General features: G+C 71.0%; 57 protein-coding genes (2 of these 57 only partly in view). 22 read left to right on the top strand and 35 right to left on the bottom strand.

Annotation, left to right across the window (positions count from 1 at the left end):
• Positions 1–506 carry the end of a class I adenylate-forming enzyme family protein gene (locus BUB75_RS13260; protein ID WP_073256558.1) on the top strand. It extends 1009 nt beyond the left edge of the window, so the window shows 506 of its 1515 coding nt (coding positions 1010–1515); the start codon falls outside the window, past its left edge; the stop codon is at positions 504–506.
• Here the strand turns inward: BUB75_RS13260 and BUB75_RS13255 are convergent.
• Positions 459–1205 (bottom strand): alpha/beta fold hydrolase, encoded by a 747-nt coding sequence (locus tag BUB75_RS13255; protein ID WP_073256555.1) that lies wholly within the window; start codon positions 1203–1205, stop codon positions 459–461. The genes BUB75_RS13260 and BUB75_RS13255 overlap by 48 nt on opposite strands.
• A 101-nt stretch (positions 1206–1306) precedes the next feature.
• On the opposite strand from BUB75_RS13255, the gene BUB75_RS13250 reads away from it, so the two are divergent.
• On the top strand, positions 1307–2080 hold the full coding sequence (locus BUB75_RS13250) for an SDR family NAD(P)-dependent oxidoreductase (protein WP_073256552.1): 774 nt from the start codon (positions 1307–1309) through the stop codon (positions 2078–2080).
• Between the two features lie 10 nt (positions 2081–2090).
• Here the strand turns inward: BUB75_RS13250 and BUB75_RS13245 are convergent, their stop codons facing one another.
• From BUB75_RS13245 to BUB75_RS13235, 3 genes are all read right to left on the bottom strand, one after another.
• Positions 2091–2891 carry an SDR family NAD(P)-dependent oxidoreductase gene (locus BUB75_RS13245; RefSeq protein WP_073256549.1) on the bottom strand — a complete coding sequence of 267 codons (801 nt, stop codon included), beginning with the start codon at positions 2889–2891 and terminating at the stop codon, positions 2091–2093.
• 161 nt (positions 2892–3052) lie between these two features.
• The gene (locus BUB75_RS13240) at positions 3053–3376 is read right to left on the bottom strand and encodes a nuclear transport factor 2 family protein (RefSeq protein WP_073256546.1); all 324 of its coding nucleotides are present in this window, start codon (positions 3374–3376) and stop codon (positions 3053–3055) included.
• 13 nt (positions 3377–3389) lie between these two features.
• On the bottom strand, positions 3390–4625 hold the full coding sequence (locus BUB75_RS13235; RefSeq protein ID WP_073256543.1) for an FAD-dependent oxidoreductase: 1236 nt from the start codon (positions 4623–4625) through the stop codon (positions 3390–3392).
• A 118-nt stretch (positions 4626–4743) separates the two neighbouring features.
• Here BUB75_RS13235 and BUB75_RS13230 point away from each other — a divergent pair, with 118 nt between their 5' ends.
• The 4 genes from BUB75_RS13230 (at position 4744) to BUB75_RS13215 (ending at position 10366) form a co-directional block, all read left to right on the top strand.
• On the top strand, positions 4744–5322 hold the full coding sequence (locus BUB75_RS13230; RefSeq protein WP_073256540.1) for a TetR/AcrR family transcriptional regulator: 579 nt from the start codon (positions 4744–4746) through the stop codon (positions 5320–5322).
• A gap of 289 nt (positions 5323–5611) precedes the next feature.
• Complete coding sequence (locus BUB75_RS13225; protein WP_073256537.1) at positions 5612–8365, top strand: branched-chain amino acid ABC transporter permease/ATP-binding protein; 2754 nt, start codon at positions 5612–5614, stop codon at positions 8363–8365.
• Positions 8362–9075, top strand: a complete 714-nt coding sequence (locus tag BUB75_RS13220) for an ABC transporter ATP-binding protein (RefSeq protein WP_073256534.1) — start codon at positions 8362–8364, stop codon at positions 9073–9075. Before BUB75_RS13225 ends, BUB75_RS13220 begins: the two co-directional genes overlap by 4 nt.
• A 37-nt stretch (positions 9076–9112) precedes the next feature.
• On the top strand, positions 9113–10366 hold the full coding sequence (locus BUB75_RS13215; protein ID WP_073256531.1) for an ABC transporter substrate-binding protein: 1254 nt from the start codon (positions 9113–9115) through the stop codon (positions 10364–10366).
• A gap of 53 nt (positions 10367–10419) precedes the next feature.
• Here BUB75_RS13215 and BUB75_RS13210 read toward each other — a convergent pair whose 3' ends face one another.
• Positions 10420–11472: a TIGR03857 family LLM class F420-dependent oxidoreductase gene (locus tag BUB75_RS13210; RefSeq protein ID WP_218617476.1), complete on the bottom strand. Its 1053-nt coding sequence runs from the start codon at positions 11470–11472 to the stop codon at positions 10420–10422.
• Between the two features lie 100 nt (positions 11473–11572).
• On the opposite strand from BUB75_RS13210, the gene BUB75_RS13205 reads away from it, so the two are divergent.
• Positions 11573–12646 carry a phosphotransferase family protein gene (locus BUB75_RS13205; RefSeq protein WP_073256524.1) on the top strand — a complete coding sequence of 358 codons (1074 nt, stop codon included), beginning with the start codon at positions 11573–11575 and terminating at the stop codon, positions 12644–12646.
• Between the two features lie 49 nt (positions 12647–12695).
• Here BUB75_RS13205 and BUB75_RS13200 read toward each other — a convergent pair whose 3' ends face one another.
• From BUB75_RS13200 to BUB75_RS13170, 7 genes are read right to left on the bottom strand one after another with little or no spacing between them, the layout of a single operon-like run.
• Positions 12696–13007 carry a hypothetical protein gene (locus tag BUB75_RS13200; protein ID WP_073256522.1) on the bottom strand — a complete coding sequence of 104 codons (312 nt, stop codon included), beginning with the start codon at positions 13005–13007 and terminating at the stop codon, positions 12696–12698.
• Positions 13008–13033: 26 nt separating this feature from the next.
• Positions 13034–13960: an SDR family NAD(P)-dependent oxidoreductase gene (locus BUB75_RS13195; RefSeq protein ID WP_073256520.1), complete on the bottom strand. Its 927-nt coding sequence runs from the start codon at positions 13958–13960 to the stop codon at positions 13034–13036.
• Positions 13957–14376, bottom strand: coding sequence for a Zn-ribbon domain-containing OB-fold protein (locus tag BUB75_RS13190; protein WP_073256518.1), 420 nt, complete (start codon positions 14374–14376; stop codon positions 13957–13959). Before BUB75_RS13190 ends, BUB75_RS13195 begins: the two co-directional genes overlap by 4 nt.
• Positions 14376–15275 (bottom strand): enoyl-CoA hydratase/isomerase family protein, encoded by a 900-nt coding sequence (locus tag BUB75_RS13185; protein WP_084740970.1) that lies wholly within the window; start codon positions 15273–15275, stop codon positions 14376–14378. The genes BUB75_RS13190 and BUB75_RS13185 overlap by 1 nt, the downstream gene beginning before the upstream one ends.
• Positions 15272–16546, bottom strand: a complete 1275-nt coding sequence (locus tag BUB75_RS13180) for a cytochrome P450 (RefSeq protein ID WP_073256516.1) — start codon at positions 16544–16546, stop codon at positions 15272–15274. The genes BUB75_RS13185 and BUB75_RS13180 overlap by 4 nt, the downstream gene beginning before the upstream one ends.
• Before the next feature lie 12 nt (positions 16547–16558).
• Positions 16559–17680 carry an NDMA-dependent alcohol dehydrogenase gene (locus BUB75_RS13175; protein ID WP_073256514.1) on the bottom strand — a complete coding sequence of 374 codons (1122 nt, stop codon included), beginning with the start codon at positions 17678–17680 and terminating at the stop codon, positions 16559–16561.
• Between the two features lie 4 nt (positions 17681–17684).
• The gene (locus BUB75_RS13170) at positions 17685–19145 is read right to left on the bottom strand and encodes an aldehyde dehydrogenase (protein ID WP_073256511.1); all 1461 of its coding nucleotides are present in this window, start codon (positions 19143–19145) and stop codon (positions 17685–17687) included.
• A 244-nt stretch (positions 19146–19389) separates the two neighbouring features.
• Between BUB75_RS13170 and BUB75_RS13165 the strand changes: the two genes are divergently transcribed.
• From BUB75_RS13165 to BUB75_RS13150, 4 genes are all read left to right on the top strand, one after another.
• Positions 19390–19809, top strand: a complete 420-nt coding sequence (locus BUB75_RS13165; RefSeq protein ID WP_073256508.1) for an FAS1-like dehydratase domain-containing protein — start codon at positions 19390–19392, stop codon at positions 19807–19809.
• Positions 19806–20213 (top strand): MaoC family dehydratase, encoded by a 408-nt coding sequence (locus BUB75_RS13160; protein WP_073256505.1) that lies wholly within the window; start codon positions 19806–19808, stop codon positions 20211–20213. Before BUB75_RS13165 ends, BUB75_RS13160 begins: the two co-directional genes overlap by 4 nt.
• A gap of 42 nt (positions 20214–20255) precedes the next feature.
• Positions 20256–21599, top strand: coding sequence for a TetR/AcrR family transcriptional regulator (locus BUB75_RS13155; RefSeq protein WP_073256502.1), 1344 nt, complete (start codon positions 20256–20258; stop codon positions 21597–21599).
• A gap of 127 nt (positions 21600–21726) precedes the next feature.
• Complete coding sequence (locus BUB75_RS13150; protein ID WP_073256499.1) at positions 21727–22311, top strand: flavin reductase family protein; 585 nt, start codon at positions 21727–21729, stop codon at positions 22309–22311.
• Here the strand turns inward: BUB75_RS13150 and BUB75_RS13145 are convergent.
• From BUB75_RS13145 to BUB75_RS13135, 3 genes are read right to left on the bottom strand one after another with little or no spacing between them, the layout of a single operon-like run.
• On the bottom strand, positions 22290–23351 hold the full coding sequence (locus BUB75_RS13145) for a CaiB/BaiF CoA transferase family protein (protein WP_084741117.1): 1062 nt from the start codon (positions 23349–23351) through the stop codon (positions 22290–22292). The genes BUB75_RS13150 and BUB75_RS13145 overlap by 22 nt on opposite strands.
• 45 nt (positions 23352–23396) lie before the next feature.
• Positions 23397–24932 carry a class I adenylate-forming enzyme family protein gene (locus BUB75_RS13140; protein WP_073256493.1) on the bottom strand — a complete coding sequence of 512 codons (1536 nt, stop codon included), beginning with the start codon at positions 24930–24932 and terminating at the stop codon, positions 23397–23399.
• On the bottom strand, positions 24929–26116 hold the full coding sequence (locus BUB75_RS13135; RefSeq protein ID WP_073256490.1) for a thiolase family protein: 1188 nt from the start codon (positions 26114–26116) through the stop codon (positions 24929–24931). Before BUB75_RS13135 ends, BUB75_RS13140 begins: the two co-directional genes overlap by 4 nt.
• A 169-nt stretch (positions 26117–26285) precedes the next feature.
• Between BUB75_RS13135 and BUB75_RS13130 the strand changes: the two genes are divergently transcribed.
• The 4 genes from BUB75_RS13130 (at position 26286) to BUB75_RS13115 (ending at position 29457) form a co-directional block, all read left to right on the top strand.
• Positions 26286–26714, top strand: a complete 429-nt coding sequence (locus BUB75_RS13130; protein ID WP_073256487.1) for a Zn-ribbon domain-containing OB-fold protein — start codon at positions 26286–26288, stop codon at positions 26712–26714.
• A complete protein-coding gene (locus tag BUB75_RS45070; RefSeq protein WP_073256484.1) occupies positions 26711–27895 on the top strand; it encodes a thiolase family protein in 1185 nt (394 codons plus the stop codon). Before BUB75_RS13130 ends, BUB75_RS45070 begins: the two co-directional genes overlap by 4 nt.
• Positions 27896–28009: 114 nt before the next feature.
• Positions 28010–29269 carry a cytochrome P450 gene (locus BUB75_RS13120; protein WP_073256481.1) on the top strand — a complete coding sequence of 420 codons (1260 nt, stop codon included), beginning with the start codon at positions 28010–28012 and terminating at the stop codon, positions 29267–29269.
• An 8-nt stretch (positions 29270–29277) separates the two neighbouring features.
• Positions 29278–29457, top strand: a complete 180-nt coding sequence (locus tag BUB75_RS13115; RefSeq protein WP_218617475.1) for a ferredoxin — start codon at positions 29278–29280, stop codon at positions 29455–29457.
• A 10-nt stretch (positions 29458–29467) separates the two neighbouring features.
• Here BUB75_RS13115 and BUB75_RS13110 read toward each other — a convergent pair whose 3' ends face one another.
• Positions 29468–30682, bottom strand: coding sequence for a CaiB/BaiF CoA transferase family protein (locus BUB75_RS13110; protein WP_178379854.1), 1215 nt, complete (start codon positions 30680–30682; stop codon positions 29468–29470).
• 201 nt (positions 30683–30883) lie between these two features.
• Here BUB75_RS13110 and BUB75_RS13105 point away from each other — a divergent pair, with 201 nt between their 5' ends.
• Positions 30884–31720 carry an acyl-CoA thioesterase gene (locus BUB75_RS13105; RefSeq protein WP_218617474.1) on the top strand — a complete coding sequence of 279 codons (837 nt, stop codon included), beginning with the start codon at positions 30884–30886 and terminating at the stop codon, positions 31718–31720.
• Positions 31721–31723: 3 nt separating this feature from the next.
• On the opposite strand, the gene BUB75_RS13100 is transcribed toward BUB75_RS13105, so the two are convergent.
• The 3 genes from BUB75_RS13100 to BUB75_RS13095 are packed head-to-tail and all read right to left on the bottom strand — an operon-like array spanning position 31724 to position 33770.
• The gene (locus BUB75_RS13100; protein ID WP_245806248.1) at positions 31724–32026 is read right to left on the bottom strand and encodes a DUF2889 domain-containing protein; all 303 of its coding nucleotides are present in this window, start codon (positions 32024–32026) and stop codon (positions 31724–31726) included.
• Positions 31936–32598 (bottom strand): hypothetical protein, encoded by a 663-nt coding sequence (locus BUB75_RS47630; RefSeq protein WP_245806247.1) that lies wholly within the window; start codon positions 32596–32598, stop codon positions 31936–31938. Before BUB75_RS47630 ends, BUB75_RS13100 begins: the two co-directional genes overlap by 91 nt.
• An 11-nt stretch (positions 32599–32609) precedes the next feature.
• Entirely contained in the window at positions 32610–33770 is a 1161-nt protein-coding gene (locus BUB75_RS13095; RefSeq protein WP_073256473.1) for an acyl-CoA dehydrogenase family protein, read from the bottom strand.
• Between the two features lie 138 nt (positions 33771–33908).
• Between BUB75_RS13095 and BUB75_RS13090 the strand changes: the two genes are divergently transcribed.
• From BUB75_RS13090 to BUB75_RS13080, 3 genes are read left to right on the top strand one after another with little or no spacing between them, the layout of a single operon-like run.
• Positions 33909–35447, top strand: coding sequence for a class I adenylate-forming enzyme family protein (locus BUB75_RS13090; RefSeq protein WP_073256470.1), 1539 nt, complete (start codon positions 33909–33911; stop codon positions 35445–35447).
• Positions 35447–36376, top strand: a complete 930-nt coding sequence (locus tag BUB75_RS13085) for an LLM class F420-dependent oxidoreductase (RefSeq protein WP_073256466.1) — start codon at positions 35447–35449, stop codon at positions 36374–36376. Before BUB75_RS13090 ends, BUB75_RS13085 begins: the two co-directional genes overlap by 1 nt.
• Positions 36373–37251 carry an HTD2 family dehydratase gene (locus tag BUB75_RS13080; protein ID WP_218617472.1) on the top strand — a complete coding sequence of 293 codons (879 nt, stop codon included), beginning with the start codon at positions 36373–36375 and terminating at the stop codon, positions 37249–37251. The genes BUB75_RS13085 and BUB75_RS13080 overlap by 4 nt, the downstream gene beginning before the upstream one ends.
• A gap of 21 nt (positions 37252–37272) precedes the next feature.
• On the opposite strand, the gene BUB75_RS13075 is transcribed toward BUB75_RS13080, so the two are convergent.
• The 12 genes from BUB75_RS13075 to BUB75_RS13020 form a co-directional block, all read right to left on the bottom strand.
• Entirely contained in the window at positions 37273–38739 is a 1467-nt protein-coding gene (locus BUB75_RS13075) for an aldehyde dehydrogenase (protein ID WP_073256462.1), read from the bottom strand.
• 27 nt (positions 38740–38766) lie between these two features.
• Positions 38767–39921 carry an acyl-CoA dehydrogenase family protein gene (locus tag BUB75_RS13070; protein WP_073256459.1) on the bottom strand — a complete coding sequence of 385 codons (1155 nt, stop codon included), beginning with the start codon at positions 39919–39921 and terminating at the stop codon, positions 38767–38769.
• A gap of 10 nt (positions 39922–39931) precedes the next feature.
• Positions 39932–41116 (bottom strand): CaiB/BaiF CoA transferase family protein, encoded by a 1185-nt coding sequence (locus BUB75_RS13065; RefSeq protein WP_073256456.1) that lies wholly within the window; start codon positions 41114–41116, stop codon positions 39932–39934.
• Positions 41113–41901, bottom strand: a complete 789-nt coding sequence (locus BUB75_RS13060) for an enoyl-CoA hydratase/isomerase family protein (protein WP_073256453.1) — start codon at positions 41899–41901, stop codon at positions 41113–41115. Before BUB75_RS13060 ends, BUB75_RS13065 begins: the two co-directional genes overlap by 4 nt.
• The gene (locus BUB75_RS13055; RefSeq protein WP_073256450.1) at positions 41898–43430 is read right to left on the bottom strand and encodes a class I adenylate-forming enzyme family protein; all 1533 of its coding nucleotides are present in this window, start codon (positions 43428–43430) and stop codon (positions 41898–41900) included. The genes BUB75_RS13060 and BUB75_RS13055 overlap by 4 nt, the downstream gene beginning before the upstream one ends.
• Positions 43427–43936 carry an aromatic-ring-hydroxylating dioxygenase subunit beta gene (locus BUB75_RS13050; protein WP_073256447.1) on the bottom strand — a complete coding sequence of 170 codons (510 nt, stop codon included), beginning with the start codon at positions 43934–43936 and terminating at the stop codon, positions 43427–43429. The genes BUB75_RS13055 and BUB75_RS13050 overlap by 4 nt, the downstream gene beginning before the upstream one ends.
• Positions 43936–45240 (bottom strand): aromatic ring-hydroxylating oxygenase subunit alpha, encoded by a 1305-nt coding sequence (locus BUB75_RS13045; protein ID WP_073256444.1) that lies wholly within the window; start codon positions 45238–45240, stop codon positions 43936–43938. Before BUB75_RS13045 ends, BUB75_RS13050 begins: the two co-directional genes overlap by 1 nt.
• The gene (locus tag BUB75_RS13040) at positions 45237–45689 is read right to left on the bottom strand and encodes an OB-fold domain-containing protein (protein WP_073256441.1); all 453 of its coding nucleotides are present in this window, start codon (positions 45687–45689) and stop codon (positions 45237–45239) included. The genes BUB75_RS13045 and BUB75_RS13040 overlap by 4 nt, the downstream gene beginning before the upstream one ends.
• Positions 45686–46849 (bottom strand): thiolase family protein, encoded by a 1164-nt coding sequence (locus tag BUB75_RS13035; protein ID WP_073256439.1) that lies wholly within the window; start codon positions 46847–46849, stop codon positions 45686–45688. Before BUB75_RS13035 ends, BUB75_RS13040 begins: the two co-directional genes overlap by 4 nt.
• Entirely contained in the window at positions 46846–47121 is a 276-nt protein-coding gene (locus tag BUB75_RS13030) for a hypothetical protein (protein WP_218617471.1), read from the bottom strand. The genes BUB75_RS13035 and BUB75_RS13030 overlap by 4 nt, the downstream gene beginning before the upstream one ends.
• 45 nt (positions 47122–47166) lie before the next feature.
• On the bottom strand, positions 47167–48282 hold the full coding sequence (locus BUB75_RS13025) for a ferredoxin--NADP reductase (protein ID WP_073256435.1): 1116 nt from the start codon (positions 48280–48282) through the stop codon (positions 47167–47169).
• 98 nt (positions 48283–48380) lie between these two features.
• A complete protein-coding gene (locus BUB75_RS13020) occupies positions 48381–49748 on the bottom strand; it encodes a TetR/AcrR family transcriptional regulator (protein WP_073256432.1) in 1368 nt (455 codons plus the stop codon).
• A gap of 158 nt (positions 49749–49906) precedes the next feature.
• Between BUB75_RS13020 and BUB75_RS13015 the strand changes: the two genes are divergently transcribed.
• Positions 49907–50098 (top strand): ferredoxin, encoded by a 192-nt coding sequence (locus BUB75_RS13015; protein WP_073256429.1) that lies wholly within the window; start codon positions 49907–49909, stop codon positions 50096–50098.
• Positions 50099–50159: 61 nt separating this feature from the next.
• Here BUB75_RS13015 and BUB75_RS13010 read toward each other — a convergent pair whose 3' ends face one another.
• Entirely contained in the window at positions 50160–50927 is a 768-nt protein-coding gene (locus BUB75_RS13010) for a crotonase/enoyl-CoA hydratase family protein (protein ID WP_178379853.1), read from the bottom strand.
• Positions 50928–51100: 173 nt separating this feature from the next.
• On the opposite strand from BUB75_RS13010, the gene BUB75_RS13005 reads away from it, so the two are divergent.
• Positions 51101–51604: a DoxX family protein gene (locus BUB75_RS13005; RefSeq protein ID WP_073256426.1), complete on the top strand. Its 504-nt coding sequence runs from the start codon at positions 51101–51103 to the stop codon at positions 51602–51604.
• A 232-nt stretch (positions 51605–51836) separates the two neighbouring features.
• Here the strand turns inward: BUB75_RS13005 and BUB75_RS48810 are convergent, their stop codons facing one another.
• A complete protein-coding gene (locus BUB75_RS48810) occupies positions 51837–52508 on the bottom strand; it encodes a PhzF family phenazine biosynthesis protein (protein WP_073256423.1) in 672 nt (223 codons plus the stop codon).
• Between the two features lie 71 nt (positions 52509–52579).
• Positions 52580–52819 (bottom strand): substrate-binding domain-containing protein, encoded by a 240-nt coding sequence (locus BUB75_RS12995; protein WP_281248320.1) that lies wholly within the window; start codon positions 52817–52819, stop codon positions 52580–52582.
• Here BUB75_RS12995 and BUB75_RS12990 point away from each other — a divergent pair.
• Positions 52744–53046, top strand: a complete 303-nt coding sequence (locus BUB75_RS12990; RefSeq protein WP_342761133.1) for a TetR-like C-terminal domain-containing protein — start codon at positions 52744–52746, stop codon at positions 53044–53046. The genes BUB75_RS12995 and BUB75_RS12990 overlap by 76 nt on opposite strands.
• Positions 53047–53082: 36 nt before the next feature.
• Here the strand turns inward: BUB75_RS12990 and BUB75_RS12985 are convergent, their stop codons facing one another.
• Positions 53083–54424 carry the 3' portion of an ABC-2 transporter permease gene (locus BUB75_RS12985; RefSeq protein ID WP_073256414.1) on the bottom strand. The gene runs 764 nt beyond the window's last position, so 1342 of the gene's 2106 nt are visible here — the last part of the coding sequence; its start codon lies beyond the right edge, outside the window; it ends in the stop codon at positions 53083–53085.

The raw sequence follows: 54424 nt of genomic DNA, 5'->3' as shown, positions 1-54424 counted from the left end.
AGGTCGGCCGGATCCGGGTCCGCGGTGGCTGCGTGATGCGCGGCTACTGGCGCGACCCGGAACGGACCGCCGCCGCACTCACCGACGACGGATGGCTGCTCAGCGGCGACCTCGGGCGGTTCGACGTCGAGGGCAACCTCATCCTGGTGGGCCGGGCCGGTGACCTGTACATCCGCGGTGGGTACAACGTCCACCCGGTCGAGGTGGAGAACACGCTCGCCGAGCACCCCGGCGTCCGTCGTGCCGCGGTGGTGGGGCGGCCGACACCGGTGATCGGCGAGATCGGCGTCGCCTACGTGGTCCCCGCCGACCCGGCCGCGCCACCGACGCTGGCCGAGCTACGGACGTGGACCCGTGACCGGCTGGCCGACTACAAGGCCCCGGACGAGCTCGTGCTCGTCGACGACCTGCCGGTCACCGCGATGCTCAAGCTCGACCGGGCCGCCCTGCGCGTCCGCTCAGCGGCTGACCGCGTCCCGGCACCGGTCGACCAGCAGCGCGGCTAACTCCGCCGGGGCGCTGACCATCGCGTCGTGGCCGGTGTCGAGTTCGACCACCTCGTCGACCCCGCCTAGAGCCTCGATCGATTTGCGCTGCGCGGCCGGGGTCTGGGCCCGATCGCGCAGCGTCAGGATCCAAGTGCGCGGGATCTCCCGGGGCAGGTCGGCCCGGGACACCTTCTGCGCCGGGATGCGGCTGGAGTCTCCGTAGAGCCGATCGAGGACGAACCGCCGCTGCTCGGGCGTCATGCCGTTGCAGAACGACCGCCGGGCAAGCAACATGGGCATCGGCGGGGCCGGGACGCCTCGCCGGGCCGCACGGGCCGCGTACCAATGCAGCGGGCCGGTCAGCGTGTCGAGGATCGAACGACCCTCGGGTGGCACCGAGGCGCCGAGCAGGATCATCCGGCGGACCCGCTGCGCACCGAGCCGCGCGACCGCGCCGGGCACCGTGATGCCGGCCATCGAGTGCCCGACCACGACCACCTCGTCCAGCCCGGCGGCGTCGATCTGCTCGACGACGCTGTCCATCCAGTCGGCCAGGTCGACGGTGGCCAGATCGGCGGGAGTGCCCCGGCGTCCAGGGAGGTCGACCGCGAGGACCGGTGTGTCCGGCGAGTGGCGCTGGATCTCCTCGACGGTCGGTTCCCAGCAGTCCCCGGCGTGTTGCGCTCCATGGACGAGGACGAGTGCCGTCGGTCTCATCGAGGCTCCAATCTGACGATGTGTTCTGACCATAAGCTGCTTATAAGCATTCATCGCAGAGGTAATCTGACGCTGTATACATCTGACCCGAAGGAGTGTGGATGGACGTCAACGGAGCATCGGCGATCGTCACCGGGGGAGCGGGTGGCCTCGGAGAGGCCACCGTCCGCCGGCTCGTCGCGGCAGGAGCGACCGTGGTGATCGCGGACCTGGCCGACGACCGCGGCAAGGCGCTCGCCGACGAGCTCGGCCCGGCCGCGCGGTACCTGAGCACCGACGTGCTGGACGAGGAGAGCGTGCTGGCGGCAATCGCGGCCGCGAACGAGGCCGGCCCGCTGCGGGTCCTCGTCAACGCGCACGGCGGATCGAGCGGCGGCGCCTCCCGCGTCGTGGGGCGCGACGGCTCGCCGACTCCGCTCGATTCGTTCACCTGGTACCTCAACCTGTTCCTGACCGGCACGTACAACACGCTGCGGCTGGCGGCGGCCGCGATGGCGAAGAACGACCCGGACGACGGCGGCGCGCGCGGTGTCGTCGTGAACACGGCGAGCATCGCCGCCTACGAGGGCCAGATCGGACAGACCGCGTACTCCGCGGCGAAGGGTGGGGTGGTCGGGCTGACGCTGCCGGCGGCCCGTGACCTGAGCCCGCTCGGCATCCGGGTGGTCGCGATCGCCCCGGGGACGTTCTTCACGCCGGCGTTCCGGATGGAGCGCGAGGAGGCCGAGCAGCGTTGGGGGAGCGGTGTGCCGTTCCCGAAGCGGATGGGCAGCCCGTCGGAGTACGCGGAGCTCGTCCACAGCATCGTGATCAACGACTACCTCAACGGCGAGATCATCCGCCTGGACGGTGCTCTGCGTTTCACCCCGAAATAGGAGGACGACCTCAGCCGGTGGCAGCGCCGGCTGAGGCCTTCTCCGTGTCGTCGACCGCATCGCCGTTGATCGAGAAGCCGCCGTCGGCGGTGAGCGTCGAGCCGGTGACGAACGCTGCCTGGTCGGATGCCAGGTACGCCACGGCGTAGGCGATGTCCATCGGGTTGCCGATCCGCGTCAGCCGGCCGCCGCCGGTGTGGTGCCCGGAGTCACCGCGCCCGGCGACCACACGACCGACCAGCACGGTGTTCGCCCGGATGCCGGAGGCCGCGCCCTCCACCGCCAGCGTGCGGGTGAGCGCGCCGACGCCGGCCTTCGCCGCGCCGTACGGGCCGAAACCCTTGAAGCCAGCGATCGCCTGACCGGACGAGATGTTGACGATCGACGCGCCGGACGCCGATGCCAGGTGCGGCCACGCGTACTTGGACGCCCAGAACACGTTCCCGGTCAGCGTGCCGGTGAGGATCCGGTTCCACTCCTCGGTGCTGTACTCCGCCAGCGGCTTGATCGTGCTCGCGACGACCTCGGTCGGTGCGGCGTTGTTGATCAGCGTGGTGAGGCCGCCGAACCGGCCGACCGTCTCGGCGATCACGTCCCGGACGCTGTCCTCGTCGGTGACGTCGAGCGCGGCGAACTCCGCCGTGCCGCCGGCTTCCCGGATTCGCGCGACCACCTTCTCGCCCTTGGCCACCGTCCGCCCGGTCACCATCACCGCGGCGCCCTCGGCCGCCAGCTGCTCGGCGATCGACCGGCCGATCCCCCGGGTCGAACCGGAGACCAGCGCGATCTTGCCCGCCATGGTTCCGCTCATACGCGCCACCTCATCGTGTCGGAGTCGTGTCCGGAGGGCAGCGTGTCATCGCCAGCGAAACCGTGTCAACGATCAACTCTGACAGTAGCGTTACCAAGTCCTTCGCTACTACGGCGGGTTTACGTCGCTAAGTCGATCGTAGAATCTGACGCATACGACACCTAGGGGGCGCTCCAGTAGTCGCGGTTGGTGAGGATCCGCCCGGCGCGGAGCGTGCCGACCGAGGCGCCGCGCAGTCCCATCGGCTCCATGACCCACTCGATCACGTACTCGTCCTGGTGCGTCAGGCTGTGCACCGCGACGTATCGGGCGCCGGGGGCCTTCTCGTAAGCGCGCTCGACGAACGCGCGAGCCTCGTCGAGCCCGTGGGCCCGGTGTCCGGTGGGCATGTCCTCGAATTCGACCTCCGGATCGAAACAGGCGACGACGGCGTGCGGGTCGCCGCTGGTCCAGGCGTCGAAGTACGTCGTGACCCAGGTATCCATGGATGGTCCTTCCTCAGGCGGCGAGTGCGATCGTGGTGAGAATGTCCGGCGAGAAGGCTGCCTCCGGCGGCGTCCAGGCACCGCCGTGGACGGCGGCGAGCGCAGCGCCAAGTTCGGGGCGGGCGGCGAGCAGCCGCACCATGGCTCGGCGGCGCGCCGCTCTGTCCGTCAGGCCGAAGGCGGTGAGCAGGTCGGTGAGCGCGCTGGCGAAGCGGAGTCGCCGCATGCGCTCGGTGCGTTCCTCCACGTAGCCGCGCAGCGCCGCCGGGGTCCACTCCTGACTGCTCAGGAGCGCCTCGCTCAGAACCCGGGCATCGCGGAGCGAGATGCTGAGTCCCTGGGCGGTGACCGGATTGCTCCAGCCGGCCGCGTCGCCGATCAACGCGACACCCGGCAGCACCAGGGCCTCGGTCCAGCTGTCGGTCATCGGGAAGGATGCGCACGGACCTGTCGGGGTGGCGTCCGCCAAGGCGTCGGCATGCGGCAGGGTCGGGGTGCGGAACGCTTCCAGGAAGCGCCGCTGCCGATCGCGGCCGGTGAACGGCTCCGGGTCGCCGACCGACCGCCCCACGTACAGGCGGACCATCCCGTCTCCCCGCGGAACGATGATGAACAGGTTCCGCCCGTCCACTCCGAGCGTCGTCTCGGTCCGGTCCCAGGCGCCGCCGTCGTCGGCGGCCATGCCGGTGAGCATCACCCGCGGCGTGCTGACGTGGAACGGGATCCGCAGGGCCGTCCGGGTGGCGGAGTTCTTCCCGTCCGCGACGACGGCGAGACGGCAGGAGACCGAGCGTTCGAGGCCATCGACCTGGTAGGACACCGACGGGCGAGCGCCCGGCGTGATCCGGGTGGCGGCCACACCCCGGATCACCTCCGCGCCGGCCTTGGTGGCAGCGGCGACGAGCGCCTCGCGGAGCTCGGGATGACCGACGCCGATCACTCCGGGCGATCCGGGTAACGCGGCGCTCAGATCCACGGCGGCGGCGCGCGCCTCGTCGACGGTGACGGTCTCGTCGTAGCGGACCATCCGCGTGATCACGGATGCCCCTGGCGCGCCGAGGATCGTCGAATCGAGGCCGAGAGCCACCGCCTCGAGGTACCCCCAGCTGACCATGCCCTCGCCGCGGACGACGTCGCGGTAGACCGCGTCGCGCTCCAGCACCAGCACGCCCAACCCGGTCGACGCCAGCCTCGCGGCGATCGCGCCGCCGGCTACGCCGCCGCCGATCACGACGATATCGGTGTTCAAACCCGAGCCGCCTCTCTCATTAACCACCAGTAAATGGGCTCATTAACCATGGCACAATGGGTTCGGCCGGCGCAGCAGGATTCGCAACCGCGTCGGGAGCCAGAGGGGAGACCGGGCGATGAGTCGTCCGCGCGGCGGTACCCAGGCGTCGCCGCTGTCGGTGCGGGACGTGGTGGGCGCGGCCCTGCAGATCACCGCCCGCTCGTCGCTCGATGCGCTGACGATCCGCGCGGTCGCCGCGGAACTGGGCGTCACGTCCCCCGCTGTGCACTACTACCTCCGCGGGCGGGAAGACCTGCTCGATCGTGTCGTCGAGGCGGTCGCCACACAGATCGACGTCGAACTCGACGCGGGCACCGACTGGCGGGACCAGTACGTCACGCTCGTGCTGCGCATGGACCGGACTTTCCGCCGCTACCCCGGCGTCGGAGCGCGGGCGCTCTCGGCGACCGGCGGAACGTCGTCGGCCGCGCAACGGCTGACCGAGACGGCCGTGGGCATCCTGCGGCGCGCCGGGTTCGCGCCGCAGGATGCCGTCGAGGTGTTCGCCGCGACCTTCCTGCTGTTCACGGGCTGGCTCGTGGCGCGGGGGATGGCCGAGTCGGACACCACCCACCCGGCCCTGCGGGCTGCCGGTGACGATGCGGCCGAGCTCACCGACGCGCTCCTCGAACGGTCCCTACGCCGACTTCTCTGACATCGGTGTTACCTGCCATTCCTGTGCGTTGGTGATCAACGCGGCCTAAAACGGCCTGCTCTAGCGGCAATTCAGGGATCGCTCTTTACACGGGTGGGGGTGACTGACCTAACATCTGCTGCACTATCTGACAGCTGTGACACCTAAGTCGGGCCGGCCCCGGAGCACCCATCAACGACGAGGTTGCGATGAGACGTCAGAGCATTGACGCGTCCGGGGGTTACGCCACCGGACCTTCCGAATCACCCGCCTCCCGCCGCAGCACCATCGGCGGGGAGGTGCGCCCGGCATGAGCCAGCACCTCGTCTTCCTCGCGCTCGGTCTGGGCAACGGCGCCGTGTTCGGCGCACTGGCACTGGCCCTGGTGCTCACGTACCGCAGCTCCGGGGTGATCAACTTCGCCACCGGAAGCATCGCCCTGCTCGGTGCCTACGTGTACGCGTTCCTCCGCGACGGCCAACTACTGGTCCTGATACCGGGCCTGCCCCGGACGCTGGACCTGGGCACCCAGCTGGGCCTGGTGCCGGCGATGGTGATCGCGGTCGCGGCTACCGCGCTGCTCGGTCTGGTGCTCTACCTGCTGGTGTTCCGGCCGTTACGGAACGCCCCGCCGGTCGCCAAGGCGGTCGCCTCCCTCGGCGTCTCGCTGGTGATCACGGCGCTGATCGCGGTCCGGATGGGAACCACCGCCGTCGCGGTCGAGCCGATCTTCGCCACCGACCTGTGGACGGTCGGAGCGGTCCGGGTCCCCGCCGACCGCGTCTACCTCGCGGTGACCGTGCTCGTCCTCGCGGTCGGGCTGGCGGCGGCCTTTCGGTTCACGCGGTTCGGGCTGGTGACGCGCGCCGCGGCGGAGAGCGAGAAGGGCGCTTACCTCAGCGGTGTGTCCCCCGATCGGGTCGCGGCCTACAACTGGGTGATCAGCTCCGGGATCGCCGGGCTCGCCGGGATTCTCATCGCGCCGATCGTTCCGCTGATCCCGGTGTCGTACACGCTGTTCATCGTGCCGGCGCTGGCCGCGGCGATCCTCAGCCGGTTCCAGTGGGTGTTCTGGGCCGTACCGGCGGGCCTGGCCATCGGCATGCTCCAGTCGGAGGCCCAGTACCTGCAGACCTCGGTGTCGTGGATGCCGAAGTCCGGCGTCCCGGAACTGGTGCCGCTGGCGTTGATCCTGCTTGTTCTCGTGGTGCGGGCCCGCCCGCTGCCCGGTCGCGGTGCGGTGATCGTGCAGACCCTCGGGCGAGCGCCCCGTCCGCGCCGCCTGCTGCTGCCGACCGTGCTCCCGGCGGTGGTCGCCGCGCTGGCCGTCGTCCTGCTGACCGACCAGTGGCGCAACGGGCTGATCTCGACGTTCATCTTCGGTGTCATCGCGCTGTCGGTCGTCGTCGTCACCGGCTTCGCGGGTCAGGTCTCGGTGGCCCAGCTGCCGCTGGCGGGTACGGCCGCGTTCCTGCTCGCCCCGATCGCGGACCGGTTCGGAGTTCCGTTCCCGATCGCGCCCGTGCTGGCCGCGCTCGGCGCCGTGGTCATCGGTGTGGTGATCGGCCTGCCTGCGTTGCGCATCCGCGGGCTCACCGTCGCCGTCGTGACGCTGGCCCTCGCGTTCGCGCTGGAGGCGCTCTGGTTCCGTAACACCGCGCTGGTCGGCGCCGACGGCCTCACGGTCCCGTCTCCGACGCTGTTCGGCCTCGATCTGGGCGTCGGAGCCGGTGCCGCGTTCCCGCGGGTCCAGTTCGGACTTCTCTGTCTCGTGGTGCTGGCAATCGTCGCGGTCGGCGTGGCGCGGCTACGCACCAGCCGGCTGGGCTCGCAGATGCTGGCGATCCGCGCCAACGAACGGGCGGCGGCCGCCGCGGGCGTCGACGTCGTCCGGGTCAAGCTGGTCGCGTTCGCGCTGGGAGCGTTCATCGCCGGCATCGGCGGGGCGTTGCTCGCCTACAAGTTCGGCACCGTGACCTTCGACCCGTACACCGCGATCCTCGGGTTGACGTTCTTCGGTGCCGTGTACCTGGCCGGCATCACGTCCGTGTCCGGTGGTCTGCTGGCGGGCGTCACCGCCGTGAGCGGCATCTTCTACACGCTGGTCCACGACTTGCTGGGCACCGGGCTGTGGTACGAGGTGATCGCCGCGACCCTGCTGGTGCTGACCGTGATCGTGAACCCGGAAGGCATCGTCGGCCCGGCGCACGCCCTGCTGGAGCGCCGCCGGCTCCGCCGGACCGCGGAGCCGCTGGTCGATCCGGCGGCGGCGCCGGCGGACCAGCCGGAGTCGCCGGAGCCGGAGGTGCCCGCCCCGGCCGCGGACCTGGGCGAGCCGCTGTTGACCGTGCGTGATCTGACCGTGCGGTACGGCGGGGTGGTCGCGGTCGACGGGTTCTCGCTCGACGTACCCCGCGGGTCGATCGTCGGCCTGATCGGACCGAACGGCGCGGGCAAGACCACGGCCATCGACGCGATCAGCGGCTTCGCCGTCGCGTCCGGCTCGGTCAGCCTCGGCGGACACTCGCTCGACGGGCTCCGACCGCACCAGCGGATCCGCGCCGGTCTGGGCCGCACGTTCCAGGCGATCGAGCTCTACGGCGATCTGAGCGTCCGGGAGAACGTCGTCGTCGGACTCACCGCCCGAGCCAGGAGCCACCGGCAGGCGCAGGAGCGTCTGGCGGAGACGCTGGACACCCTGGGGCTCACCGCGCTGGCCGACCGCCCGGCCGGCGAGCTCTCCCAGGGGCAGCGGCAGCTCGTTTCGATCGCCCGAGCGCTGGTCGGGAACCCACAGGTGCTGCTGCTCGACGAGCCGGCCGGCGGCCTGGACACCGCGGAGAGCCACTGGCTGGGCGAGCGCCTGCGCGATCTGCGGGCCGCCGGGGTCACGATCCTGATGGTCGAGCACGACATGAGCCTCGTGCTCAGCCTGTGCGACCAGATCACCGTGCTCGACTTCGGCACGGTCATCGCATCCGGCCCACCGGAGACGATCCGCACCCATCCCCGCGTCGTTGAGGCCTACCTCGGCTCGGCGCACGCCGAGGAGGTCTCGGCATGAGCGAGACCCCGGTGCTGGAGCTGCGCGGGCTGGAGGCGGGATACGGTTCCGTTCCCGTTGTGCGCCCCCTCGACCTGGTCGTTCCGGGCGGCACGGTCCTGGCCGTGCTCGGGCCGAACGGTGCGGGCAAGACCACGCTGATGATGACGCTCGCCGGCCTCCTGCCGCGACTGCGCGGTGAGGTGCTGGTCGACGGTAAGCCGACGCCGTCCTCCCGCCCCGCGGCGACGAACCGCGCCGGACTGGTGCTGGTGGCCGATGACCGTGCTCTGTTCACCACGTTGTCGGTACGGGAGAACATCGGTATCGCCGCGCGTTCCGGAGGCCCGACGCTCGACGAGGTCCTCGATCTCTTCCCGGCGCTCCGGCCACGTCTGAACGTAGCGGCCGGTGCCCTCTCCGGCGGCGAGCAGCAGATGCTCGCGATGGCGCGTGGCCTGGTGCAGCGCCCGCGCGTCCTGCTCGTCGACGAGATGAGCATGGGCCTGGCGCCGGTCATCGTGGAAGACCTGTTGCCGGTCGTCAGGCGGATCGCCGATGAGACCGGTGCCGTCGTCGTCCTCGTCGAGCAACACGTCCGCCTGGCCCTGGAGGTCGCCGACCGGGCCGTCGTGCTGGTCCACGGCGACGTCGTGCTCCGCGGCGAGGCTGCCGAGCTCGCCGCGAACCCCACCACGCTCGAGGCGGCGTACCTCGGCGCAACCGCTTGAGTACCTGGTCACCCACCCCCATCGAAGGAGCATCTCCATGCCCGCAGCACATAGACGTGCACGGTTTGGACTCCCCGCCGTTCTCCTGGCCGTCGCCCTTGCGGCCACTGCCTGTGCGGACAGCGGCAGCGGGAGCGACGACCCGACCCCCGGAGCCGAGGCGCTCGGCCCGGAGAAGGCAGCCGCCGGCGCGCCGGTGAAGATCGGCTGGGTCGGCACCGGCCGGACGCAGACCGTCGACACCACCGACGAGCAGAAGGCGGCGGAGGCCGCGGCCGAGTACGCCAACAAGCACCTCGGCGGCCTCGGCGGACGCCCGATCGAGCTGGTGACCTGCGAGGCCAAGGAGAGCCCCGCGGACGCCCAGGTCTGCGGGAACAAGTTCGTCACCGAGAAGGTGTCGGCCGTGACCGCCGGCACGTCGTCGCAGGTCGACCCGTGGGTGAAGATCGTCAACGCGGCCGGGATCCCGGTCGGGATCAACTTCGCGTCCACCCAGGTGGTCCTCAGTACTCCTGGCGTCTTCATCTGGGCCAACCCGGTGGCCGCCTACGGGACTCCGGCGGCCTATGCCAAGCAGGAGAAGCTGTCCAGCGCGGCGATCATCGTCATCGACGTTCCCGCAGCCAGCGGCCCCGCCAAGACGCTGGGGCCGGCGCTGTTCAAGAACGCCGGGGCCACCGCGGACGTGGTGGCGATCGCACCGGGCACAGCGGACATGACCCCGCAGATCCAGGCCGCGCAGAACAAGAAGCCCGAGATGTACTTCGTCCTGGGCGACCCGACGTTCTGCGGTAGCGCGATCAAGGCGATCAAGACGCTCGGCATCACCCAGCCCGTGCTCGCACTCGACCGGTGCATCGGCAACGACAAGGGCGCGTCGATTCCCGGCGGCTTCACCGACATCAAGATCGTTACGCAGGCGGTCACCGAGCCCGGCGACGCGGAGTACAAGCTCTTCCAGGCCGTGCTCTCGGCGTACGGCGACGGCACAGCGGTCAGCTCCCAGGCGATCAGTGGATACCAGGGCCTGCTGAGCCTGGTCCGTACGGTCAACGCGTCCGGCTCGAAGGACCTGAGCCCGGAGGGTGTGCGGAAGGCGATCGCGGCGGCACCCGCCACCAATTACCCCCTCGGGGGCGGCGCCACGTTGAAGTGCGACGGTAAGGCGCTGCCCGCGGTGTCGCCGAACCTGTGCTCGACGGTCGGTGTGATCGCCGACGCGGCCCAGGACGGCGCGCTGTCAAACTTCACGGTTCCGGACTCCACCGGCATCTACCAGCTGGGCTGAGTGTCCATCCGAGGGCCCGCGTCCGATCCGGACGCGGGCCCTCGGATGTCTGGTCAGGACGCGCGGAAATGCTGGACGAGCGGCCCGAGCAGTTCGGGCGTCGAACCGTGCAGGGCGATCTCGTCGGCGCCGGCGGTCAGGTAGGTGCGCACCCGCTCAGCGCAGAGCGCCGCGGGACCGGCTGCCGCGGACGACTCCAGCCAGTCGGCCGGAATCAGCTCGCGGGCGACGTCGACCAGTTGGTCGCGCGTGTAGTGATGATCGGCGGCCCCACGGATGCCGGCGAACATCGGATGGGCGCGGAGCGTGGCGAGCGGGGCCGGATCCCAGCCGTTGATCGTCGCGAGGTTCTCCCCGAAGCCGGGGATCTGGAAGTACGTGAGCGCCCGTGCGGTGACCACCGCGGCCTCCTCGCGCGGCGGAAGATCGGGCGCGACGACAACCGTGGCGTAGACGCGCACGGCGGCCGGATCGCGCCCGGCTTCCTCGGCGGCCCGGCGCACCGACTCGGCCGACCGCTTGACCGCGTCCGGCGTCAGGAAGGGGTGCAGCAGCACGCCGTCGAAGTGTGCGCCGGCCAGCGCCAGGCTCTTGGGTCCGATCGCGGCCAGGACCAGCGGGGGGACCGGAGCGTCCGGCAGATCGCCCAACCGCATTCTCGGGTAGTTCCCGGCCGGGCCTTCATAGGAGACCCGTTCACCGCGGCACAGCCGGCGGACGATGTCGGCGGCGTCCACCAGGACGGCGTTGGTCACCACGGGAAGGCCGACGGCCTTCCAGGTCGCCGCCACCGACCGGCCGACGCCGAGCACGAACCGCCCGCCGGTCATCGCCTGCGCGGTCATCGCCATCGACGCCAGCGTCAGCGGGTGCCGGACGCCGAAGTGGGTGATGCCGGACGCGATCCGTACCCGCTCGCTGGTGGCACCGATCGCGCCGGTCAGCACCCCGAGATCCTTGGTGCCCCAGCGTTCGCTGAGCCAGACGGTGCCGAGCCCCAGATGCTCGGCCGTGCGGGCCTGGCCGACGGCGAGGCGGGGATCGGGAACCCGGCCGGGAAGTACGTACGCGCCGAGCCGTTCGAGGTCTGTTCCTGGAGCCGTCACCACCATATTCTGACATCATGTATCCGTTCGGGCCAGTAGTTGAGGGGCCGACCGAACCGTTACCCGCGACGTCGCGGGGCGGCGAAGGGAGGGCAGTGTCGTGACCGTTGCCACGCGCCGGGACGTGGAGTCGACCCGCACCCGGCTCACTAGCTGGCTGGCCGAGAAACTGCGTGCCGCCGACGTCGCGGTCTCCGAGTTGGTGATCCCGGAAGCCGGCTACTCGAACGAGACCGCGTTCTGCGAGGTGTCCTGGACCGACTGGAAGGGCCGCCGGGTACAGCGATCCCTGGTGCTGCGGATCGAACCCACCGGGCACCAGCTCTTCGCCCGGCCGGACGCGGTCTTCCAGGCCCGGATGATGACCACGCTGGCCCGTGCGACGACGGTGTCGGTGCCCGAGGTTCTGTTCGTCGAGACCGACGCTGACGTGTTCGGCGCGCCGTTCTACGTCATGGAGCGGGTAGCCGGCCGGATCCCACCGGACGTGCCCAGCTGGCACCGCAAGGGCTGGGTGACCGGCCTGGATGCCGCCCAGCGGGCCCGGATGTACGACAACGGACTCCGGGCCCTGGCCCAGTTGCACGCCGTCGACGCGCACCGCTACTTCGGCTTTCTCGAACCGGCGGACGGCCAGCCCTCGTTCGACGCCTACCTCGACGGTCTGCGTGCCTGGCACTCCTGGGCCGAGCCCGACGTCCGCTACGACGCCGACGTCGTGAAGGCCGCCGTCGCGTACGTGGACGCGGCGCGCCCGTACCGCCCGGAGGAGGTCGTGGTCTGGCGCGACGCGCGGCCCGGCAACATCATCTTCGCCGACGATCTCTCGGTAGCGGCGCTGCTGGACTGGGAGACGTCCACGCTCGGCCCTCCCGGCGTCGACCTGGGCTGGTGGGTGGTGTTCGAGGAGTACCTGTGCGAGGCGCAGGGGCTGTCGCGGCTGGAGGGTGTGCCCGGCCGCGAGGCGACGATCGCGCGCTACCAGGAGCTCACCGGTCGCGAGATCCCGGACGTCGGCTACTACGAGGTGCTCGCCGCGCTGGAGCTTTCGCTGATCACGAGCAGGCTGACCCGCCTGCTCATCGAGGACGGGCTGGCCGAGCGGATCGCCGTCGAGTACACGACCCGGGTCACCGGCATGCTGGCCGGGAAGCTGGCCCGGGTCGGCGCCTGAACGCACGAATGGCCCGCCTCGTGAGGCGGGCCATTCGTGCGCGGTGAGGTCAGTCCGACGCGGGGAGCGGCTTGGCCGCCTTCAAGGCCAGCGGTTCGGCGCCGACGGCCAGTGAGCCGGCGCCCGCCCGGACGCAGAGCACCTCGAGGCCGGTGCCCTCGTGCACATACCGCTTGCCGATCTGGGTGCCGCCGTCGAAAGGAGCGGTGGGCTCTCCGGCCGCCGGCGAATCGGCCTTGGCGTCGGCCATCGAGGTGCCACCGCACCGCAGGTCGACGTCGGCCGCTCCGGCGACGACAACCACCTCGGTGGTGCACGCGGTGGACCGGAGCCGGGTTCCCGGCTTCGTCAGAACGCTCATGTCAGTACTCCGTTTCTGACGGATTGTTAGCTGCCGAGACGAAGGCCGGGCGCACGGGTACGGAAGACGTCGGTCGCGAACACGGAGCCCAGCTTCGCGGCGTCCCAGCGACTGCCGCCGTTGGTGATCGCGGGCCCCTTCGTCCAGCCCCCCATCAACTCGATCGTCTCGCCGATGGCTCGGACGACCTGGCCGCTGACGTAGCCGGCCTCCGGGCTCGCGAGCCAGGCGACGACCGGGCTGGCGAGCGTCGGGTCCTTCGGGTCGAATTCGCCGTCCGGACGCTCGTCCGGCTCCAGCGGCGTCGGTCCTTCGCCGCCGATGGTCGCCGACAGCCGGGTGATGCCCCCCGGGCTGATCGCGTTCACGGTCACGCCGATCCGAGCCAGCTCCAGGCTGAGCGTCTGCGTGAGCCCGACGATCGCTGCCTTGGCCGGCCCGTAGTTGGACTGTCCGAAGTTGCCGTGCAGCCCGGCGCCGGACGTCGTGTTGATGATCCGGCCGTAGACGGTGCCGCCGCTCTCCTTCGCCGCGGCTCGCCACCGCCGGGCCACCGCTCGGCTGGTGAGCCAGCTGCCCCGGACGTGGACCCGCATCACCAGGTCGAAGTCGTCGGCAGTCATGTTCCAGATCGCCCGGTCGCGGACGATGCCGGCATTGTTGACGAGGATGTCTAGGCGGCCGAAGTCGGCGAACGCCCGCTCGATCATCGTCTCGACCTGGCCCTCGTCGCCGACATCGCTGTAGTCGGCCACCGCCTTGCCGCCGCGCCCGCCGATCACGTCGACGACCTGGTCGGCGTCGCGGCCCGAGCCCTCACCGGAGACCGACGTCCCCAGGTCGTTGACCACGACGGTCGCGCCGTGCCGCGCGAGTTCGAGCGCGTGCCCCCGACCGATGCCATGCCCGGCACCGGTCACCAGGGCGATCTTGCCTTCCAGCAGGCCTGTCATCGGGTCGGTCCTCCTGTCGCCGGCCGGAACACGGTGGCCGTCAGCTCGTCGTCGAGTGGGATGAAGTCCGCCTCCAGCGGCATGCCGATCCGGAGGTCCGCGGGGTCACAGCCGACGATGTTCGTCATCAGCCGGGGCCCCTCCTCGAGTTCGACCAGGGCGGCCACATACGGCAGCCGCTCGGCGAACGGCGCGAGGTCGTTCATGTACACCGTGGAGTGGGTGTAGAGCGTGGCGTGTCCGCTGGCCCGCTCCGGCGCGACCTCGGTGCTCCAGCAGAACGGGCAGAACGGGCGGGGATAGTGGTGTGCCCGTCCGCACGCGCCGCAGCGGGCGACGAGCAGCCGGCCTTCACGAGCGGCGTCCCAGTACGGACGGCTCTCGTCGTCGGGGGTGGGGAGATCGGCGCGGGTCATCAGTGCCCTCGGAACTGGGGCGCGCGCCGCTCCACGAACGAGCGGACGCCCTCGGCGGAGTCGTGTGCGTGGGACTGCAGCTCCTGCGCCATCGCCTCGGCCGCGAACGCCGCCGCGCGATCGCCGTCCAGCGAGGTGTTGAACAGCCGTTTGGTGAGCGCTATCGCGCTCGTCGGTGCATCTGCCAGGCGGGTGGCGAGCTCGTCCGCGGTCTTCGCGAGCTCGGCGGCCGGAACGACCCGGTTGACCAGTCCCAGCGCCAGTGCCTCCCGGGCCGGCAGCGCGTCGCCGAAGAACGCCAGTTCCTTGGCCTTCTGCAGGCCGATCCGGCGGGGGAGCAGGTAGGCGCCGCCGCCGTCCACGACCAGTCCGCGTCGGACGAACGATTCGAGGAACGTCGCCTCCTCGCTCGCGACCACCAGATCAGCCGCGAAGGCGAGGTGGGCGCCGATGCCCGCGGCCGGGCCGCCGACGACGGCTACGACCGGCTTCCCGCAGTCGAGCACCGCGCTGACCAGCCGCTGGGCGCCGTTCTGGATCCGTCGCGTCGCGTCGCCGACGTGCTTCTCACCGCCTGCCGCGCGGTCGCCGGCCAGCGCCTTGACGTCGGCCCCGGAGCAGAAGTGCCTGCCGTTCGCGGCGAGCACGACTACTCGGACCGAGGGGTCGGCGTCGGCGTCGCTCAACGCCGCGATCACCGCGTCTCGGTCGGCCGGGCGCAGCGCGTTGGCCGCGGACGGCCGGTTGAGCGTGATCCGGCGGATCCCGTCGTCGTCCGTCACCAGCACCGCGGCCTCGGGAGTCTCGGAGACCGCTCCGACCGCGGCCGCGGCGATCGCGGTACCGGCGTCGCTCGCCGCGGCGGCCTCAACGGTGGCGCCGGGGGTGTCGGAGCTCATCGGGGAACCTCCACCGTGGTCGGCGTGAACTCGGCACGCAGGTGTTTGATGCCGTGCAGGAAGTTCGAGCGCAGCGGGTCCGGCTCCCCGACCGCGTGGATGTCGGGCAGCAGCTCGAAGAGAGTCCGGAACGCCACCCGGAGCTCCAGCCGGGCGAGATTGGCGCCCAGGCAGTGGTGCGGGCCCGGCGCGCCGTAGGAGACGTGAGGATTCTTCGGCCGCCGGAGGTCGAAACGGGTGGCGTCGGGGAAGTAATCCTCGTCCTGGTTCGCCGAGCGATACCAGAGCACGACCTTGTCGCCCTCGTTGAACACCTGGTCACCCAGCCGGACGCCGTCGGCCGTCACGGTTCGGCGCATGTAGAGCACGGGGGAGGCCCACCGGACGATCTCCTCGACCGCCGCGGCGCTGTGCGTGTCCGGGTCGGCCTGCCAGAGCGCCCGCTGCTCGGGGAACTGCGTGAGCGCGACGAGTCCGTGCGAGATCGCGTTGCGGGTGGTCTCGTTGCCGGCGCCGACCAGCAGGATGAAGAACCGCGCCAGCTCCTCCGGCGACAGGTTCTCGTCCTGCGCGGCGACCAGCGTCGTGATCAGGTCGTCCCGCGGGTCGGCGATCCGCTCGGCGGCCAGCCGCTGCAGAAGCTCGGCGAGCGCCTCACCGGCGGCGAAGACGGAGCGGGCGACCGCGCGGGGGGTCTGGTCGGGCACGTACTCCGGGTCGCTGGCGCCCAGGATGATGTTGGTCTGGTCGAAGATGAATTGCTCGTACTCGCGCGGGATCCCCATCATGTTGTTGACGATCCGTAGCGGCAGCAGCGCGGCGACCTCGGTGACGAAGTCGCACTCCCCTCGTTCGGCGACGTCCCCGATGATCTGCCGGGCCGAGGCGGCGACGTCCTCGCGCAGCCGCTCCAGCGACTTGGCGGTGAAACCCCGCGAGACGATCCGGCGCATCCGGGCGTGCTGCGGGTTGTCCATGTCGATGATCGAGCCGCGGTACTCCCGCAGTGAGGGGGGCTGGTCGAAGATCGTCGTGCCCAGTCCGGAGCAGAACTCGTCCGGGCGGCGGCTGACCTCCTGGACGTCGGCGTAGCGGGTCAGCGCCCAGAACCCGCCGCCCCGCAGGTCACCGGAGAGGTCGCGCTCCGGGACGTACGGACGTGGGTTGTTCGCGCGTAGCGCGGCGAACAGCGCGTCCCGCTCGGCCACCGGCCGCGTCCACCAGGACAGGTCGTCCAGCTCCGCGCCGGGGCTCACATGGGTACTCGTCATCGGTTCCGCCTCTCAACCGGCTGCCGGATAGCGCAGGACGCCGCGCAGATAGTTACCGGTGCGCATGTCGGCGTAGCCCTCGTTGATCTCGTCCAGGGAGTACGTCTTCGACACCACTGCGTCCAGGTCGACCTGACCGGCCACCCACAGGTCGATGACCTTCGGGATGTCGGCGCGCGGGTTGGCCGAGCCGTAGAGCGTGCCGACGATCTGCTTCTCGTTGAGCGTCAGGTCCATCAGGCTGACCGAGATCGATCGCTCGGCGGCCGGGTGGATGTTGGTGACGACGAGCCGCCCGCGCTTGGCCGTCATCGCGAGCGACTTGGAGATCAGCCGCCCCTCGCCGCGCCCCATCGTGCTGATGAAGCGGTCCACGCCGCGGCCGTACGTGGCCTCCTGGACGACCGCGGGCGCCTCGTCCCACGAACCGGCGACGTGTGTCGCGCCCATCGACAGGGCCACGTCCTTCTTGGCCGCCGACGGGTCGATCGCCACGATCACCCGGGCACCGGCGAGGCGGGCGCCCTGGATCGCGGCCGCGCCGATGCCGCCGATCCCGGCGACCGCGACCGTGTCGCCGGGCGCGACGTCGGCGGCGTAGACCGCGGAGCCCCAGCCGGTGATGAATCCGCAGCCGAGCAGGCAGGCCCGGTCGAGCGGCACGTCGGGGTGGATCTTCACGCAGCTGGACTCGTGGACCACGGTGTGGTGCGCGAACGAGCCGATCAGACAGGCGGTTGCGACGTCCTGGCCACGGGCGTGGTGCCGGGCGGTCCCGTCGGCGATCTGGCGTCCGGTGTAGAGCCGCTCGCCCAGGTCGCAGAGGCTCTGGTGGCCGGTCGAACACGACGGGCAGCGGCCGCAGGACGGCATGAAACTGAAGACGACGTGATCGCCCGGCGCCACCGACGTAACCTTCTCCCCGACGTGGGTCACCACCCCGGCGCCCTCGTGGCCGCCGATGCACGGCAGGTGGAACGGCATGTCGCCGGTGACGATGTGGTCGTCGGAGTGGCACATCCCGGAGGCGTGCAACTCGACCTGGACCTCCTCCGGGCCGGGTGGGTCGAGCTCGATGGTCTCGATCGACCAGGGGACGTTGCGGTCCCAGAGCACCGCTGCCAGCGTCTCCACGCGGCTACCTCCTGCGTTCATCCGCGGCCGGAACGATGACCGACTGCTGCTCGACGTACTCGCTGATTCCTTCGGGGCCGCCTTCCCGGCCCAACCCCGACTGGCGCATTCCGCCGAACGGGCTGCCCAGGTCCATCGCGGCGGACGAGTTGACCGCTACCGAACCGGCCTCCAGGCGCGCGGCGACCGCGGCTGCCCGCTCGGCGTCGGCGGACCAGACGCTGCCGGCCAGCGCGTAGGGGGTGCCGTTGGCGAGCCGTACCGCGTCCGCCTCGTCGTCGTAGGGGATGACGACGGCGACCGGACCGAAGATCTCCTGCTGCGCGATCGGTGCCGCCGGGTCGACGTCGGCCAGCAGGGTCGGGCGCACGTAGTAGCCGCGGTCGAACCCATCCGGGCGTCCGCCACCGGCGACCAGCCGGGCAGTGTTTCGCGCGCTTTCGACGAGGACCTCGATGCGATCGCGGGCCGCCGCGGAGATGACCGGTCCGAGGTCGGTCTCCGGATCGGTGGGGTCACCGACGCGCAGCGCGGTCACCGCGTCCGCGAGGGCGTCGACGGCCTCGGTGTACCGCGACCGGGGGGCCAGGATCCGGGTCTGGGCGATGCAGATCTGCCCACTGTTCGCCATCGCGCCGTCGACCAGCGCGGCGACCGTCGTCGTGTCCAGCACGACGTCGTCGAGCAGGATCGCGGCGGACTTCCCGCCCAGCTCCAGCGTGCAGCGCCGCACGTCGCGTCCGCACAGCTCGCCGATGCGTCGCCCCACCGCCGTGGATCCGGTGAAGCTGATCTTGTTCACCCCTGGGTGCCGGACGAGGTATTCGCTGGCCGCTGGTCCGGCCGGCAGTACGCTCAGGACACCCTCCGGCAGACCGGCCTCGGCGGCGGCCTCGGCCAGCGCGAACGCCGACAGTGGCGCCTCGGGGGAGGGCTTGAGCAGGACCGAACAGCCGGCCAGCAGCGCGGGAGCGACCTTGAGCGCGGCGGTGAACAGCGGCGCGTTCCACGGCACGATCGCGCCGACGACACCGACCGGCGGCCGATGGATCCGTACCTCCCCGCCGAGGAGCCCGGGGCGGGTCTCCTCCCACGGGTACGTGGACGCCAGCGCCCGGTGGACACGGAGGGTGCCGACCGCGGTGCCGACCTGACCGCCGATGGCCCAGCGACGCGGTGAGCCGACCTCGTCGGAGATCAGCGCGGCCAGCTCGGTGGCGCGCCCCTGCACGATCTTGGCGATCCGGCCGAGCACCTCGCCGCGCTCGGCGGCCGGAAGGCTCGACCATCGGCCGTCGTCCAGGGCGCGGCGGGCTTCGCTCACGGCGGCGTCGACGTCGCCGTGAGCGGCTTCGCGCACCCGGCCGACGAGCGCCTCGGTCGCCGGGGACCGGACCTCGACGGTGTGGTCGCCGACCGACGGTCGCCACCGTTCGCCGAGGTAGAGCTCGTCGTAGGTCCGCACGTGACTCGTCCTCCCGTGGTGCCCGGCGTCGGGTCCGCGTCCGGGAGACGGAACGGCCGCTCCCTGGAGGGGAGTCTGACGCCATGTCTACGTCAGCGCAAGAGCTTCGACGAGGGTCGACTACCGAAGTAAGGCCGCAACGGATGCTTGCTGGCGCTACCCTGGGCGTCGTCGCTTTCTGACATCGCGTAGCGCTAACTGTCGACCTGGTCGGCCCGGTGGCGCGGAACAGGCGGGAGGTCGCATGGGTGCGCCGGTAGGTACCGAAGGCGCGGGGTTCGAACTGGTCGTGGAGCGCGGGAAGATCCGTGAGTTCGCCGCCGCGATGCAGTGCGAGGATCCGGCGTACCACGGGGCGGACGCGATCGTTCCGCCGACGTTCCTGGCCAGCGCGGTGTTGTGGGCGCCATCGGAGGCCCGGGTAGAGGTGGGCTTCGAGCGGCGTCGGCTGCTCCACGGCGAGCAGGAGTACGTGTTCCACGGGCCGCCGCCGCACGCCGGGCAGGTGCTCCGTGCGGTGGAGCGGATCGTCGACCGGTACGAGAAGCCGGGGCGACGCGGTGGTCAGATGCGCTTCGCCGTGGTGGTGACCGAGTATCGCGACGAGAGTGGCGAGTTGGTCGCCGAGGCGCGAGCCACCTACATCGAGAGGGCTGCCGCATGACCGCGCCCGAGGTGGGCAGCATCGCCGCGGAGAAGCAGTACGGCCCGATGACGACCCGGATGTTCGTTCGGTACTCGGGCGCATCCGGCGACCTGAACCCGATGCACTACGACGACGCTATGGCGCGGTCGGCCGGATACCCCGGCGTCTTCTCGCAAGGGATGCACATCGCGGCGCTGCTGGCCGGTTACGCGGTGGAGTGGCTCGGCGCTCACAACGTGCGGCGGTTCGCGGTGCGTTTCCGCGATCAAGTCTACCCCGGCGACGTCCTGACCTGCGGTGGCGCGATCACCGCCGTCGAACAGCGAGCGGACGGAACGCTGGTGACCGTCGACCTGCGCGCCAGCGTCGGATCAGATCGGGTCGCGCTGACGGCGACCGCGCAATTTCTGCTCGCCGGGTAGTCGCGCGCGGCCGGGAACCCGGTCAGGGCTATCCTGGACAGGATGTCAGACGGAGAGATTTTGCGCCGAGACGGCTACTGGCCTTCGAGCCCGGTGGTCGGCCAGCGGGGTGCCCAGACCCGCGGGCGCATTGTCGAGGCGGCGCTGCGGCAGTTCGAGGCCGAGGGCTTCCACGGCACCTCGGTGGACAGTATCGCCAAGGGTGCCGCCACCTCCCGCGCGACCGTCTACCAGTACTTCGAGAGCAAGGAGCAGATCTTCGTCGAGCTGCTCGAGGAGTGCGGTGCGGCGTTGTCCCGGGTGGTGCGGCGGCTCGGGCCGCTCGGCCCCACTGCCGAGGGCTTCGACAACCTGCACTGGTGGCTCGGCGAGTGGGCGTGGGTCTACGACAAATACGCCACGATGTTCGTGCAGTGGACGAACGTCGACGCCCCCGGCACGAGCACGCGCCCGCTGGTCATGGGCTTCGTCAGCAACTACAACGCCCGGATCGCCGAGCGGCTGACCTCCAGTGGCGTGGAGGGTATGTCGCCGGACGACGCCGCGCTCGCGCTGACCAGCCTGGTCCACCGCTTCAACTTCTTCCGGCACCGCCAGCACGACCCGATGCCGGACGTCGAGGAGGCGATCGACGGGCTCGCGGTGCTGATGCAGCTGATGTTGTTCCCGGACACCCCGCCGGACGCGTTCGGCACTCTGCCGCAGCTCGACGGCGGAGCCCGGCGCCGACGCGCCACGATCTCCGTGGTGCCGGCTCCGGCCCCACCGCGCGCGGCCCCGCCGGTGGCGGAGCTCAGTCGCCGGGCCGCGGCCACCGTGGATCAGATCCTCGCCGCCGGTACCCGGCTGCTCGCCGAGCGCGGATACCACGCCACCGGCGTCGACGACCTCGTTGCCGCGGCCGGATTCGCGCGCGCGACGTTCTACAAGTACTTCGACGACAAGCTGGATCTGCTGCGCCGCCTCTCGGCGGACGCCGGGGCTGCCGCCACGGTGCTCATCGAGCGACTTGCCTCGCTGAACCTGGAAGACGGGTCCGACGACGCGCTGCGGGCTTGGCTCGAGGAGTTCGTGCCGTTCCACCGCCGCTACCTCGGGGTCTTCCGGGTCTGGGCCGAGGGGAACCTGACCGATCCGGACCTGCTGGACGCCGCCGTCCGGTCCAACGCGGCGATGCGGGATGCTTGCCTCCGGCTGCTCCGGCAGGTCGAGCGTCCCTACCCGCTCGACCTCGACGTCGCCGCCGCCGTGTTCCTGGCGGCGCTCGACCGGTTGCCGGAAGCGGTGGACGAGCGGGGCGAGCCGGCCTCGGATGCCGACGTCGTCGCATTGATGCTGGCGGTGCTGCGGCGCGGCCTGCTCAACGGCGCTGTCGCCCCCCGCTGATCGCATCCTTCCTCACCTCATTGACCCGCTTTCTCGATATCGTGTACAAGGAGTCAGAAAGGTTCTCGACGTCGAGGCTGTGGTGGGGTTGGTGTGCTCACCGGGGCCGCTCTGATCTGGAGTGGACATGACGGTTGATCTGAAGGCTGCGGAGTACACGCTGTCAGGGCTCCGGCCCTTCCCGGTCGCGGTGACGACCATCGACGAGGGCGAGGTGAACGGTCTGATCTCCCTCTCGGCGGGCGCAGCCAGCATCGTCCCGGAAGCGCCGCGGGTGACGATCAGCCTGACGAAGTACAACAAGACCCACGACATGGTGCTGCGGTCCGGGGTGTTCGTGACGCACCTGCTCGCGGCCGACCCGGAGCCCGCGCTCCAGGACTCGCTCGCGATCCTGATGGGCCTGGGCGGCAGCTCCGGTCGGGACGGCGACAAGATCGGCCGATTCCGCACCAAGCAGGGAGTGACCGGCGCGCCGATCCTGCTCGACGCGCTGTCCTACGTGGAGGCCCGCGTGGTGCACACGCTGGACATGGACGAGAGCACGCTGTTCGTCGGCGACGTGGTGGGTGCCGAGCGGCTCGGCAGCGGAGGACGGCTGCGGGTCGGCGAGGCGTGGAAGAGCCTGCCGCCGGAGTGGATCGAGCAGTACGAGACCAACCACGTCCCGCAGCTGGCCAGCGCCCGCCGCTATCGAGGGCTAGCCGACTGAGGCGCTGAGCCGGCCCAGGCCGCCAGTACGGCGGCCGGGTCGGCCGGACCTGGATGTGGATGGGGTGGCGCCGGTGGCGTCCGGGAGAACCGCGGCGCCGGGGCCGGCTGCACGACACCGTCCCGGTCGACCAGCGTCCGGCGTGCGGTCAGGTGCGGATCGGCGGCCGCCTCGGCGAACGTCAGCACCGGGGTGACACACGCGTCCACGTTCGCGAACACCGCAGTCCACTCGTCCCGGGTGCGGCTACGGAACGCGTCCGCGAACGCCGCCCGTAGCGCCGGCCACCCCGACCGGTCGTCCTGAGCGGGCAGCTCGGCCGGGTCCAGCCCCAGTCCGGCGAGCAGCGCGGCATAGAACTGCGGCTCGAGGGCGCCGACGGCCATGTGACCACCGTCCGCGGTCGGGTAGACGTCGTAGAACGGCGCGCCGCCGTCGAGCCGGTTGGTGCCCCGGCCGTCCTGCCAGCAACCCGTGCCTCGCAGGGACCAGATCGCCTGCGCGAGGCTCGACACCCCGTCGACGATGGCGGCGTCGATCACCTGTCCCCGACCCGAACGTGCCCGCTCGACCAGCGCAGCGAGGATGCCGATCACCAGGTAGGTGGAGCCGCCGCCGAAGTCGCCGACGAGGTTGAGCGGGACCGTCGGCGGGGCACCGTCCCGGCCGATCGCGTCGAGCACGCCGGTGAGGCCGACGTAGTTGATGTCGTGCCCGGCCCGGTGGGCCAGCGGCCCGTACTGACCCCACCCGGTCATCCGGGCGTAGATCAATCCCGGGTTGCGGGCCAGACAGTGCGCCGGTCCGACGCCCAGCCGTTCGGTGACGCCGGGCCGGAATCCCTCCACCAGGACGTCGGCGTGGGCCACCAGATCGAGGACCGTCCCGCGGCCGGCGGCGTGCCCGAGGTCGAGTTCACACACGGCGCGACTGCGGGGCGGCGGTCCGGAACGACGCTCGCCCGTGCCGGGGCGCTCGACGCGGAGGACGTCCGCACCCAGATCGCCCAGCAGCAGGGCGGCGTGCGGCCCCGGCCCCATCCCGGCCAGCTCCACGACGCGGATTCCGGTGAGGGGACCCACCCGTCAGACCCCCACCGTCGGGGACAGCGTGGCGGCGACCTCGGCCCGGAGTACCCGCCGCAGCAGCTTGCCGGTCTCGGTGTAGGGCAACTGCGGACGGACCTGGACGTGTTCCGGCGTGCAGGTGGACCGCAACCTGGCGCGGACGTGCTCGCGCAAGTCCCGCTCGACGTCGGCGCGGTCGGTGACCGACGCTCCCTCCGCCAGCACGACGGCGGCCACGACCTTCTCACCCCAGTCGGTGTCGGGGACCCCGAACACCGCGGCTTCGGCCACGTCGGGGTGGGAGAGCAGCGCCGCCTCGATCTCGCCGGGGGAGAGGTTCTCGCCGCCGCGCACGATCACGTCGTCCAGGCGGCCGTACACGTAGAGGAATCCGTCGTCGTCGAGCATCCCGGCGTCCCGCGTGGGGAACCATCCGTCGGCGTCGGTCGCGGTGCCGGCGAGGTACTCGCCGGAGACCTGTTCGCCACGGACCCAGATCTCGCCACGCTCCCCGGCCGGCAGCGGCTCACCCAACGGGTCACGGACGCTGACGTCCAGGCCGGGCAGCGGCCTACCGACCGAACCGAGGCGGGCCCGCACCGCGGGATCGCTGCTCGCGAACGCTTCGCGGTGGTCGTCGGGGCCGAGCACGGCGACCGTGCTGGACGTCTCGGTCAGGCCGTACGCGTTGACGAATCCGACCGACGGGAGCAGCCGCATCGCCCGCTCGATCACCGTGGAAGGCATCGGCCCGCCGCCGTAGGAGAGCGAGCGCAGCGCGGGAAGCCCGTCGACCGCTCCGTTCTCCAGCGCGTCGAGGATGCGGTTGAGCATCGTCGGCACGACCATCGCGTGAGTCACCGACTCGGCCCGCGCGAGCGCGACCCAGCGGGCGGGGTCGAAGGACTCCAGGTGCAGCACACGGCGCCCGGCGTAGGTGTTCGACAGCGCCGCGGAGACGGCCGCGATGTGGTACGGCGGAACGCTGATCAGGGCGGCCTCGGACTCCTCCGCACCGGCGAACTCCACCGTGGACAGGATGTACGAGGCGAGATTGCGGTGCCGGAGCACGGCCGCTTTGGGCTCGCCGGTGGTGCCGCTGGTGAACAGCAGGACGGCGATGTCGTCCGGCTCTCCGCCGGGCCCGTCGGCTAGGGCGGCTGTCGGGTCCGCTGCGAACCGGAGCACCTCGTCCCGCTCGATCAACGTCAGGCCGTCGACGCCGCGCAGGCGTTCGGCGACACCGGGTCCCACCACGACCGTGGCCGGGGCGATCCGCCGCGCGATCGCGAGCAGCTGGTCGTCGGCCAGGCGGTAGTTCAACGGCACGAACGGCTTCCCGGCCAGCGCGGCGCCGAAGAGTGCGATCGGGACGGCGGGGGAGTTCAGGTCGACCAGGCCGACCCGTTCGCCCCCGGCGGCGGCGAGCAGCGCGCCCACCCGCCGGGCACGGAGACCGAACTCGGCGAACGTCACGGCATCGGCCGACCGTCCGAGCGCGACCCGGTCGGCCACGCCATCGGCGGCCATCTCCAGCAGCATGCCGAGGTTCATCGCGCTGCTCCCGGCACCTCGAGCACCATCGCCGATCCCATGCCGCCCCCGGCGCACATCGCGGCGACCGCGATGCCGCCACCACGCCGCCCCAGCTCGTGGACGAGCGTGGTGACCATCCGGGCGCCGGTGGCCGCCACTGGGTGGCCGAGGCTGCATCCGCTGCCGCTGACGTTCACGATCTCCTCGTCGATGTCGAGCATCCGGGTGGTAGCCACGCACATCGAGGCGAATGCCTCGTTGATTTCGAAGAGGTCGACGTCGCCGAGGGTCAGCCCGGCCCGGCGCAGCGCCTTGGGGATGGCCTTCACCGGGGCCAACCCGGTCTCTGCCGGGTCCACGCCGACCGAGGCCCAGGAACGGACGATCGCCAGCGGGGTCAGCCCTCGCTCGGTGGCAACCCGGTCGGAGACAACCGTGACCGCGGCCGCGGCGTCGTTGATACCGGAGCTGTTGCCGGCTGTGATGCTGAACCCCGGGATCTCCGGGTGCAGCGGCGCGAGCGCGGCCAGCTTCTCGGCCGTTGTCGTACGCCGGGGGTGCTCGTCGACCTCGAAGACCGTCGTGGTGCCGTCGAGCCGGCGGACCTGGAGCGGGACGATCTCGTCGGCGAAGCGTCCCTCGTCGACGGCCCGGATCGCGCGCTGGTGCGAGCGCAGCGCCCAGGCGTCCATCTCCTCGCGGGTGACGCCGGCCGCTTGCGCGGCGGTCCAGCCGACGGTGATCGACATGTCCTTGTTCGGGGCATCGGGCCGGTCGGGGTGGCTGGGGGACATCCAGTCCTCGACCACGTCGGTGGTCCCCGGCACCCGGAACGACAGCCGCGGTGCGGTGGAGCGGGACTCGACACCGCCGGCCACGACGACGTCGTCCATGCCGGCACGGATGCTGGCGGCGGCGGTCGCGACCGCGGTCAGACCGGATGCGCAGTGCCGGTTGAGCGCGAAGCCGGGGACCTCGGTCATCCCGGTGGTGACCGCCGCGTGGCGGGCCACGTCGCCGCCGCCGTACATCACCTCACCGAGGATCAGGTCGTCCACGTCTCCGGCGGCCAGCCCGCTGCGCTTCACCGCGGCCTCGACGATCGCGGAGGCGAGGTCGAAGGCGCTGGTGTCGGCCAGCGTGCCTTTGCGGAACGTACCGATGGCCGTGCGGCAGGCCGAGACGAGTACTGCGTCGGGCATGGTGAGCTCCTCGCGGGGGACGCCAGGGTGGCCCGGCCACCCTCTCGGCCCGGAGTCTAGGTAGATTCTGACTACTCGTCTACGCTTTCGACCAGGAGTCAGCCTTGCCATGCCGTCCTCGGGGACCTTAGTTTCTGACGGGATGTTGTACTAGCGAAGAGGATGAGCAATGACGCGACCCACTTCCCGTCTGCTGCCGGAGGTGACGGCGGACTCGGCGGCGTTCTGGTCCGGCGGCGCCGACGGTGAGCTCCGGATCCATCGCTGCCGGAACTGTCGCCGGCTCTTCCACCCGCCGGTCGGCGCCTGCTTCCGCTGCCGCAGCCGGGACGTCGCACCGGAAGCGGTGTCCGGACGCGCGGTCGTCGCATCCTTCACCGTGAACCACCATCCCTGGTTCGGCCCGATGTACCCCACCCCGTACGTGATCGGCCTGGTGGAGCTGGTGGAGGAGCCGGACGTCCGGCTCACCACCCAGATCGTCGACTGCGAGCCGGAGGCCGTGTCGATCGGCATGGCGGTGGAGGTCGTTTTCGAGCAGCACGAGGACGTGTGGATTCCGGTGTTCCGTCCGACCGAAGGGGGCGCGCCCCGATGACGTTCGTCGACGACAAAGTGGTCATCACCGGCATCGGCCAGTCCGACGTCGGCCGCAAGCTCGGGCGCGGCGGTATCGACCTCGCCCTGGACGCGGCGCTCGAAGCGATCGCTCACGCGGGCCTGGAGCCCGACGACATCGACGGCGTGGCCAGCTACCCCGGACCGGCGATGGCCGAAGGCGGATTCGTCGGCGCGACCACGCACGACGTCCGGGACGCGCTCGGTCTCCGCACCACCTGGGCGCTGAGCGGTCTGGAAACCCCGGGCCAGGCCGGAACGCTGATGGACGCCGCCGCGGCGATCGCAACCGGCCGCGCCACCCACGTGCTCTGCTTCCGCAGTGTGTTCGAGTCCACGGCGCAGGCCGCCGGCCGGGCCAAGGCGCTGACCAGCACGCCCGGTCGGGCGGCGGGGCACACCGAGTTCCGGATGCCGTTCGGAGCGGCATCGCCGGCCAACTGGATCGCGCTGTACGCGCAGCGCTACATGTACGAGTTCGGCCTGACCCGCGAGCAGCTCGGGCAGATCCCGCTGAACGCCCGCCGCAATGCCGCACTCAACCCCAAGGCGATCTACCGGGACCCGATGACGCTCGAGGACTACCTGTCCGCGCGACTCATCTCCTATCCGTTCGGGCTCTACGACTGTGACGTGCCGTGCGACGGTGCGACCGCGGTGATCCTGTCCCGGCGCGGGACGAGCGCGGGCGGAGGGCGGTCGCCGATCGCGATCGAGGCGGCCGGAAGCGGCCTCTACGAGCGGCACACCTGGGATCAACGCGTCGACCTCACGACGATGGCCGCGCACGACGCCGCCCATCACCTGTGGGACCAGACGAACCTGACGCCGGCCGACGTGGACTTCGCCGAGCTCTACGACGGCTTCAGCTACCTCACGCTGCAGTGGATCGAGGCGTTCGGCTTCTGCAAGCACGGTGAGGCGGGTCCGTTCCTGGCCGAGCCGGAGCGGTTCGCGCTCGACGGCGAACTGCCGATCAACAGCCACGGTGGTCAGCTCTCGGCCGGTCGGCTGCACGGCTACGGCTTCCTGCACGAGGCCTGCCTCCAGCTGTGGGGCGAGGCCGGGGCGCGGCAGATCCGCAAGCCGGTGGAGATCGCGGCGGTGGGCATCGGCGGCGGTCCCGAGGCGGGCTGCCTGCTGCTGCGCCGCGAGGACTGAGGCCACTTCTTCTGACACCAAGTCTTCGCAATTAAGGGAGTTGTACTGGCCTTTTTTGTTCCAGGTCCGGTAGCGTCTGACATCGCCATCACCCAGCAAGGTGGGGAGTCGACGATGACTGCAGTCGAGGAAACCGATTCCATCGACACCGACTTGGACCACCACAGCGACGATTTCCGGGAGTACAACTACGCCCGGATGGCGGAGCTGCGCGAGCGCTGCCCGGTCGCCAAGTCATCGTCCTGGGGCGGTTTCTGGTTCTTCACTTCCTATGACGCCGTCTTTGACGCGTGCCGCGACCACGACCTGTTCAGCAGCCACATGTCGAAGGCGGTCCCCAGGGGCGCGAACGAGACCCCGTTCATTCCGATCGATATCGACCCGCCGCGGCTGCAGAAGTACCGCAAGCTCCTTCTTCCCGCGATGTCGCCGACCGCGGCCGAGAGCCAGCGTGCAGAGCTCACCGCGATCACCAACAGCCTCATCGACGCGTTTATCGTCAGCGGTGCGGCGGACCTGGCTGAGGAGCTCTTCACGCCGCTACCCGCTCGCTGGATCCTGCGGCTGCTCGGCTTCGACGAGGATCGGTGGCCGGAGTGGATCTCGTGGCTCCACACGCTGGTCCACGACCGCGCCACGGACATGGACAAGACCATCGAGGCCGCCGGGCACCTCTATGGGACGATCGCCCGCGAGGTCGAGGTGCGCCGCGGCGCACGGCCCCCCGGGTTGCTCAGCGACCTGATGGACGCGGAGATCGACGGCGTCCCGCTGAACGACGAAGAACTCGGCGGCATCGTGGTTCTGCTCCTGCTCGGCGGGATGGACACCACGGCCGGCCTGACCGGGAACGCGCTGCTGCGGATCGACGCCGATCCGGCGCTGCGCCGCCGCCTCATCGACGATCCTTCCGTCCTCGACGCCGCCACCGAGGAGTTTCTCCGTCACGACACCCCCGCTCAGGGACTCACCCGGCTCGTGACCAGGGACGCCGCGTTCCACGGCAGGCAGCTTCGGAAGGGCGACCGCGTGATGCTGATGTTCGCGGCGGCCAACCGCGATCCGGCGGTCTTCGAGCGCCCCGACGAGATCGTCCTGGACCGGCCCTCCAACCGCCACATGGCCTTCGCGCTCGGTGTTCACCGGTGTCTCGGCTCGAACTTCGCACGGCTGATGTTCAAGACGATGCTCAGCGAGACGCTCCGGCGAATGCCGGACGTCCAGGTTTCCGGTGCGGTCGAGCGCCTGCCCGACGCCGGTGACGTCTACGCCGTCAAGCATCTGCCGGTCCGGTTCACACCGGGTTCCGTCGAGAACCCGGTGGTGCCGGCTTACTCGTCGCCCGACTCCAGCGCAGCGAAGGGCCGGAAATGAGGATTCTGGTGAGGACCGACCTCTGCCAGGGGCATGCGCAGTGCAACGCGCAGGCTCCGGAGATCTACCCGCTCGACTCGGACGGTTTCGTCGGCATTCCCAGCGATACTCCGGTGCCGGCCGCCCAGGAGCCGGCGGCGCGACTCGGCGCGGCCGCCTGCCCTGAGCGGGCGCTCCAGGTCACCTGAGCCCACGACCTCAGAGGACTGCGCCGGAGAGCTTCAGCTCGAGGATGCGCTCCATGTCCAGACCGAGCTCGGAGAGGACCTCGTCGGTGTGCTCACCGTGAGCCGGCGCGTGCCGGACGACTCCGTGTTCCCCGTTGAACTGCAGCGGCGCGGGCACGAGCTGGAACGGGGTGCCGTTGGCGTCGGTGAGGTGCTGCAGGTACCCGTTGGCGACCACCTGCGGGTCGGTGAGGACCTCGATCGGACGCTGTACCGGCGCCCACGCCCCACGGACCGTGGCCAGCACCTGCTTCACCTCGTCGAACGTGTATCGGTTGAACAGTTCCTGGATCGCGGCGATCGCCTCCTGGCTGTTCGTCATCCGCGCGGCGTGGTCGATGAACCGCGGGTCGGCGGCGAGCTCCGGCCCACCGAGTGCGGCCGTCAGCTCCGGCCAGAAGCGGTCGGACTCGAGCATCACCAGGCTGACCCACCGGTCGTCCTTCGTGCGGTAGCTGTTGACCAGCGCGTTCGGTGCGGTCTGCGGGCTGTAGCGGGGCATCCGCTCGACGCCGAACGCCGCGGACGCCGCGAGGTTGGCCCCCATCGCCCAGACCCCCATCGCGAGCAGCGAGCTGTCGACCGTGATGCTCTCGCCGGTCCGCTCCCGGTGCAGTAGCGCGGCCGCGATCCCGCCGGCGAGCGTCAACCCGCCCATCACGTCGCCGAAGGCCGCGCCGGGCTGGTTGACCGGGAAGTCGATCTCGTGCGGGGTCACGGTGTCCGCGGCGCCGGTGCGCCCCCAGAACGTCGACTGGTCGTAGCCGCCCCGATTCGCCTCCGGACCGCGGGGGCCGTGCGCGGATCCGCAGGCGTAGACCACGGTCGGGTTGACGGCGCGGATGTCCGCATAGTCGAAGCCCATCTTTTCGCGCTGGGCGGGCAGGAAGTTCGTGAGGAACACGTCGCAGCGGGCCGCGAGCTGTAACAGCACGTCGTGGCCGTCGGGTGACTTGAGGTCGAGACCGACGCTGCGCTTCCCCCTGTTGGGCAGCTCGACCATGTGCGCGACACCGCCCGCCGGCACGAGGCCGGACGTCACCAGGCCCCTCTGCGGGTCACCCGTCTCCGGGTGCTCGACCTTGATCACCTCGGCGCCCCACTCGGTGAGGACGCCGCCGGCGATCGGCACGTACGTCCACGAGGCGACTTCGAGTACTCGAATTCCGTTCAGAATGGCGACCACGGCCAGCTCCTCGTCGTTGATGAGAGTCGATGGGAACGGGGGGAGACAGCGGGCCTCACCACTCCGAACCGGCCTGAACTGTGGCGACTCTAACAGTCGTGTCACCTTGATGTCATCGGCCAACTAGGGCTCTAGCCGGGAATTCCGCTCGCATGTTCGGTTCATGAGCCACCCGAATCTGACTCCATGTACGCTTAGCGCGTGACATCGATCGAGAACGCCGCGGTGAGTTCGGTCGTGGCGGGGCAGCTCACGCTCCTCGACCTGCTGGCGCTGACCGACGTCGGGCCGGACCGCTACCGTGCGACGGCCGTGTTCGACGAGCCGGAAGCCCTCTACGGGGGCCAGGTCGCCGCTCAAGCGCTGCTGGCCGCCGGGTCGGCGGTCGCTCCCGACCGCCAACCGCACTCGCTGCACGGCTACTACCTCCGAGGCGGATCCGCCGCGCGGCCGACGGACTTCCACGTCGAGCGCGACCGGGACGGCCGGTCGTTCTCGGTACGCCGGGTCGTGGCGACTCAGGACGACGCGGTGATCTTCACGCTGACCGCCTCGTTCCACCGGCAGGAGCCCGGTCAGGACCGCGTCGACACGGACGGCCCGCTCGTGCCGCCCGCCGAAGACCTCCCCGTGGGGCGGCTGCCGCGGCTGTTCTCGGTGGAGAGCAGGGTGCCACCGCAGCCGTTCCCGGGCGCGGTCTGGCCCACCCGATTCTGGGCGCGCTGCACGATTCCACTGCCGGCGACGCCGCTGGTGCAGGCGTGCGCGCTCACCTACCTCTCCGACATCTCCAGCGGGCTGCTGGCGTGGGACGACGACGAGGCCGCGACCGGGCCGAGCCTCGACCACGCGCTCTGGTTCCACCGGCCGGCCCGGATGGACGAGTGGGTACTGGTCGACCTCGTGCCGCGAACGATCGCGGGCGGCCGGGGCTGGTACGACGGCGGCATCCGGACCGCCGACGGGGCCCTCGCGGTCACGATCGCCCAGGAGGCCCTGTTCCGCTTCGGCAGGCGCCCGCCCGGCTGGAACAGCTGAGCGTCAGCCGAGGTGGGCGAGCAGGGCCGGGATACCGGCCAGCGAACGGAGCAGGTCGTTGAGGTGGGTGCAGGTGGCGGTGCCCCGGAGTTCCCGGCCCACCCTCTGGCGCAACTCGATCACCGGAACGCCGACGAGTCGGCTCGCGCTCGCCGCGGCCCACGGACACTCGGGCGCGGGTAGCACCCGGGGAACGGCCTCGATCTGTTGCACGGTCAGCGTGGCGGCGTCCAGAGTCGCGGACAGTTCGTACTCGTGCAGCACGGTCTCCAGGCCGTCCGGGTCGGCGTAGGTGTCCCGGAACATCGCGCGGCCGTCCACCCGATCGTCGTCTCGGCGGACGTCGATCCGGCGCCGGCGTCGCATCCCGAGGGGGACAGCGGTACGCCGTCGGCGGGCGGCGCAGGTGGGCCGGGCCGGAGCGGGACCGGCTCGCCACCGGACACCGCGGCCGCCATCGTGCCGTCCTCCCGCCAACCCGAGCACAGGCCCAGCGGAGGGCGGTAGCGACCGGCGCCCGGGGGCAGCTCACGGGTGAGCGCATGGGCGTACCCAGCGATGACGAGCGCGACCGGCAACTCGTCGAGCAGGAGGCCGAGGACGCTACCCGGATCTGCCAGCGGGGCCGCCGCCGCCCGGAACCCGCTCGCCACGGCCAGGCCCACCAGCGCGTCCGGGACTGGGGGCTCGGTCCGCAGCGCGGTCAGCTCCCGGCCGGCGTCGTAGCGCACCTCGGCGGTGAGGCGGGCACTGTCCACCACACCGCTGTCAGCGCCGAGGTCCTGCGCCTGGGCCGTGATCACCAGTCGGGGATCGCCCAGTCCGCCGGGGCGGAGCATGTCGACCGTGCTGATCCGCCGAACCGCGCCTGCCGCCATCGTGACCACCACTATCGCAGCAGGGCGCGCGCGACGACGTGGCGCTGCACCTCGGTGGCGCCCTCGCCCAGTCGCTTGACGCGCAGGTCGCGTAGCCACCGCTCCAGCGGCATCTCCTGGGAGAGCCCGAGCGCACCGAAGATCTGTACGCAGCGGTCGACCACTCGGAACGCGGCCTCGGTGCTGTAGAGCTTCGCGACCGAGGCGTCGACCCGGACGTCCTGGCCGAGGTCGGCGTTCCAGGCCGCCTGGTAGATCAGCAGGCGCGCGGCGCGCAGCTCGATCTCGCTGTCGGCGAGCATCCACTGGATGCCCTGCTTGTCGGCGAGCCGGCCGCCGAACACGGCACGCTCCTTCGCCCACTCGATCGTCATCTCCAGCGCGTACTGGGCGATCCCGACCGGGCCTGCCCCGTAGAGGATCCGGCCGTGGACCAGGAAGTCCGACGCCATGCCGAAGCCGGATCCCTCCGCGCCGATCCGGTTTCCCACCGGAATCGACGCATCCTGAAAATGCAGCTCGGAGGGGGAGAAGGAGTTCATCACGCCGATCGGTGTGATCGTCAGCCCTGGGGTATCGCGCTCGACGACGAAACAGCTGATCCCGCCCCGGTCGTCCGGAGCGCCGGTACGCGCGTAGACGACGCCCCAGTCGGCGGTTGCGGCGTGGCTGGTCCACACCTTCGTGCCGTTGAGGACGTAGTGGTCGCCGCGGCGCTCGGCCCGGCACCGGATCGCCCGCGCCGGATCCGAACCGCCGGACGCCTCGCTGATCGCGGTGTACGCCTTGCCCGCCCGGCCCTCGACGATCGGCCGGCCCCAGCGGTCGAACTGCTCGGGCGACGCCCGGAACAGCACGCTCGGCGGGTTGCCGCCGAACGCGCCGCCGGCCGGGAAGAACGCGCCCATCCGGCACTTAGCGGCCTCCTCGGCCACCACGACCTGGCCGAGGACGCTCAGCCCCGCACCGCCGTACTCGACCGGCGTCTGGAGCGCCCACAGCCCCATCTCCCGCGCCTTCGCCTGGAGCGGCGCGAGCAGGTCCGGCGGCAGACCCGCCGCGTCGTGGTCGAGCTTCTCCTCCAGCGGACGCACGTCGGCGGTGACGAACCGGCGGACGGTGTCCTGGAGGTCCCGGAACTCCTCGGGTAGTTCCCAGGCCCCGGTCGGCATGGCTTCGTCTGACACCGGGTTCCTCCGTTTCGACTGCCGATACCCTCTAACTGTCAGACTAGTTCTGACGGTGCGTCTACGATAGGAAGAACGCGCATCTGTTCACTGGAGAACGCTCCCCGACGCCTTCGAGGTCTCATGCTGGTCGGTGACATCCCCCGCCGGAACGCCCGGCGTTATCCCACGAAGACCGCCCTGGTGTCCGGGGACACGAGCCTCACCTGGGGTGCGCTCGACGACCGCGCCAACCGGCTCGCCAGCCACCTGCTCGACCGGGGCCTGGCACCGGGCGACCGGGTGGCGGTGTCCGCCCGCAACTGCCTGGAATGGCCGGAGATGGTGTTCGGTCTCGCGAAGGCGGGTCTCGTGCTGGTCCCGCTCAACGTCCGGCAGTCCGCCGACGAGGTGTCCCACGTCCTCGGTGATTCCGGCGCGCGGGCCGCGATCGTGCACACCGATCAGGTCGAGAACCACGGTGCGACGCTGTCCGGGCTGGACTTCCTGCTCGAGATCTCCGGGCGCGAGGCCGGCGAGGACTACGAGGACGCCCTGGCGAAGGGGCGTGCCACCGACCCGACGCCGTCCACGCTGACGCCCTCGGACGTGCAGTTCATCCTCTATACGAGCGGGACCACCGGGCGCTCCAAGGGTGTGGTGAACGAGCACCGCGGCATGCTCGCCCAGGTCTTCGACACCACGATCTCCACCGAGGCGCGCCACTCCGACGTCATGCTCGCCACCACGCCGTTCTTCACGGCGGGTGGCATGGTGCGCACGTTGTCCTGGCTCTACCTGGGGCAGTCGATGGTCATCCATCCCCGGTTCGACGCCGAGGCCGTGCTGGCCGAGATCGAGCGCAGTCGCGTCACGTTCACCACGTTCATCCCGACGATGCTGCACCGGGCGCTGCGCCTGCTGGAGGAGGGTCCGCCCCGGGACGTCTCCAGCCTGCGCCGGATCAGCTACGGCTCGGCGCCGGTACCGGTCGGCATGGCCGAGCGCGCGATGGAGCTGCTCGGCTGCGACCTGCAACAGCGGTACGGACTCACCGAGGCCGGGGGACAGGTGACGATTCTGACGCCGGCCGACCACCGGCGGGCGGTCGCAGGACACCCGTCGCTGCTCACCTCCTGCGGACGGGAGACCCCGCACGCCGAGATCCGCATCGTCGGCGACGACGGCCAGGAGCTGCCGGTCGGCGAGGTGGGGGAGATCGTCATCCGGGCCGACTCGGTCGCGCGCGGCTACTGGAACAACCCGGGGCAGACCGCGAAGACGTTCCGGCCGGACGGGCTGTGGTCCGGTGACCTCGGCCGCCTGGACGAGGACGGTTATCTGCACATCGCCGGGCGCCGCACCGACATGATCATCTCCGGCGGGTTCAACGTGTACCCGGCCGAGATCGAGCGGGTGCTCGGCAAGAACGCAGGCGTCGACCTGGTGGCGGTCGTCGGCGTTCCCGACCCGGAGTGGGGCGAGACGCCGGTCGCGGTGATCGTGCCGACCGCGGCGGTCAGCGACCGGGCGCGCTTCGAGCAGGAGCTCCGCACCCAGTGCCGCGATCAGCTCGGCGGGTACAAGCAGCCCCGCCGATACGTGTTCCGCGACCGGCTGCCGCTCGGCCCGGCAGGCAAGGTACTCAAGCGCGAACTCCGGGCCGAGCTGGGAGCCTCCTGATGCACTTCACGTTGATGTTCCCGATGCGCGCGGTGAAGCACTACGAGCGCTGGCGCGGCGACGCCGACCTCAGCACCGTCGCCCGTCTGGTGGAGGACGCCGGATTCGACGCGATCGCGATGAGCGACCACCCATACCCGGACAAGACCTGGCTCGCGGGCGGCGGGCACCACTCGTTCGACCCGTTCGTCTCGCTCAGCTACATGGCGGCCGTGACCACGCGTCTCCGCGTGATGACCTACGTCCTGGTCGGCGGATACCGGAACCCGTACCTGGCGGCGAAGGCGATCGCCAGCCTCGACACGCTCTCCCGGGGCCGGACGATCGTCGGAATGGGCGCCGGATACCTGGAGTCGGAGTTCGACGTGCTCGGCGCCGACTTCGCCGGGCGCGGGCCCACGCTGGAGGCGGCCATCCCGGCCATGCGCGCGGCGTGGACCGGTACCGACCACCCCGGTCCGCGGTTCGCCGCGACCGGGCACGAGATGCTGCCGGCGGCCGTCCAGCAGGGCGGGCCGCCGATCTGGATCGGCGGCAACAGTGCGGCCGCGCGGCGACGGGCGGTGGAGCTGGCCGACGGCTGGATCCCGATGGGTCAGTCACGCGAGGTCGCCGAGATCACCGGCACGCCGCCGTTGGAGGACGTGGCGAAGCTCGGCGTCCAGATCGCCGACGCGCAGAAACGCCGGGCGGCCCTCGGGCGGGAGCCGATGGACGTCGGGTTCGCGCCGTTCGAGCAGGCCGGGCTGGTGCGCGGAACGATGACCGACTATGCCGAGTCGGTTCGGCGGCGGCTGGACGCCTACGCCGAGGCCGGGGTCACCTGGATCACGGTCGAGCCGACCAGCCGCAGTCTGGAAGACTTCCGCCGTGACCTCGGCGTCGTCAGCGAGCTGCTCCTCGACCCCGCGCGCGGGAGCACGGCGTGAGCTCTGACGCCCAGGCCGCGCCGGAAGCGTTCCGGGTGGCAGCCGAGGAGTGGCGTCCGGGGCCGGTGGAGACGACGGATACGGTCACGGCGTTGCCGGCCTCGACGTTCGCCGCGCTCCTCGACGAGCCGAGCCCGGTGACCGCGGCGGGCGATCCGCTCCCGCCGCTGTGGCACTGGTTCCTGTTCCCGTCGGTCTATCCGCAGTCCGCGCTCGGTGCCGACGGCCACCCGGCCGACGCGGCCTTCACCCCACCCCTGCCGGAACGCCGCCGCATGTTCGGCGGTGGTCGCCTGTCCGTCACCGCCCCACTCCGGTGCGGCGAGACCGTGACCAGGCGCTCGTCCCTGGCCTCGGTGCGCACTCGGGAGGGCGGATCGGGCTGGCTCCTGCTGGTGACCGTCCGCCACGAGTTCGCAGTGGCCGACGACGTCCGGCTCGTCGAGGAGCAGGATCTCGTCTATCGGCGGCCCGAGGACGTGGTGAACCCGGCTGTGCCGCCGCAGCCGGGTGGAGCCGTTCCGGCGGCGCCCTGGCAGTTCACCCTGACGCCCGACCCCGTCCTGCTATTCCGGTTCAGCGCGCTCACCTCGAACGCGCACCGCATCCACTATGACCGGCCGTACGCGACCGGTGTCGAGGGCCACGCCGGACTGGTCGTCCACGGTCCGCTCCTGGCTCTGCTGCTCCTGGAGCCGCCTCGCCGGTTCGCGCCGGACCGCGCGGTGGAGACGTTCCGCTGGCGTGCCCGCCGACCGCTGTTCGAGACCGACCTCGTCGAGGTCCGCGGCGAACCGGAGAACGACCGCGCGGTGCTACGAGCCGGGGCCGGTCGGGCGCCGGACGCGGTCACCGGCGAGGTCACGTACCGCTGAGACGTCGCCGGTGCCGAGACGTCAGCCGAGCGTGAACGGGTCCCGGGACTCGCCGGACAGCTCCACCCAGACCGCTTTCGTCTCGGTGTAGTCGCGCACCGCGTCGATGCCGCTCTCGCGCCCGATGCCGGACAGTCCCATCCCGCCGAACGGGACCTGTGGCGCCACCGCCCGGTACGCGTTGACCCAGACCGTGCCGGCGCGCAGCCGAGCGGCTACCCGGTGCGCCCGGTGCACGTCCTTCGTCCACACCGAACCGGCCAGCCCGAACGGCGTGCCGTTCGCGAGCCGCACTGCCTCGTCCTCGGTCTCGAACGTGCTGACCGCGAGCACCGGCCCGAAGATCTCCTCGGTGATCGCCCGCGCGTCCGGCCGTAGGTCGGTCAGGACGGTCGGGCGGACGAAGTAGCCGCCGAGCTCCTCGACCGGCTCGCCGCCGCAGGCGATCGTGGCGCCTTCCTCACGGGCCGCACGGAAGTGGTCGAGCACCACCGCGAGCTGCCGGTCGTTGGCCAGCGGCCCCATCTCGGTCTCCGGCGCGCGCGGATCGCCGATCACGATCCGGTTGGCGCGGTCCACGATCCGGGCGACCAGGGCGTCGGCAACCGACGCCTCGACCAGCAGCCGGGAGCCGGCCAGGCAGGTCTGCCCGGTGGCGGCGAACACGCCGGCGATCAGACCGCTCGCGGCCGCGTCGAGGTCGGCGTCGGCGAAGACCACCTGCGCGGACTTGCCGCCCAGCTCCAGCGACACCCGGGTGATGTGGTCGGCCGCGGCGTGCGCGATGGCCTTACCGGTCTCGGTCGAACCGGTGAACGCGATCTTGTCGACGCCCGGGTGCGCGGAGAGCGCCTTGCCGGTGGCCGGTCCCCAGCCGGTGACGACGTTGAAGACGCCGGGCGGGAAGCCTGCCTCGGTGAGCAACTCGGCCAGTGCGACCGTCGAGGCCGGCGTGTAGTCGCTCGGTTTGACGACGACCGTGCAGCCGGCCGCGAGCGCGGGCGCCAGCTTCCACGTCAGCAGCAGCAGGGGCGAGTTCCACGGCGTAATCGCCGCGACGACCCCGACCGGCTCGTGCCGGGTGTAGACGAGGTAGTTCGATTTGCCGGTCGGGATAACGTCGCCCTGGAGCTTGTCGGCCATGCCGGCGTAGTACGTGTACCAGGACGCGAGGCCCTTGGCCTGGCCGGACATCTCCCGCAGGAGCTTGCCGCCGTCGCGGACCTCGATCTCGGCGAGTCGGTCGGCGTCCCGGGTGATCAGACCGGCCAGCCGGTGCAGCAGTGCGCCGCGCTCGGGTGGCGTCAGTTCACCCCAGGGTCCGGTGAGCGCGGCGCGGGCCGCGGCCACCGCGCGGTCGACGTCCTGCGCGGTGCCGTCCGCGACCTCGGCCCAGGGCTTCCCGGTGTACGGGTCGAGCGTCTCGTACGTCCGGCCGGAGTCCGAGGCCCGCGCCTTGCCGTCGATGTAGAGCGAGAACTGTTCCATGCGATCCGGCCTCTCTCGTGCGGGTGGTCAGTCGAGCCCGCCGCGTTTGACCAGCTGGGACGCGATGACGTTGCGCTGGATCTCGTTCGTGCCCTCGCCGACGATCATCAGCGGGGCGTCGCGGAAGTAGCGCTCGACGTCGAACTCGGTGGAGTAGCCGTAGCCGCCGTGGATGCGGACGGCGTTCAGTGCGATCTCCATCGCGGTCTCGGACGCGAACAGCTTGGCCATCCCGGCTTCCATGTCCGCGCGTTCACCGGCGTCGTACCGGCGGGCGGCGTGCAACGTGAGCTGGCGGGCGGCCGTCAGCTTGGTGGCCATGTCGGCGAGGTAGTTGCCGATCGATTGGTGCTGCCAGATCGGCTTGCCGAACGTCTCCCGCTCCTGGGCGTAGCGCAGCGCGTCGTCGAACGCGGCGCGGCCGACACCCAGCGCCCGGGAGGCCACCTGGATGCGACCGATCTCCAGGCCCTTCATCATCTGGGCGAAGCCGCGGCCCTCCTCGGTGCCCAGCAGTGAGGTGACCGGAGCGCGGTAGCCGCTGAACGACAGCTCGCAGGACTCGACGCCCTTGTAGCCGAGTTTCGGCAGGTCCCGGGAGATCTCCAGACCCGGTCCGGGCTCGATCAGCAGGATAGAGACACCGCGGTGACGCGGTTCCGCGGCCGGGTCGGTCTTGCACAGCAGGGCGATCAGCTGCGAGCGACGGGCGTTGCTGATCCAGGTCTTCGCCCCGTCGACGACGTACTCGTCGCCGTCGCGCCGGGCGACCGTGGTCAGCGCCTGTAGGTCCGAACCGCCGCCCGGCTCGGTCAGCGCCATCGTGGCGCGGATCGCGCCGGTGGCCATGCCCGGTAGGTACCGGTCTTGCTGCTCACGAGTGCCGAACGCCAGGAGCAGCTTGGCGACGACGGTGTGCCCGCCCATCGCACCGGCCAGGCTCATCCACCCGCGCGCCAGTTCCTCGGTGACGCCGACGTAGCAGGGCGTGGAGACCGCTGCCTCGCCCCACGGCTCGGGGATCGCGAGCCCGTAGACCCCGAGCTGCTTCATCTGCTCGATGAGCTTCTCCGGGTACTCGTTCGCGTGTTCCAGCTGCGCCACGACCGGCCGGACGTCACGCTCGACGAAGTCGCGAACCGTCTCGACGACGGCCTGCTCCTCGATGCTCAACTCGGTCATGCTTCTCCGTTCACACGACGCCGTCGGCGCGCAGCTTCTCGATGTCGCCGGGGTCCCTGCCCAGCAGGCGGAGGATGGTGTCGGTGTGCTCGCCGACGGCCGGGACGGCGTCCATCCGGGGCGCGATACCGGTGAGATCGGCCGGCGGCAGCAGCGCCCGCACGTTGCCGCCGGGTGTGCCGACGTCCCGCCACCGATTGCGTCCGGCCAGGACGGGATGGTCCAGGAACTCCGCTGTGCTGCGCAATCGCGCGTTGGCGATCCCGGCGGCGTCGAGGAGGTCGGCAGCCTCGTCCGCCGCGAGCACCGCCAGTCGGGCCGCGAGCAGCGCGTTGAGCTCGGCCCGGTGCGCGACCCGCGCGGAGTTCCGCGCGAACCGCGGGTCGTCGGCCACTGAGGGGTCGGCCAGCACGTTGACGCAGAACCGCGCCCACTCCCGGTCGTTCTGGACCGCGACCACGAGCTGATCGCCGCCGGCCGTGGCGTACGGCCCGTACGGGGAGATCGTCGCGTGCTCGCTGCCGACCCGCCGGGGTGACCGGCCACTGTGCTCCGTGTAGTACATCGGCGCGCCCATCCACTCGGCGAGCGCCTCGAACAGCGAGACCCGGACGACTGGCGCGCGGCCGGACGTCGTCCGCTGCAACAGGGCGGCGAGCACGCCGGAGTAGGCGTACATCCCGGCGGCGATGTCGGCGACCGAGATCCCGACCTTGGCCATCGTGTCGGGCGTACCGGTGAGCGACATCAGGCCGGTCTCCGCCTGCACGAGCAGGTCGTACGCCTTGCGGTCGGCCCACGGCCCGTCGGCGCCGAACCCGCTGATCTCGCAGACCACCAGCCGGGGAAACCGCTCGGTGAGGTCGTCGGCGGCCAGGCCCAGCCGGGCGGTCGCCCCCGGCGCGAGGTTCTGCACGAAGACGTCGGCGCCGCTGAGCAATTCGGTGAGGATCTCCCGGCCCGCCGGAGCCTTCAGGTCCAGCGTCAGCGATTCCTTGGACCGGTTGAGCCAGACGAAGTAGCTGGACAGCCCGTGGACGGTTTCGTCGTAGGCGCGGGCGAAGTCGCCCGCGCCGGGCCGCTCGACCTTGATCACGCGGGCGCCCAGATCGGCCAGCTGACGTGTCGCGAACGGGGCCGCGACGGCCTGCTCGAGGCTCACGACCGTGACGCCGTCGAGCGGCCGGCCGCTCACCGGAAGCGCCTGTCCGGGCGGGTCGACTTGTCGCGCGGGGGCATGGTCTCGCGGCCGCGGTTGCCGATCGTCGCGTACGACAGGCCGTGCCGCTGGGAGAGCGACAGCGGCTCGTCGAGCGCCTCCCAGATCGCCCGCACGGTGCCCTGGATGGCTTCGGGCCGCCGTCCGGCGATCTCTTCGGCGAGCTGCTGGGCGGTGGGCCAGAGCTGGTCCCGGGCCACGACCTCGGTGACCAGGCCCAGGCGGAGCGCGGTGTCGGCGGTGATGCGCTCCTCGTTGCCGAGCAGGGCCCAGCGCAAGACGTCACCCAACGGCACCCCCCGACGGAGCAGGCCGACCGGTTCCAGGGCCGAGACCATGCCGCCGTTGGCGTGCGGGTCGAAGAACGTGGCGTCCTCCGAGCAGACGATGATGTCGGCCTCGTTGAGGAAGTACATGCCGCCGCCGGCCGCCATGCCCTGGACCGCGGCGATGACCGGCTTCCAGACCTTGTGCTGCTTGGGGCCGAGCAGGACGCCCGGGTCCTGCTGGTTCCACACGTTCTGGTCGTGCCACCACGGACCGTCGACCATGTCGAGGCCGGTGCAGAACGCGCGGTCGCCGGCGGCGCGCAGCACGACGACGTGGATGTCGTCGTCGTCGCGGGCTCGCTGCCAGAACTCCGCGATCTCCTCGGTCATCAGCCGGTTGAACGCGTTCATCCGGTCGGGCCGGTTCAGCGTCACGGTGGCGATGTGCTTGGCGACCTCGACGTCGATCGTCGTGGGTTCACTACTGGTCATCGGGTCTCCTGGATCCGGTAGCGTGCGGTCAGGTCGCGCTTGACGACCTTGCCCATGGCGTTGCGGGGCAGCGCACCGACGAGCTCGAGCTGCTCGGGCAGCTTGCGGGTGCTCAGGCCGTGGTCGAGCAGGTGATCGCAGAGGCCGGTGAGATCCGGCGGATCCTCAGCGGAGACCGGCACCACGACCGCGCAGACCCGTTCGCCGGTCTCCGGATCAGGCAGGCCGATCACCGCCACGTCGGCCACCCGCGGGTGGCCGATCAGGAGCTCTTCGAGCTCCCGCGCGGAGATGTTCTCCATCTTGCGGATGATGATGTCTTTGAGTCGGCCGGTCACGGTCACGTAGCCGCGTTCGTCGCGGAATCCGAGGTCGCCGGAGCGGAAGTAGCCGTTCTCGTCGAACGCGTCGGCGTCCAGTGCGGAGTCGACGTACCCGCGCATCAGCTGGGGCCCCCGAACGCGGAGCTCGCCGATCTCACCGGGGCCCGCGTGAGTTCCGTCGGGCCGGACGACGACGACCTCGCCTCCCGCGCCCGCGTTGCCCTCGGAGGTGGCGTGAGCGGCATCGGAGTCGTCCCAGTGCCCCCAGGTCAGGTACGGACACTCGGTCATCCCGTAGCCGGAGACCACACCGACGCCACCGAGTTCACGTCGGACCGTCTCGTGTAGCGACGCCGGGCGCGGCGATCCGCCGCAGAGCGTCACCCGGGCGAGGGGGAACAGCGGGCGATCCGGGTGCAGGCGCTGCCGGGCGAGGTAGACCTGGATGAACGGAAGGCCCGAGCCGACGAGCGTCACGCCCTGCTCGGCGAGGAGGTCCGGGGTGGACTCCGGGTCGAACACCGCGCTGGTGATCAGGCTGCTCCCGGCCTGGAGGGCGCTGAGGAGGTGTGCGACGCCGCCGACGTGCGCCAGCGGTAAGAGCGTCGCGGTCACGTCCTCCGGGCGCAGCGCGAGATGATCGCAGAATGTCCGGGAGGCCGCGGTCAGTCCGGCGTCGGTGTGCTTGGCGCCTTTGGGGTCGGCCGTCGTCCCCGAGGTGTAGAAGATCCACCGCACGTCGGATCCGTCCGACGGGGGCGGCGGGAGCGTCGCCGGATCACCCGTCGGCAGGCCGTCGGCCAGCGGCAGGACCTCCGCGCCGGGTACGCCGGTGACGACCGCCTTCGCCATCGCCTCGTGATCGGTGCCGCGGAACTCGCCCGGCACCGCCAGCCAGCGCGTCCGGGCCTGCCGGCAGATGAACCCGAGATCGCGCTCGCGGAGCATCATGACCAGCGGATTCTGTACCGCGCCGAGCCGGGCGAGCGCGAGCGTGAAGACGATCGTGTCGAGCGCGGTGGGCAGCTGCCACGAGACCAGGTCACTGGGGCGCACGCCATGGGCGAGCAGCCCGGCGGCGGTGCGTTCGGCCTCGTCGCGCAGCTGCTCGAACGTCAGTGTCCGGCGGTGCTCGTCGACGGCGACGCGGGCATCCGGTGTCGCGTCCGCCCTCTCCTCGACCAGCTGCCACAGCGCCCGGCTCATAGCAGGAACGCCAGCGTGGGAAGCGGATCGCCGGCGTTGACGAGGTGCACGGTCTTCTCCCGCAGCCGCGGTCCGCGCTCCGGGTCCAGGACGATCCGGTGGATCACGCGGCCCGCCCAGGTCGTCATCCCGTACCGGTACTCGTAGAGCACGAAGTTCGAGCCCACGGTGACCGTGTCGCTGTCCCGGTCGAGCAGCTCGGTGTTCGTGAGCAGCCGGCGCATCTTCGACGGCGGTGTCTGGGAGTGCCGGGAACCGGTGTTGAGCTGGGCGACGCGGCTGCGGAGCCGTCGCCGGTTGTCGTAGATGTAGGACAGGTCTCGCTCGGGGTCGGCGTTCTCGGACATCGGCACCCAGTAGCGGGCCTCGTCGTCCCAGAGCTGCTCCCACTCGGAGTAGCGGGCCTCGTCGGCGAGGCGGGCCTCGCGGTGGAGAAACGCCAAAACGACCGGATCGACGGGGACGACCGGGTCGACGCCGGTGGCGGCCGTGGTCGGTGTGGTCATTACGCACCTGCCGTCTGCGCGTCGGGGGCGTCCAGCACGGACGCCCAGTGGTGCCAGAGCCCGCGCTGCGGCGTCTCCGAGCTCTTGTCGTGGTTGACGGTTCCGGTCTCGTCCCGCTCGTCGGTGGTGAAGCCGCGCGCGAGCTGGATCCACTCCGGGTTGCGGGAGGCCAGGCCGAGCTGGTTGCGGGCGCCGATCTCCCCGTCGTCGGCGATGAGGAAGCCGGCCGGGCCCATCGCGCCCTCGGTCCGGCGCAGCATCCGGCTGTTCATCTCCGGTATGCCGGGGATCAGCGCGGGGGTGGTGTACGCGATGGTCTCGCCGGGACCGATCGGCTCGACGTACATGATGTTCATCTCGGCGAGGAAGAGGTTCGGGAAGATCATCGTGTGCGGCGGTCCGACGACGAACGCCCGGTGGGTGGCCTCGCTGCCGTAGGCCTCCTCCATCGCGGCGACGTAGCCGGGGAGCTTCGCACGGGGCGCGCGTCCGAACCAGACGAACTCCTCGTCGAGCCGGGAGTACTCGGGCAGGTAGTCGATCTCGGAGTGGCCGTCGCCCAGGTCGCGGACGTACACCTCGACCTTGCTCGGCACGTGCGAGACCTTCGCCTCGCGGACCGCCTCGTAGACCGACTGGTGGGTGAAGAGCGCGTGGTAGCCGTCGACGTTGTTCTCGATGACCATCTTCCAGTTGCTGAAGTGCCGATGCTTCATCCAGCCGGCCCGCAGGTCGAGCGTGCCGCTCGGGGACAGCGCGAGCAGCCGGTCGATGGCGCCGGTGGCGGCGCCGAGGTGCTCGCGCAGCGAGATGCCGTCGCCGGCCAGCGAGGCGAACACGAAACCCCGGTAGCTCTCGACGCGGGGGAGCGGCACGAGGCCGAGCTCCGACCGCTTGGCGAGGAACTCCTCGGAGTAGCCGTTGCGCATCGGGATACCGATCAGCGCGCCGTCGTTCTTGAACGTCCAGCCGTGGTACGGGCAGCGGAACGTCGTGCTGTTGCCGCGCTCGGCGTTGCAGAGCCGGTTGCCGCGGTGTGTGCACCGGTTGGCCAGCACGTGCACGTCCCCGTCCTTGCTGCGGGTGACGATCACCGGATCGCGGCCGATCCGGCGGGTGACGTAGTCGCCGGGCTCCGGGACCTCGCTGTCGTGGGCGACGAAGACCCAGCCCTGTCCGTAGATCCGCTGGAGTTCGAGTTCGAAGACCTCCGGATCCGTGTACACGGATCCGTGCACGCGGTCGGGTCGCACGAGATCCCGCACTCCCGTCCGTGGCGCGGGGCGCGTCTGGAGTTCGGTCATGGGGAGTCCTCCGTCTCCGAGGGGGCGAACGCCGGAAGGGCCACCGCGCCGAGTCGGCGGAAGCCGATCGTCACGGGGTCACCGATGGCCGGGGCTGTCTTCGTGGGGTGCAGCGGGCCGAGTACCAGGCGGTGTCCGCTGTGCAGCTCGACGTCGGCTACCGGGTAGGGCTCGGTCGTCCGGATCAGGCCGGGCTCCAGACGGTGGACCACCGTGACCGAGTGGACGCTGCCGCGGGGCTCGACCTGCCTCCAGACCGGGCCGGCGGTGGCGCAGCCGTCGCAGACCCGTTGCTCCAGCTCCAGCGGCAGGTCGCAGGCGAGGCAGAACGGCAGGACCAGCGCGCCGGCGGCGGCGCCCGCGTAGAGCGGGGTCAGTGGATCGTCGGTGGTGGACGGCGCCAGCTTGGGAACGAGCAGCCAGTCCTCGTCCAGGTAGGTGGCGGTCATGCCGCCTCCAGGATCAGTGCGGCGTGGTGGTCCGAGCGGCCGCCCAGCCCGCCGACGAACGCCGTGCCGGCATCCGGCACCTGGCGGGCGCCGCCGGTGCCGCGGAGTTGGACGACGGCCTCCACCAGCGGCGTCATGCCCTGCAGGTAGAAGCCGGAGAGCTGACCGCCGCCGGTGTTCGTGGGGAGCGAACCGCCGGGGGCGAGTGCGCCCTCCCGCGCCATCGCGCCCGCGCGGCCCGGCGGGCAGAACCCGTACTCCTCCAGCAGACAGAGCGTCACGACGCTGAACGGGTCGTAGAGCTCCAGGAGGTCGAGATCCCCGCGCTCCAGTCCGGCCTCGGCCAGCGCGTCGTCGACGGCGGTTCGGCCACCACCGAACCAGGACTCGGCGCCGGCCCGGCGCCGGCGGATCGGGTGGGCGCGGCCGGTGCCCAGGACGCGGACCGCGGGGGTGCCGGCGGCCGCGGGCTCGGCGCTGATCACGACCGCCGCCGCTCCGTTCACCGGGCGCGCGCAGTCCAGCCGCCGGAGTGGTGTGGAGACCATCGGGCTGGCGTAGTAGGCGTCGGCACCCAGGGGCCGGCGCTGAACAGCCGCCGGGTTGCCCACCGCCCACTGGCGTGCGGAGACCGCGACGGCACAGAGGTCGGCGGCGGAGCCGCCGGTGACCGATAGCCAGCGCGCGGCGAGCAGGGCGTAGGTCGGGACCGAGCCGAGCACGCCCGAGGCGCGCTCCAGACCGCGGACGCCGCTGGTGCCACCGCTGTGCGCGTACGTGGAGCCGGCAGTTCCGGTCGGCCGCAGCGGGGCATCGGCGAACACACACGCGACCGAGCGTGCGCGGCCTTCGCGGACGGCGTCGGTCGCGCGCTGAACCATGGCGACGGTCGTGGCCCCTTTGATCTCGACGTGTTCGAGCAGGCGCAGATCGCCCAGCCCGGCCTGCGCCGCGAGCGTGACGCCGACACGATCAGGTCGGACGCCCTGGCTCGAGCCGACCAGCAGGCCGTCGATCTGGGCGGGTGCCAGGTCGGCGTCGGTGATCGCGGAGTGCAGAGCCTGGGCGGCCAGCTCTGCGGCCGATGCGCCGGGCCGTAATGACATCTCTGTCAGACCGAGGCCGATGATCGCCGGGTGCGCGGAGCGTCGGGCTGTCATCGGTGCCGCTCGTCCCGGTAGTGGCCGACCCGCAGCCAATCGAGCCGATCGTCGTCCGTCGCGAGGCAGAGGCTGGCGAGTTCCAACGGGGACACCAGGATGGTCGCGCCGGTCTCGACGTCGGTGATCTGCAGGCGAGGGCTGTTTCCGCGTTCGTCGAGCGAAATCCGGACCCAGCCGAACTCGTTGCGGAGCTCGGCGAGTTCGCGCGCACGTCCGCCCGCGCGCGCGGCCTCCCCGGGCGTCAGGAGGTGACTGTCGACGGTGACCACGTCCTCGTTATACGTGAACTCAGTGTCAGAAACAACGGTCGGGGGTTAGAACTCGACGGCGATCGGACCGCCGTCGTGATCGTCGGCCGGGACGGCCTGGCAGGTGAGGATGTAGCCCTCGGCCACGTCGTCCTCGCCGAGTACCTCGTTGCGGAGCATCGTGACCTTGCCCTTGAGCAACGTCGCCTGGCACGAACCGCACTCGCCGTCGCGGCAGGAGTAGGGCACGTCGAGTCCCTGGCCGAGCAGGATGTCGATCATCGGGGAACCGGGTGGCCAGGTGAGGGCGTGGGTGGCCGCGCCGATCTCCACCTCGAGTGCGACGCCCACCACCGGCCCCGCCGCGGAATCCGGCGCGGGTGCGGTGGCCGCCGAGACGGGGGCGGCTGTTGTCGGAACCGTCGTCGGGGCCGGGAGCTCGAACGGGTTGCCGGAGAGCGACTTGTAGGCCTCCGTGCGAATGCGTGCCTTCGGCACGCCGGCGTCCTGGAGTGCCTCCGTGACCGCTGCCATGAACGGCTGCGGCCCGCAGACGAAGCTCTCGCGGTCGGCGTACGGCGCCACCAGCGTCCGCAGCTGCGCCCGGGCCGGGAGGCCCTGCACCGACTCCAGCCAGTGGACCACGGCCAGCCGATCGGGGTGACGCGTCGCCAGTGCCGCCAGTTGCTCCCGGAAGATGACGGCGTCGGCGCTCCGGTTGGCGTAGACCAGCAGAATCTGCCCGGAGCCGCGAGCCAGCGCCGACTTGAGGATCGAGAGGATCGGCGTGATGCCGCTGCCGCCGGCGAAGAGCAGGAAGTCGGCGTCGAGGTTCTTCGGCGTGAACGCCCCGCTCGGGGGTAGCACCTCGATCTCGAGGTCCTGGGTGGCGTTGTCGCACAACCAGTTCGAGCCGTACCCATCGGTGGTGCGCTTGACGGTGACGGTCAGCTCGGTGCTCGGATCGTGGTCCGGCGAGCTGGCCAAAGAGTAGCAGCGAGCCACCGAGCCGGTCCGGTCGCTGGGGATGCGAAGCGTCAGAAACTGGCCCGGCCGGTAGGTGAACCTGTCGCGGTCGGCGTCTGGGACGGCGAACACGACGGAGGCTGCGTCCGCGGTTTCCTGAATGGTGCGGACGACGCGCAGCCTGCGTGTGCGCCCATTGCGTGCCGACTCGGTCATCTCTGGCGTCCACTCCGCTCGGGGTAACCAGTGGTCGCGCCGCGAACGTCGCGCGGGCATCGAATCGACTCAAGTGTACAGGCTGTCAGAAAGCTCAGCTAGAGCGCAGCGATGCCCAACGCTGATGCTCCGAGCAGACCCCGTTCGATCACCGCGGCCATCACCTCCACGATCTGGGCGTCCGGCCGGTCGGCCGCCCGTTCCGCGATCGCCTCGGGCATCCGTTCCAGCAGCGCGCCCAGCACGGCGGCGGCGATCGGGGGTTCGATCGGATACGGGCGATCGGCGCGGGCGAACACGGCCAGGGCCGCGTCGCGCAGCTCGGCGGCCACCTCGCCGACGGCGTCGAGCAGACGCGGGTCGCGCGAGGTGCCTTCGAGCCAGGCGCGGAGCACTCCGACGTAGCGCGCGCGGAACGCGAGGTAGTCGGTCAGCCAGTCCCGCAACGGCCGCCGGTCGGGGTCAGCTGGATCCAGTGCGGCGAACGACGCCGCGAGCGGGCCCATCGCGGCGCCGCACTCGAGGGTCAGTTGCAGCAGCAGGTCGAGCTTCTCGTCGAAGTACTTGTAGAAGGTCCCCCGGGCGTGGCCACTCGCGGCGGCGATGTCGTCGACAGCGGTCGCGTGGTACCCCCGTTCGGCGAACAGGACAGCGCCTGCGTCGATCAGTCGGCGCGCGGTCCGGGCGGCGCGGGGACGGAGGTCGCTGGTGCGGTCGACGATCCGCGGAGTGTCGGGGTGCGGGGTGGTGCGGCCCGGCGGGGGCGCCGGGTGTGGTTCCACCAAGGGAAACGCGCTCGGCCGGACGGGGAAGACGTCCGGTGGGGTCTCGGGGAAGAGGACGAGTTGGACGGTCACGGCCAGCCCGTCGAGGAGGGTGTCCGGTCCGGGCGTCGAAATCAGGCCGAGGTGCCGGAAGTAGTTGAACCGGTGCATGATGCTGGTCAGCGCGATCGCGGCGTCCGTGGGTGCCAGCCCGTGGAGTTCGCACGTCTCCAGCCGCCGGGCGATACGCGCGTCGTACGCCTGGGAGAAGCCAAGGACCAGCGGCCGAATCGTTTGTCCGGTCGATTCGATGCCGGCCCACTGCGCGAACATGGTGGCGTACTTGTCGTGGACGTACGTCCACTCGCCGAGCCACCAGTGCAGGTTGTCGAAACCGAGGCGGGTGGGTCCCAGCGGGCCGATCCGGCGGACGACCCGCATCAGCGCGGACCCGCACTCGTCGAGTAGCTCGACGAAGATCTCTTCTTTGCTGGCGAAGTACTGGTAGAGCGTCGCTCTCGACGTCCCGGCCGCCTTCGCGATGCCCTCCACCGACGTCCCGTGGAAACCCTGCGTCTCGAACAGCGTCAGGGTTTCGGCCACGATGCGTCGGCGGGTGCGGGCGCCGCGTTCGCCGACGATCGGGCTCGTCGGGCCGTAACCGTCGCGGCGGACGCCCTCCTTGCCTGGAGACCCCGTCATGGCGCACCCTTCCGCCGGTCGATCGGTGCATGCATCAGCGTCAGAAAAGCTCGACTCCGGTCTCGGATGTGTGGCGATGATCGTAGGACGAGCCGCACTGTTCTGGTGGAGAGACCGTGACGCAGATGTCAGAATTCTGCCGACGAGAGGAGTCGGTGATGAAGGTAGTAGTCGATCGTGGCCGCTGCACGGGGCTAGGGATCTGTGCGTCGGTCGTCCCGGACGTGTTCGAGGTCGGCGCGGACGGTGATCTCGTCACGCTCCTGTCGGCGGTGCCGGACGAGCGCGGCGGGGAGCTCCAGCAGGCGGTCGTGTGCTGCCCGAACGAGGCGCTCCGGCTGGAGCCCTGACGACATCGCCCCGCCGTCCGGGTCGACGGCGGGGCGATGGGCTGACGGGGCGGTGAGGTCGTTAGCGTCCGGTCCAGACCGGTGGACGCTTCTCGGTGAACGCGAGCGCGCCTTCCTTCGCGTCCGCGGAGGAGAACACCGGCTCCATGAGGAGGGCCTGGCGGCGCCACTGGTCGTCGGAGGTCCAGTCCGGCGACTGGACGATGATCTGCTTCGTCACCGCCACGGCGAGCGGGCCGTTCGCCGCGATCCGGGCGGCGAGTGCCTTGGCGCCGTCCAGCGCGCCCCCGGCCGGGGTGAGTGTGTTGACCAGGCCGAGCCGGTGGGCGTCGACGGCGGTGAGGGGGTCGCCGGTGAGTGCCAGTTCCAGCGCGATCGCCTCCGGGACGCGGCGGGGGAGACGGATCAGCCCGCCGGCCCCGGCCACGAGCCCCCGCTTGACCTCGGGGATGCCGAATTTCGCCTGGTCGGAGGCGACGATGAGGTCGCAGGACAGCGCGATCTCGCAGCCGCCGGCTAGTGCCCAGCCCTCGACCGCGGCGATCAGCGGCTTGCGCGGCGGCGCTTCGGTGAGGCCCGCCAACCCCTTGCCGGGAACCGTGACGTCCTCACCGGCGAGGAATGCCTTGAGGTCCATGCCGGAGCAGAACGTGCCCCCGGCACCGGTGATGACGCCCACCGTGAGGTCGTCGCGGGCGTCCAGTTCGTCGAGGGCATCGGCTATCGCGCGGGAGACGGCCTGGTTCACCGCGTTGCGAGCCTGCGGGCGGTTGATCGTGATCACCGCTACCCCGTCGGCGTGCTCCACCTGTACTTCGTCGCTCACCATCTCACCTTTCGCCGGTGCCCAGCGCGCCGACCAGGAGACGCGCCAGCATCGCCACGTTAGGTGAATCTGACGTCTGCGTCTACCTTCTTGCGACTGCAACTAGGGTTCTCGGCGTACCTATCTGACGGCGAGTGTTCTATTCTCGCGGGAGTTCTGTCGCACGAGGAGCGCTCATGACCGCAGTGGATACCGGCGTGCTGCTGATCCGGCTGGTGGTCGGTACGACCATGCTCATGCATGCGTGGAACCACTGGTTCGGCGGCGGCCGGATCGCCGGGACCGCCGGCTGGTTCGAGAGCCTCGGACTGCGTCCGGGCCGGGTGCACGCGTGGGCCAGCGTCGCTGCCGAGATCGCGGCGGGTCTCGGACTGATCCTCGGATTGCTGACCTCCCTCGCGTGTGCGGCGGCGATCGGGCCGATGGTCGTCGCCGGGATCGCGGCCCACCGCCGGAACGGGTTCTTCGTGTTCCGAGACGGCTGGGAGTACGTCCTGGTGCTCGCGGTGGTTTCCGCCGCGGTGGCACTGATCGGTCCTGGACAGGCCTCTGCTGACGACGTTCTCGACATCGTGATCCGTGGACCACTGGGGTTCGCGATCGCGACGGTCGGGGGCGTCGGCGGCGCGGCGCTTCTGCTGGCCGTGGCCTGGCGGCCCGCGTCGGGTTCCGCCGCGTGAGGGCGGCTGGCTCGAGCTGGACGACCACCGTCACATGAATGCTCTGTCCGCCGGGCGGCCGATCCGTGCGAAGACGCTCCGTCGTCGATGGCGCAGCAGTGTTGCCCAGGTGACGCCGGCGAGGAATACCAGAAGCAGCAGTATCGGCGTGAGGTAGCCGAGAGGCGAATCGTAGGTACGCCCAGCCGGATGTCGAACCGAACGAGGGCCAACAGCACCAGGATCGTGAGTGTCAGGGCGGCGAAGATCGCGCCGACCATCGGGCCTTCCCACCCGACGAAGCCACTCTCCTCGGAATCGGTACGGAGGAAAATACGACGATCGCCACCGATCCGAGGACGAGCGAGAAGCAAATGCCCATGCTCCCGACGTTCGACAGCCAGTTGAATGCTGTGCGGTCCGTGCTCGGCAGCCCGCTGAGTCCCAGCGTCAGGATCAGCGCGAGTGTCACCCCGGTCTGGACAGCTGAACCCGTGCTGGGTGCTCCGGTGCGTCGATGGGACCGCGAGGAAACCGTCCGGTGCGGGCTCCTGCACCGGCTGTGCCGCGGGAAAGTCGAGGGTGACCCGGCCGTCCTCAGCGGCGCGGGCGATGAGGACGCCACTCCGGGTATCGAACCGGATCGTGCCGGGTGTCCCCAGATCGGCGTAGAGCGCTGCGCGGCGGCCAGCGTCGCGTGTCCGCACAGGTTGACCTCCACCGCAGGGGTGAACCAGCGCAGCGCCCAGCGCTCCTCACCGCCACCGAGTGGGCGCGCGAACGCGGTCTCCGACAGGTTCAACTCCGCCGCGACCTCCTGCATCCACAGCTCGCTGGGCCAGTCGCCGGATCCGAGGAGGCATACGCCGGCCGGATTGCCGGCGAAGGGCCGGTCGGTGAAGGCGTCGATGATCCGGATCCGCACGAGCGGGACCGTAGGTGGCTGGCCGACACCGGTCGACGGCCAATTTCGACGTTGTGGTTCCCACCTCGGAACTACTGGCGCGGCTCCCGGTGAGATCCGGTGCTCGATGCGGGGCCGGTGCGGAGCGTCGCGGTACTGCCGCGGGGGACGAGGAGGGTCGCGGTGTCCTGCTCGCTCACGGTGGCGCCGGTCGTGACCAGTTCGAGCAGATGGCGGGCGGCCTTGGCGCCGTACGCTGCGACGTTCCGGGACAGAGCGGTCAGCGGCGGGTGGCCGATGCGGCAGAGCATCGAGTCGTCCCACGCGACGATCGAGAGATCGGACGTTCATCCTCCGGCAGGTGCGCCGGTGCGTTGACGCCGGTGCGCTGCGCGGTGACGAGGTCGATCTGGCGCAGGTGCTGGTCGCGCTGGTGCACGGGCTCGCCACCGCGGAGATGACGGGGCGTCTCGGGCGCGATGAGACTGCCCTTCGCCGACGATGGGACCTGGCGGTGCGGGCGCTGATCGACGGTCTGGGCACCGGTGCGTCGGGGTGACCCGGGCTCCCCGTCGTCCGTGGAGCCCGGGCCTGACTACACGGCGGCTGCGGCCGCGGCGGCCGCCGCCGTGTCGTCGAGGAGTTCCGGGTCGTGCATCGGGTCAGGGGCCTTCCGGGCGTGACGCCAGTGCCCGAGAGCGAGTAGTGCCAGACCACCGAGCGCCCAGAGCGCCATCGTGAGCACGTCGCCGCCGAGGCCGTGGCCGTCGAAGTAGACGATGCGCCGGAGTCCGTCCAGGCCGGAGGCGGTGGGCAGAACGTTGTGGACGACACCGTAGAACGGCGAGGTCAGATCGAGCGGGACGACCAGGCCGGAGGCGGGCACGCCCAGCAGGATCAGGACGAGAATCGACACCAGGACCATCGCGGGCCCGATCACGCGCATGCCGCCCACGGTCAGGAGACCGCTCACCAGCGCGAGTCCGAACAGCATCAGTGCCGCGGGACCGGCTTGCCCGTCGAAGGCGTCGAACAGGGCCCAGCCGTAGAGCGTTTCGACGCCGGCGGCCACCGCACTCATCACCACGACCGTGGCGATCTTTCCGCCGGTGCCCAGGCCCGGTACGCCGATCGAGACGACGATCGCGGTGATGAAGCCGGCCAGGATCGCGCCGATGCCGACGTAGAGCAGGCTCGTACCCAGCGGGTCGGTGTCCGGCAGCGAGACGACGTCATGCGTGGTCACCGCGGTTCCGGAGGCCTCGGCGACGGTCGTGAACACCGTGGTGACGGTGGCGGAGGCCTGGGTGCCACCGGCCGAGGCGACGTAAAGGTCACCGGTCATCGGGTCGTAGGCGCCGCGCAGGTCCAGGTCCGCGATCTTGCGCTGTGCCTCCGCGGCGGTGTCTACCCGGCTGACGTCCAGCGCGTCGCCGGCTTGTGCCTCGATGGCCTCGATCACCGAGTCCACCGGTGTTCCGGTCCCGATGACGGCGACCTTCAGGTGGTACGGCGTGGGGGAGTGCAGCGCGCCGAGGAACGAGAGCGGTAGCACGATCAGGAAGAACAACGGCATGACCAGGACGCCGGCAGTCGTTCGTCGCTGCCGGAGCTTCGCCGCGGCCGGGTCGCTCGGTGCCGAATCGGCGTCGAGGACGCCGGCGAACGGGTTCGCCGCTCCGTCGGGCTTGGGGGCCTTGAGCGTGCTCAACGCGAGCAAACCGAAGCCGATCAGCGCCCACATCGCCAGCGTGACGACGTCCCGGCCGATCCCGGCGCCGTCGAAGTACAGGACACGGCGCAGGCCGTCGAGAGCCGCCGGTGTGGACAGCAGTGGATGCAACCAGTCGAAGAACGCCGGGAGCATGTCCTGCGGGACCGCGGCGCCCGAGGCGGGCACGCCGAGGATGACCGTGAAGAACACCGTCACCATCACC

The organism is Cryptosporangium aurantiacum (assembly GCF_900143005.1).
Taxonomy (GTDB): domain Bacteria; phylum Actinomycetota; class Actinomycetes; order Mycobacteriales; family Cryptosporangiaceae; genus Cryptosporangium; species Cryptosporangium aurantiacum.
This window is presented reverse-complemented; position numbering and strand designations above follow the sequence as displayed.

Bases quoted from the DNA above. Each gene is read 5' to 3' on its own strand.
- BUB75_RS13255 (WP_073256555.1), bottom strand. From the start codon at position 1,205: ATGAGACCGACGGCACTCGTCCTCGTCCATGGAGCGCAACACGCCGGG.
- BUB75_RS13250 (WP_073256552.1), top strand. From the start codon at position 1,307: ATGGACGTCAACGGAGCATCGGCGATCGTCACCGGGGGAGCGGGTGGC.
- BUB75_RS13245 (WP_073256549.1), bottom strand. From the start codon at position 2,891: ATGAGCGGAACCATGGCGGGCAAGATCGCGCTGGTCTCCGGTTCGACC.
- BUB75_RS13240 (WP_073256546.1), bottom strand. From the start codon at position 3,376: ATGGATACCTGGGTCACGACGTACTTCGACGCCTGGACCAGCGGCGAC.
- BUB75_RS13230 (WP_073256540.1), top strand. From the start codon at position 4,744: ATGAGTCGTCCGCGCGGCGGTACCCAGGCGTCGCCGCTGTCGGTGCGG.
- BUB75_RS13225 (WP_073256537.1), top strand. From the start codon at position 5,612: ATGAGCCAGCACCTCGTCTTCCTCGCGCTCGGTCTGGGCAACGGCGCC.
- BUB75_RS13220 (WP_073256534.1), top strand. From the start codon at position 8,362: ATGAGCGAGACCCCGGTGCTGGAGCTGCGCGGGCTGGAGGCGGGATAC.
- BUB75_RS13215 (WP_073256531.1), top strand. From the start codon at position 9,113: ATGCCCGCAGCACATAGACGTGCACGGTTTGGACTCCCCGCCGTTCTC.
- BUB75_RS13200 (WP_073256522.1), bottom strand. From the start codon at position 13,007: ATGAGCGTTCTGACGAAGCCGGGAACCCGGCTCCGGTCCACCGCGTGC.
- BUB75_RS13195 (WP_073256520.1), bottom strand. From the start codon at position 13,960: ATGACAGGCCTGCTGGAAGGCAAGATCGCCCTGGTGACCGGTGCCGGG.
- BUB75_RS13190 (WP_073256518.1), bottom strand. From the start codon at position 14,376: ATGACCCGCGCCGATCTCCCCACCCCCGACGACGAGAGCCGTCCGTAC.
- BUB75_RS13185 (WP_084740970.1), bottom strand. From the start codon at position 15,275: ATGAGCTCCGACACCCCCGGCGCCACCGTTGAGGCCGCCGCGGCGAGC.
- BUB75_RS13180 (WP_073256516.1), bottom strand. From the start codon at position 16,546: ATGACGAGTACCCATGTGAGCCCCGGCGCGGAGCTGGACGACCTGTCC.
- BUB75_RS13165 (WP_073256508.1), top strand. From the start codon at position 19,390: ATGGGTGCGCCGGTAGGTACCGAAGGCGCGGGGTTCGAACTGGTCGTG.
- BUB75_RS13160 (WP_073256505.1), top strand. From the start codon at position 19,806: ATGACCGCGCCCGAGGTGGGCAGCATCGCCGCGGAGAAGCAGTACGGC.
- BUB75_RS13155 (WP_073256502.1), top strand. From the start codon at position 20,256: ATGTCAGACGGAGAGATTTTGCGCCGAGACGGCTACTGGCCTTCGAGC.
- BUB75_RS13150 (WP_073256499.1), top strand. From the start codon at position 21,727: ATGACGGTTGATCTGAAGGCTGCGGAGTACACGCTGTCAGGGCTCCGG.
- BUB75_RS13145 (WP_084741117.1), bottom strand. From the start codon at position 23,351: ATGGGGCCGGGGCCGCACGCCGCCCTGCTGCTGGGCGATCTGGGTGCG.
- BUB75_RS13140 (WP_073256493.1), bottom strand. From the start codon at position 24,932: ATGAACCTCGGCATGCTGCTGGAGATGGCCGCCGATGGCGTGGCCGAC.
- BUB75_RS13135 (WP_073256490.1), bottom strand. From the start codon at position 26,116: ATGCCCGACGCAGTACTCGTCTCGGCCTGCCGCACGGCCATCGGTACG.
- BUB75_RS13130 (WP_073256487.1), top strand. From the start codon at position 26,286: ATGACGCGACCCACTTCCCGTCTGCTGCCGGAGGTGACGGCGGACTCG.
- BUB75_RS45070 (WP_073256484.1), top strand. From the start codon at position 26,711: ATGACGTTCGTCGACGACAAAGTGGTCATCACCGGCATCGGCCAGTCC.
- BUB75_RS13120 (WP_073256481.1), top strand. From the start codon at position 28,010: ATGACTGCAGTCGAGGAAACCGATTCCATCGACACCGACTTGGACCAC.
- BUB75_RS13100 (WP_245806248.1), bottom strand. From the start codon at position 32,026: ATGTTCCGGGACACCTACGCCGACCCGGACGGCCTGGAGACCGTGCTG.
- BUB75_RS47630 (WP_245806247.1), bottom strand. From the start codon at position 32,598: ATGGCGGCAGGCGCGGTTCGGCGGATCAGCACGGTCGACATGCTCCGC.
- BUB75_RS13095 (WP_073256473.1), bottom strand. From the start codon at position 33,770: ATGCCGACCGGGGCCTGGGAACTACCCGAGGAGTTCCGGGACCTCCAG.
- BUB75_RS13090 (WP_073256470.1), top strand. From the start codon at position 33,909: ATGCTGGTCGGTGACATCCCCCGCCGGAACGCCCGGCGTTATCCCACG.
- BUB75_RS13085 (WP_073256466.1), top strand. From the start codon at position 35,447: ATGCACTTCACGTTGATGTTCCCGATGCGCGCGGTGAAGCACTACGAG.
- BUB75_RS13075 (WP_073256462.1), bottom strand. From the start codon at position 38,739: ATGGAACAGTTCTCGCTCTACATCGACGGCAAGGCGCGGGCCTCGGAC.
- BUB75_RS13070 (WP_073256459.1), bottom strand. From the start codon at position 39,921: ATGACCGAGTTGAGCATCGAGGAGCAGGCCGTCGTCGAGACGGTTCGC.
- BUB75_RS13060 (WP_073256453.1), bottom strand. From the start codon at position 41,901: ATGACCAGTAGTGAACCCACGACGATCGACGTCGAGGTCGCCAAGCAC.
- BUB75_RS13055 (WP_073256450.1), bottom strand. From the start codon at position 43,430: ATGAGCCGGGCGCTGTGGCAGCTGGTCGAGGAGAGGGCGGACGCGACA.
- BUB75_RS13050 (WP_073256447.1), bottom strand. From the start codon at position 43,936: ATGACCACACCGACCACGGCCGCCACCGGCGTCGACCCGGTCGTCCCC.
- BUB75_RS13045 (WP_073256444.1), bottom strand. From the start codon at position 45,240: ATGACCGAACTCCAGACGCGCCCCGCGCCACGGACGGGAGTGCGGGAT.
- BUB75_RS13040 (WP_073256441.1), bottom strand. From the start codon at position 45,689: ATGACCGCCACCTACCTGGACGAGGACTGGCTGCTCGTTCCCAAGCTG.
- BUB75_RS13035 (WP_073256439.1), bottom strand. From the start codon at position 46,849: ATGACAGCCCGACGCTCCGCGCACCCGGCGATCATCGGCCTCGGTCTG.
- BUB75_RS13025 (WP_073256435.1), bottom strand. From the start codon at position 48,282: ATGACCGAGTCGGCACGCAATGGGCGCACACGCAGGCTGCGCGTCGTC.
- BUB75_RS13020 (WP_073256432.1), bottom strand. From the start codon at position 49,748: ATGACGGGGTCTCCAGGCAAGGAGGGCGTCCGCCGCGACGGTTACGGC.
- BUB75_RS13015 (WP_073256429.1), top strand. From the start codon at position 49,907: ATGAAGGTAGTAGTCGATCGTGGCCGCTGCACGGGGCTAGGGATCTGT.
- BUB75_RS13010 (WP_178379853.1), bottom strand. From the start codon at position 50,927: ATGGTGAGCGACGAAGTACAGGTGGAGCACGCCGACGGGGTAGCGGTG.
- BUB75_RS13005 (WP_073256426.1), top strand. From the start codon at position 51,101: ATGACCGCAGTGGATACCGGCGTGCTGCTGATCCGGCTGGTGGTCGGT.